This is a genomic window from Mycoplasma zalophidermidis (assembly GCF_024742155.1).
Taxonomy (GTDB): Bacteria; Bacillota_I; Bacilli_A; order Mycoplasmatales; family Metamycoplasmataceae; genus Mycoplasmopsis; species Mycoplasmopsis zalophidermidis.
On the sequence record NZ_JANSFS010000001.1, the window covers coordinates 173015 to 230685 of the forward strand.

The following is a 57671-nucleotide window of genomic DNA, read 5'->3' on the forward strand; positions in this document are numbered from 1 at the left end:
ATTGCTTTTTTTCAATAATATTGGTATTTGTGGTATAAATTAGGAATTAATATATACATTATTTTCATTTTAATAATCAATTAACAGGAGGAATATGAAACCAACAAGATTAGTAGCCATAGGTGGTGTACAAGAAATTGGACAATCATCTTTATTTGTTGAATATGACAACAATATATTTATTATTGATGCGGGTATTAAATTTGCCGATACTGCGCAAACAGGTATTAAAGGAATTATTCCTGATTATTCATATTTGGCTCAAAATAAAGAAAAAATTCGAGGTTTATTTATAACTCACGGACACGAGGATCATATTGGAGGGGTTGTTTATTTAGTTAAACAGGTCCCAATAAAGAAAATTTTCGCACCTAGAATTGCAATACAATATCTGAAATTAAAATTCGATGAACACAAGATTAATAAAGGTATTGAATTTGTTGAAATTGAAAAATCTGCTGTGCATAAATTTGGAAAATGTACAGTAGATTTCTGATCCGCTCAACACTCAATTCCCGATGCTTTTGGTATTAGAGTTAACACTCCTAATGGTTCAGTAATGTGTACTGGTGACTTTAGATTCGATTACAACCCAATTGGTGAAAGCTACACAGATTTCGCGAGATTGGATCAAATTGGTAAAGAGGGACTGACCGTTTTATTATCTGATTCAACTAACGCAATGAGACCAGATCATTCCCCTTCGGAAAATGACATTCTTAAAGACATTGAAAAATACATGCGGCAAGCAACTAGAAAAATTATTGTTACTGCTTTTGCTTCTAACTTAACTCGTGTTAAGGCTATTATTGAATTAGCTGCTAAACTTGGTAAAAAAGTTGCAACCTTTGGTCGTTCAATGGTGAATGGAGTAAAAATCGGACGTAAATTAGGCTATATTAAAGTTGATAGCAAGGTTTTAGTTGATAAAAAACAAGTTGCGAATGTTCCTGAAAAAGATTTGGTTATTTTAACAACTGGTAGTCAAGGTGAACAATTAGCCGCCTTAGCCCGTATGTCTCATGGTAAACATCAAAGCGTCAAAATCGAAAAAGGCGATTTAATTATCTTCTCTTCAAGTCCCATCCCTGGAAACCATATGGTTATTGAACTCTTAGTTAATAGATTAGCTAAATTGGGTGCCGATATCAAAGAAAATGGTGTGGATGGTTACTTGCACACGTCTGGTCACGCATACAAACACGAGCACGACAAAATTTTTCAATTAACTAAACCAAAATATTTTATTCCTTACCATGGTGAATACAGAATGAGTATTGTTCATGGACAAAGTGCTGTGCGTAATGGTGTAGACCCTAAAAATATATTTATTCCTGAAAAGGGTAGAGTTTATAACATAATAAATCAAGAAGTTTTTGAAACCAATGAACGTATCGAATATGGTCCGGTTTATATTGATGGTAATAATACTCTTAACTTAAATGCCAACATTATTAAGGAAAGACAAAAACTTGCCGAAAGTGGCTTTGTTAATATTTGTTTAACAATTGACCGCAAAAAAAATATTATTTTAGGTAGACCAACACTGATTTCAAGAGGTGCTTTCTATGTTAAAACTTCCCTTGATTTAGTTACTGAGGCTAAACGTGTTGCACATGGTGCTGCCTTGTATTACATTAAAAATAATGAATCGTGAAATGTTGTTGAACTTAAACAATTAATAGTTGATAGATTAGAGAATTTGTTTTATAAAGAAAAACGTCGTAAACCAATAATAATTCCAACAATTTTATTTACTGATGATGGTGATGAACCAGCGTTCGCAAATTCTTCAATTAATTTTGCTAAAAAAGGCAAAGAAACAGATACTAAAACTAGAAAATTGTTGAAGGATGTTAAATCTGAAATGTTCGGTGATAAATCAGAAATTGATGATGACATTCATGATGATGAAGAAGACATTGAGTAGACTCAATGTTTTTTAAATAAAAAAAATACTCATTTCAAATGAGCATCTAAGGTTTGACAAAAATGAAGTTGATATTTTTTCCTTGTTCACTTCATTTTCTTTCATAACCAGTCATGACGTTTTCACTTGCGTATGACGATTGGTGTAAATCTTGGCCAAAATCAATTATTTTTCAATTGTTTTCGTTGAATGATTCTAAAGAAAATTCATATAATTTATCATTATCTGATTTAAATTTTAGTATTGAATCTTCATCCATAATTATTTTATATAAATCTAAAAATGATTTATATGTTAACCTTCTGCGGAAATGGCGGGCTTTCGGTCATGGATCACTAAATGTTAATCAAATAGTGCTAGCCTTGCCCACAAAAATATCTGGAATATTTACTGCATCGGCAATAATTATATAAAAATTATTTAATTGATATTCTTCGGCTTTCTTAAGAGCCTTCGCGGCTACAGTAGGATATTTTTCTAATCCGTAAAATGTTTTGGTTGGATTTAATCTTGCTAATTCCACAATCATTTCGCCTTTACCCATACCAATTTCAACAACGCAATTTTTATTAAGTTTGATGGGGTATTGTTTTTCCTTAACCATATAAGGTGAAGCTTGTAATTTGGGTTCGGCATTTTTATCGTATCTTAATCTCATAAAATTATTTTAATTTATAAACTAATATTAAGAAAAAAAATAACTCAAATACTAGTTGGGACATTTTAAATTCAAAATAATCGAAAAGAAATTAATTAGACTCAGAAAATATGAAATTAAGGAAAGTTTATTTTAATTTAAAATAAAAAAAATTAGCAGATAAGCAATTAGAGTGCTAAAATATAATTGTATTGAATAAGGAGGTATTATGGATTTTAATTTTGATGATATCTTTGGTAATTTAAACCCAAATCAAAAAAATAACGGAGAAAAAGAAGATGTATTAAAAAAATACGGCCGCAATTTAACTGATCTAGCAACCAGAAACGAATTAGAGCCAATCATCAATCGTGATGATGAAATTCGTCGGATGATTCGTATTTTGAGTCGTAAAACAAAGAATAATCCAGTCCTAGTTGGTGAACCCGGAGTTGGTAAAACAGCAATTGTTGAAGGTTTAGCTAGAAAAATTGTTGAAGGACAGGTTCCAGAAAACTTAAAAGGTAAGGATATTTTTGAATTAGATTTAGCCGCATTAATCGCAGGTGCATCATACCAAGGCCAATTTGAACAAAGATTAAAAGCAGTTTTGAAGCGTATTGAAGAAAGCAACGGAGATATTATTTTATTTATTGATGAAATTCATATGTTAATCGGAACAGGTCGTAATCAGGACAGTGCCATGGATGCGGCTAATATCTTTAAACCCTTAATGGCCCGTGGTAAATTGCATTTAATTGGTGCTACAACATTTGATGAATATCGTAAATACATTGAAAAAGATGCTGCTTTGGAAAGAAGAATGCAAAAAATTGATGTATTGGAACCTAGTGTTGAAGATACAATAGCTATTTTAAGAGGTATTAAGGAAAGATTCGAGAACTTCCACAATGTAAAAATTCAGGATGATGCATTGGTTGCCGCTGCTAGACTATCATCGAGATATATTTCAGATCGTTTCTTACCAGATAAGGCAATTGATTTAATTGATGAAGCTGCTTCAACAATTAAAACTGAAATTAACTTTAAACCAGAAGAACTTGAAAAGGCACAACAAAAATTAGCAATTTTAGAAATGGAAAAAATAGCATTAAGTCCAAATAAGGATGCGAAAGAAAAAAATAAAACAAGATTATCTGAACTTGATGAATTAATTAATAGTGAAAATAATGTTATTGATGCATTACAAAAGAAATGGGATTTCGAAAAAGCTAGATTGGAAAAACTTTCAAGTGCTAAGTCGAAACTAGAAAACTTGAAACATATCTTGAATATATATCAAAAAGATGCCGACTATGAAAAAGCATCAAGAGTGTTGTATGTTGAAATTCCAAACATGGAAAATGAAATAAAAGATTTAGAAAATGAAATCAATAATTCTAATGCATCCTTAATTAAGGATACAGTTACGAGTGAAGAAATTGCCACCATCGTTTCGAAATGAACTAAAATTCCTGTAACTAAACTTCTTGAAAGCGATAAAAATAAACTATTGAATCTAGAAAAAGAATTAAAACAAAGAATTAAAGGTCAAGATCAAGCGGTATCATTAGTAGCTCAAGCAGTATTGAGAGCAAAAGCAAATATAAATGACCCTGATAGACCATTAGCTAGTTTTCTATTTACCGGTCCAACTGGCGTTGGTAAAACCGAATTAGCTAGAGCATTGGCTTATTCATTATTCGATTCAGAAAAACAAATGATTAGAGTTGATATGTCTGAATATATGGAAAAACACTCAGTTTCTAAAATAATTGGCGCGCCTCCCGGATATATTGGTTTTGATTCTTCTACTTCTCTTACTGAAAGAATTAGAAAAAACCCATACACAATATTATTGTTTGACGAGATAGAAAAAGCTCATAGAGATGTATTAAATATTTTGTTGCAAATTTTAGATAATGGAGCCATTACTGATTCAAAAGGTAGAGTAATTAATTGTAGAAATTTAATTATAATTATGACTTCAAATATTGCTGCTGATGTTAAAGAACAATTAGAGCAAATGCCTTCAGTCAAAGATGAATTACTAAAATTCTTAAGCCCTGAATTTGTTAATAGAATTGATGAAGTAATTAAGTTTGCTCATCTAGAACAAGATTCTGTTAATGCTATTGTTGAGTTAGAATTGAATAAATTAGCCGAAAGAATTAAAGAATCTAAGTCTATTACATTAAAATTTACTGAAAAAGCAGTTGAATTCATAGGTAAAGCTTCATATGATCATCAATTTGGAGCTCGTCCTATTAGAAGATATATTCAAAACAAAGTAGAAGGTCTAATTGCATACAAAATAATTGAAGGGGAAATGATTGCTGATGGCGAATACACACTAGATATTTTTGCGGGCAACTTCGTCATTAAATAGGTTATAAAAATAAACACGTTTTAACCACGTGTTTTTTTGTTCACTAAAATGTATGTTCTTATTCTGATTATGTAGTTATTTAAATCAAAACTGAAAATTACTGAAATTGACAAGTTAAATTCAATAAAGATAAAGGTAGTTTAGAAATTCCCGACCCTGATAAACTAGGTCTTTTACCTTCCTTTATTCCTTATACGCAAGACCCAGCCGTCAATTATCACAAAGGACAAGACGGTTGAGAATTCTTAGCGTTTAAATAACTTAATGGTTTTATAGATTGAGTAACTTGACGCGATTGCGAATAATACAGCAATTAATGAATAGGTGGTTACAAACGCTAAATACATAGATTTACCGCCTAGTTCGTTATAAAAATCTAGATATCTGTATTTATATCAATAGTAATAAAGCTTATTATTGAATACTTCCTCCTGAAAAGGTCATTGTCCTTTGCGTTCAATTCAAACGGTGTGTGTACCCATTTCTCCTCATCTAGGAGCAGTAGCAACTAGTATTGCCGTAATCATCAATAGTAACCAAATTATACTTACACTCAATCAAAGTATTTTTTTGTTTTTTAAATTCATATTATTAATTTTATCAAGAAAGGAGGCAAATATGCCTGAAAATAAAAACAATGACAGCTGGTTTGAGTCTTTAGCTCAATATCTAGTTGCAACTCCGACTGAAAGACCTTATATATTCAGTCCAAAAAATACAAATGCAAAATATCAAGATGATACTCCAGGAAAAAACCGAAGATTAATGCAGAATTTAAATACATTTATGATGTCAATAATCGCAAAAATTCACAATTACTATACTTTGCTACCAAATTAAACAACAATCAAGTTCAACTTGATATGCGTCATAAAAGGGAGAATATTAATAGTGTAATTAAAAAATTTGGAGTCAAATTAAACATTCAATTTTCAAAATTTAAAACTCAAAACATCAACAACAATGTTTTTTTGTGTAAATAAAAGAGAATTGGCAATTTAATTAATATATAATTGAAATTATGAATGTAAAACAACTTAAAACATTGAATTTATTAAAACAATTTCTCGAAATTGCAAATAAACATCAATTAAAATATTCGATTTTCTATGGGTCTATGCTCGGGGCAATAAGACACGATGGATTTATTCCTTGGGATGATGATATTGATATTTTAGTACCAAAAGAATCGTGAGATATATTAATAAAAACTTATCCTACTTTTTTAAAACATTCTAAAAATAGCAATAACCCATTGTTATTCGGAAAGTTTACTAATGATTCCGAAACTGATGAAGATGCTACATTTCTAGACATTTTTGTTGCGGTTAAAACAACTAAAAAAAATCTAAGAAAATATAATTCTTTAACTACAAAAATAAGATATTTAAAAAACTTTACTAAGAGAAAATTATTTAAATGTCAATGAGGGATGAAAATTGTTAAATTTTTTTCAATTTGAACATGATTATGACCTAAATTGTCCTTTGAACAAGCGTATGAAATGTTAAATGATACTTGTGGAGATATAGATTTCGTTATAACGTGACCAAGCAATAAGGAAGTTAAGAGAGCTTCTAAAGTTACAATTGATTGGAATAATCTAATTTCTGTTAAATTTGAAGATGTTCAAGTTAATATATTTAAAAATTATAAGGACTTTTTTGTTTCAACATATGGACCTAATTGGAACATACCAAAAAAATATTTTATGTCTCGTCATTTAGGTTTATACGATATGGATGTGTTTACTAAAAAGAAGAAAGAAAATAAAAATCATGAAAAATAAATTACTATGAAGACAAAAAGCACCAATAATTGAACTTAAATCAAGACCTCTAAGAGTCGTAATCGTAGGGGATTCTTTTATTCCAATGGTTGATGGAGTTGTGCGTGTTATGGAAAATTATATTGAACAATTTCAGAGCAAGGGCATTGAATTTTTGGTGTTGGCACCTGCTTATTCTGACTACGATTTAAAGAAGGATTTAGAATTAAGTTACAAACCAATGCGTATTAAATGTAGTGTAATAAAATGAGGGGGCTACCAAGTTATTCGCACACCACTAGTAAAATCTGAACTAATGGTCATCGATGAATTTAATCCGGATATCGTTCATGTTCATTCCCCTTTTTTTGCTGGAAATATAGGATTACAACTTAAAAAACGTTATAACATTCCTTTAGTAATTACTTTACACACAAACTTCAAAATGGCTATTTCAAAATCGGTTAATAGCGCGGTAATTGGTCAAATTGGTGGATTAGTAGTTCAGCAATTCATAAAAAATGTAGATGGTATTTTTCATGTTTCTCGTTCTTCTATGATTGACAGTGGTCTTGATTTAACTCAAAACAAACATTTTATTGTACCAAACGGAACCAAATTTAAATTTCCAGAAAATCCTGAATTTTTAAAACAACAAGCCATCGAAAAATTTAATATAGATTCAAACAAATTCAATCTCTTATTTGTTTCTCGTTTTGTTTGAGAAAAAAATATTAAATTAATGTTAGATTCCTACAAAAAACTTATTGCAATTAACCCCAGATATCATTTAACTATGGTCGGTGGTGATTGAAAATATGATGAGGTAGTTGAATATGCAAAGTCAATAGACGTTTATAAATATATTAATTTTACAGGCGTAGTAAGAGATTGCAATTTATTAAAGGGTCTATATCTTAGTCATGATTTATTGTTGTTTCCATCGGTTTTTGATACATTTGGCTTAGTTATTCATGAAGCAGCTTCTCAAGGATTACCAAGTTTAGTAATAAAGAAATCTAACGCCGCCGAATTCATCATAGATGGTTTAAATGGTTTTACCTGTTTAGAAAGTGTAGATTCATTAGTTAAAAGCGTAGTTAATGTATTCTCCGATAGGGAAAAGCTAAATACAGCGGGCGAAGCAGCCAAATCAATAGTTTTTGATTGGTCTAAAATAATAGATAAATCAATAAATAATTATATTGAAATCATTAAGAATTTTTATGATAAAGTTAGAATAAATAGATTGCAAAAACTATCAGCAAAGATAAGAAAAAAATTCAAAAATTAAAAAACCATATATGCAAACTGAGTTAATTTGAAACATACAATTGATTGTTACAAATAATATTTCTAAAAATAATTAATCTAATTCTAAAAGCTTTTAGAAATCATATCAGTATTTAATTAATAGTTGTTCTGTTGAAGTCTATAAAAAGCTATTATCTAGCTAGTACTTCTTGAAAAATATCAAGCCCTTTGTCGTAGGCTTGATATTTTATTTTTTAGATTTAATTAAAAGCGCTGAAGTAACTAAAATCAATAGCACGACGGAATCAATAAATTTTATTAATAATAAAATAATGATTACTGTTTCACCAAATGAATATTCTGAAAACCAAAATATATATAATATAAATAATACTGGGTATACTAAATTTACAATAAGTCCAATACAGCTGGTTGCATATAATAGTTTTATTTTCAGCAGTTTAATATTCATTTTTTTCTTATATAAATAAATTCAAATTGAAAACATAACAATGTTTGATAAGCAAATGCACCCCACTAAAGGAGACCATATAAAAGCAATTATTAATAAGAGATTAGAAAAATTCATATTTAATAAAAATATCGGAATAATTAATATTCAAGCAAGCAAAAAGTTCAATAGCGTGGCAATATAAATAAGGATGTTATGTTTTTTATTCATACATAAATTATAGTTAATTTTAGTTTTGAATCTTAATTTAAAAATGCTAATTTTATGGAATTATTTACCACAATTCAATAATATTATGAAAGCAATTAACTAATCAACATAATTAAAAGTAATAAAATTAAAGTGATAAGCAGTTAGATTATCAAAAAAAGTATAAAAATAAAAACATAAAGATAAGAAAAGAGGATATAACATATGGCTAAAATGAAAGCTTTTGTGGTGCGTTCACCACGTAATTGAAGTGTTGAAATGGTGGATATTCCCGAACCAAAAGAAAAAGAAGTTTTAATCAAAATGGAAACAAGCGGTATTTGTCACACCGACTTGCATGCAGCAAACTATGATTGATTAGTAGAACCTAAATACCCACTAATTCCGGGACATGAAGGAATTGGGATTGTAGAAAAATTAGGTCCAGGTTGTACGCATTTAAAAGTTGGTGATAGAGTTTGTTTAGCATGACTTCACGATGCGTGTGGTCACTGTGAATTCTGTCTAGATGGCAAAGAAACATTGTGTCCAAATCAAAACATGTCTGCATATACTAAAGATGGTTCATATGCCGAATATGCAATCGGACATGAAGACTTTGTAGGAATTGTTCCTAAAGGTTTGGATTTAATTACTGGTGCTCCAGTTGTGTGTGCTGGTGTTACAACTTATAAGGCAATTAAACAAGCAAAACTACGCCCAGGTGACTTTGTTGCTGTGATTGGTGTTGGAGGACTTGGACAATTAGCTATTCAATATGCTAAGGCAATGGGATACCGTCCAATTGGTATTGACTTAACTGATGAAAAATGTGAATTAGCATTAAAATCAGGTGCTGAATTTGCTTTCAACTCTAAAAAAGTTGATGCAGTTGCTAAAGTTATTGAAGTTACTGAAGGTGGAGTTCACGGTGTCGTAAATACATCGGTTGCCACCCCTGCTGCAGTTCAAGGTATGGAAATGCTACGTCGCGGAGGTCGTCAAGTATTGGTTGGATTACCAGCTAAAGATAAATTAGGAAAAGACGAATTCCCTGTCTCAGTATTCTGAACAGTCCTATGTGAACGTGAACTAGCAGGTTCAATCGTCGGTACACGTAAAGATCTAAAAGAAGCATTAGACTATGCTGCTAGAGGCCTAGTAAAATCAGAAGTTACAAAAGTTGTAAAATTAGAAGATGTAGCTGATATCTTTGAAAAGCTTGAAAAAGGTGAATTCATTGGTAGGGCAGTTATTGACTACAGAAAATAAGCTAATATTTATTCTTAAAGCACTCATTTTGAGTGTTTTTCTTTTAAATTTTGCTATAGTTGTATTAGATGTGGAAATGTCGTTCCAGTTTGATTAGGTAAATAATATATGAAATTCAAAAAAGTAAAAATAATTCCTAACTAATTTTTGTAAAAATATTTTTATGTATGGTTGTTTTCATAATTTGCGAAAACTATGCATAAAAAGTAGTATAAATAAATTCAAAACGACAAAATATAAGACATTTTTTAATTTATTTTTACTTATAATATAGATAGCTAAAAAAGCTAATTAAAACTAAATATATTTTTATGAAATATGTTCGAAGTAAAAAAGGAGCAAAAAAATGAAAAAAATTATCGTCGTAGGATTAGGAAATGTAGGTTTTACATACGTTAATATTTCTGTGTGTAGAGGGCTAGAAGCGGAATGAGTTTTTGTTGATAAAAGTGAAGACATTGCTTTAGCACACGCAAAAGATTTTTCTGACATGGTTGCCATCATGCCAAGAAATGGGTCAACATTTAGAGTTGGTTCTCTAGAAAAAGATTCAGCAGATGCCGATATTGTTGCAGTTTGTGCATCAATTCCAGCAGATAAATCATTCGCAGACCGTCTAGCATTGGCGGGAGCAAATGCAAAATTAATGAAAACATTCGGTGACACATTAAAGAAAACTGGATTTAAAGGTTCTGTTGTTGTTGCGGCTAACCCGTGTGATGTCATGGCAGCAGTATTTCACTATGCCTCAGGATTACCGGCAGAAAAATGTATTTCTGCAGGTACTATTCTAGACTCGGCAAGACTTAAAAAACTTATTTCACGTCACTACAATGTTGAAGCTGATTCAGTGACAGTTTCAATTATTGCTGAACACGGAGCTTCGGCTGTTCCGGTGTGATCAACCGCAAAAATTGGTGAAACTTTTATTAACGATTTACCTCAATTTACCGAAGAAGTTAAGGAAAAATTATACGTAGATTCCAAAAAAGAAGCTTTCGAAATTTTCTCACGTAAAGGTAATACTCAATTTGGTATTGGTACCTCAATGTATGAAATTACAGCAGCTATCTTAAACAATAAGAGAAAAATTATGACAGTTGGTGTTAAATTACCTGATGATTTTAAACACCCAGGAATCTATTTCTCAATCCCAGTTATTGTCGGAGAAAATGGATACGAATACTTACCTGAAAAAATGTCGCTAACTGACGCAGAATGAGAAAGATTCAATACCGCTTCAAAAAACTTTACTAAGGTACACAATGACACGCTTAGTCAAGTTGGCGTAACTCACGAATTTAAATAATTCAATTAAAACACCGCATTGTTGGTGTTTTTTTATGAAAATTTAATTTTTAGATTTTTTGAACTGGTTTTAAACGAATCAACTCGTTTTTATAAGGTTTATGCAAAAAGCATATAGTGAAAATATGCTATCAATTCCACAACTCTATATAATACTTAAATTTAAATGTAATATTTAATGCTTTATTTACTATAATTTATAAGCATAAGCAAGGAGGAAAACATGAAAAATAAAAATATCGATTTTGATTCAAAAGAATATTTAGAAAAAGTTGATGCGTGATGAAGAGCAGCAAACTATATTTCTGTTGGTCAAATGTACTTAAAAAATAACCCATTATTGAAAACCGAATTAAAAGCTGCTGATGTCAAAGTTTATCCAATTGGACACTGAGGTACAATTCCAGGACAAAACTTTATTTATGCTCATCTAAATAGACTTATTAATAAATATGATTTAAATATGTTCTATATTGAAGGACCAGGCCACGGCGGACAAGTTATGGTAGCAAACTCATACTTGGATGGTTCTTATACAGAATTATTCCCTGAAATTACTCAGGATGAAGCAGGAATGAAACAACTATTTAAAATTTTCTCATTCCCTGGCGGTACAGCTTCACACGCAGCACCTGAAACACCTGGATCATTACACGAAGGTGGTGAATTAGGATACTCATTATCTCATGCTACTGGAGCTATTTTAGATAACCCTTCATTAATAGCCGCTACAGTTGTTGGTGATGGCGAAGCTGAAACCGGACCATTAATGGCCGGATGGTTCTCAAATACATTTATTAACCCAAAAAATGATGGTGTTGTATTACCGATTGTTCACTTGAATGGTGGAAAAATTTCTAACCCAACTATTTTCTCAAGAAGAACCAATGAAGAACTAACTAACTTATTTAAAGGTTTTGGTTGAGAACCAATCTTTGTTGAAGTTGAAAAAGTTAATGATTATCATCAAGAAATGGCTAATAAATTAGACTATGCTATTGAAAAAATTATGGCCATTAAAGCAGAAGCTGATAAGAAATCTGCCGATGAACAAACAAGACCTGAATGACCTATGATTATTTTTAGATCGCCAAAAGGTTGAACAGGACCTAAACAATTTGACGGAAACCAAATCGAAGGTAGCTTTAGAGCTCACCAAGTTCCAATTCCTGTCAAAGCTGAAGATCCAACACACTTACCCGAATTAAAAGCATGACTAGAATCATATAGACCACATGAAATCTTTGACGAAAACGGCAAAATTAAACAAGAATTTTACATTGCTCCTAAAGGTAACAAGAGAATGGCAATGAACCCAGCAACAAACGGTGGAATTGACCCTAAAGATCTTGTTTTGGGAAATTGAGAAGATTTTGCAATTAAATTCGACAAACCTGGTACTGTAATTTCTCAAGATATGGCTAACCTTGGTAGCTACTACGCACAATTAATGAAATTAAACCCAACAAGTTTCAGAGTTTTTGGACCTGATGAAACTAAATCAAACCGTTTATTTGATTGTCTAAAACATTCAAAACGTCAATGATTAGATCGTATCGACCCATTATTAGACGAAAACTTAGGACCTGCCGGTAGAATTATCGATTCACAACTTTCAGAACACCAAGCAGAAGGTTTCCTAGAAGGGTATGTATTAACTGGTCGTCATGGAATCTTTGCTTCATACGAAGCATTCTTAAGAGTTGTTGACTCAATGATTACACAACACTTAAAATGAATTAACAAGTGTAAACCACTAGATTGAAGAAATAATTTACCATCATTAAACCTAATCGCTACTTCGAATGCCTTCCAACAAGACCACAACGGTTACACACATCAAGATCCAGGTTTATTAGGACACTTAGCCGACAAAAATGCTGATGTTGTTAGAGAATACTTACCAGCTGACACAAACACATTATTAGCGGTGTCTGAAAAAGCGTTTGCAGAAAAAAATGTTATTAACCTTATCGTTGCTTCGAAACAACCTAGAGAGCAATTTTTTACAGTTGCTGAAGCTAAAGAATTAGTTGAAAAAGGTTACAAAGTTATTGATTGAGCATCAAATGTTTCAGCTGATCAAACACCTGACTTAGTTGTTGCTGCTTCAGGTACCGAATCTACAATTGAAGCATTAGCTGCAATTTCAATCTTAAATAAGCAATTCCCTGAATTAAAAATTAGATTCGTTAACGTGGTTGAAATCTTAAAACTAAGACACCCATCAGTAGATTCTCGTGGTCTAACAGATGAAGAATTTGACAAAGTCTTTACAAAAGACAAACCAGTTTTATTTGCTTTCCACGGTTACGAAAGTTTATTAAGAGATATCTTCTTTACACGTCACAATAGAAATCTATTAGCTCACGGCTACCGTGAACACGGTGATATTACAACTTCATTTGACATTCGTCAATTATCACAAATGGATAGATTCCACATGTCAATTTCTGCTGCTAAAGCAGTTTATGGTGACAAAGCAAGTTCATTCATTAAGAAAATGGACGATACATTAGCTTACCACACCGAATACATTAGAGAACACGGTACTGACATTGACGAAGTTAAAAACTGAAAATGAGAAGGTATTAAATAATTTTAAAATCTCTTTTAGAAGATAATATAAAAATAACATTTGCTATAGAAATGTTATTTTTTTTGCCTTATTGTTTAAGAGTTTTGATTTTATTAATTGCGTCTTGAATTAACGAAATCTGAATGTCTAATAGTCCATCAATTTCCTTATTTGTTTTTTTATAAAGTGAATCAATGAATTTTGTAAACTCGGTATTAGTTAAATTAACACTAGTTAATTCTCCTAATTCTTTATCTTTATACAATGATTTTAATTTATTTTTCTTTGTTGTTGTGTTATTACATGATGCTCTGAGATAACTGGTAAGACACAAACTGCAAATCCCGCAACACCTCATGTTATTCTACTTAGTTATTTGTCTTCGTATTTCTCTAGTCGATTTATTTAATTGGATAAAAAAGATAATTCACGAGTTGTGATTTTCATTTCAAAAATACTTTTGCAACAAAGAAAAATAGTAGTAATATGAAAAAATTAAAAAAAGCGTAATAGCGACTTAATAATCCATTAATTTTTCGTATTCATCTAAGGTTCCGTGGTAAATGAAACTTTTGTCTGGGGCAATTTCTAATATAACATTAGCGGCATGGTTAACCAGGGCTCTGTTATATGTGGTAAATATTGCGCCACCGCGATAATTTTTCAAACCTGTAATTAAAGAGTCAATACTTTCAGTATCTAAGTGGTCTAATGGTTGGTCTAAAATCAAAAAGTTAGCCTCTAAAAGCATCATTCTAGAAAACATTAGTCTTGCTTTTTCACCCCCTGAAGTAACTGAAACTTTCTTAAATACAGAGTCATTTGAAAAAAGCATTCTGCCTAAAAAACCACGCATTCTTTGATCAGAAACATCACGCGTTTCTTCGGTGGTGTTTTCTAGAGGTCATTGAGATATTCATTCTAAAATTGACATATCTTCATTGAAGTATTTCTTATTATCATTTGGGTAATAAGTGGTTTTAATTGTTTGACCTCATTTAACACTACCGCTCGTAGGTTTTTTTAGACCTAATATACATTCCAAGAATCTTGTTTTAGCGATATCATCATCCCCGATTAATACCATTTTTTCTCCACGTGACAGTGTAAATGATACATTTTGGAACATTTTCTTGCCATTTTCCTCATAACAAAGTCCTTCGACTTCTAGGATGTCTTTTCCCGGTTCACGGTTTATTTCTCAATTAATATAAGGGTATTTACGGTTTGACGGTTTGATTTCGTCAAGTGAAATTTTTTCAAGCGATTTTTTACGTGATGTAGCTTGACGTGATTTAGATTTATTGGCGCTAAAACGAGCAATAAATTGTTTAAGTTTTTCAATTTGCACTTCTTTTTTAGCGTTTTGCTGTTTCATAAGTTCTAAAGCAAGCTGACTACTTTCTTTTCAGAATGTATAGTTCCCAGTGTAAATACGTGCTTCGTTAAAATCAATATCAACGATGTGGGTACAGATATTGTCTAAGAAATCGCTATCATGGCTTACAACAATAACAACATTTTCGTAATCTGCTAAAAAGTTTTCTAATCATTTTATTGAACGCAAATCTAAGTGGTTAGTTGGCTCATCCATGATTAAAATATCTGGATTTCCAAACAAAGCTTTAGCCAGTAGAACTTTTATTTTTTGATTAGCAGTTAACTGGTTCATCGGTACATCTCATTTATCTTTAGGTATTTGTAGCCCAGATAATAATTCTTGAGCATCGTTTTCTGCCGTTCATCCGCCCAATTCTCCGAATTTTTCTTCTAATTCACCAGCTCTTGTATAATCTTCCATAGTTGCATCAGGATTAGCATAAATTGCATCTTTTTCATTTTTTATTTTGTACAAATCAGTATTGCCCATTACAACTACTTCTGTGACGATTAAATCATCATATGCATTATGATCTTGACTTAGAACACTCAATCTACGGTCTTTTTCAATTATTATTTGTCCACTAGTTGCTTCAATTTCGCCTGATAATATTTTTAAGAATGTAGATTTTCCAGCACCATTAGCTCCAATAATTCCGTATGTATTTCCCTCGGTAAATTTCAAATTAACATTTTCGAATAGTTTTTTGTCGCTAAAAATTTTACTTAAATTTTGTACTTCTAACATATTTCCTCCCATTAAACTAATATTTTATTATTATATCAAATATTAAATTTATATAAATGCTAAAGCAATATATTGTAATTTATTTATCTTAATATAAGATGGCTATAAATTGACGAATATACTCATTTTTCAGTTTGTTTAGTAAACAAATTAAAAAAAGAAGACTTAGCTTCATTTTTAATTACATTTAATATTGTCTAAAAATAACTTAGCAACATCCGGGTGAAGTATTTGAATTATTTTTAAAGCAGCGAACTGTCTTTTTAAACCACTGGCAATCATATCAGGGTTTATTTCAGTATTTCGAGATGTTTTATCTATTTTATTAATGAAAGTTATTTCATTTTGAATTTGTTCTTGTGTTGGTTCAAGGTCATAAAGATTACTCATTTTTTGCATTAAAATTATTGAAGAAACTTGGCTTAACACTGACTTATAAGCAATATCCATTAATTTTAAATGATCAGGATTTGTTTTATCTAATTCAGATATTGATTTTAAACCATCTAAAATACCCCCTGGACGAGCCTCTTGAGATGCGACTCTATCCAATGAATCATTTAGTAAAAATTGATGTATTTCAATATCATTTGAATTTGCTAATTCAGTTGCACAAACACTGAAATATCTAAATAGTTCATTTGAATAATATTCTTTTCTAATATTCTTTTCAAACTCATTTTTTAATTCTTCTAAACTATTTATATTTTCATCAATCATTGGTTCAAAGTTTTCTTCGGTAACATTAATAATTTCTTCATGAAATGCTTTATTAATTGTGACCGTTCAATTATAGTTTGATGGATCATTAAAGGCAAATGTTTGACCAATATTTTTGCCAATTAATTCTTGGTTAATTGAAAATGATTCGCTCTTCTGCGCTTGTAATTTAATATTTTTTTGGTTATCTTTTTCTTCGCCAACATATTTAGCAATTAGATTAACGTCACAAATATCACCCTCTTTAACTGGTCGATTTTTAACTTCCTTTAAGATTGGATATTTTTTCTTAAATTCATTAAAAATTGTATCAAGCATTGATTGATCAATTCGTGTTGGTTGATAATCAAATTTAATATTATTTAAGTCAATTTTATTGATTTCATCACCTGAATAGTAAACTAAAACTATTTCAGCTTTTAATTCTTCCTCAGCTTCAATAATGTTAACAAAAGGTCTACCAACTAAAACATTTGTTTTGTCTTTGTTAACTTCTTCAATTAAAGTTGTTACTTCTTTATTCATTATTTCGTCTATTGCTCTACCTTTTAAAACCTCGGGTGTTGATTTTATTTTATTAGCTAAGGCAAACATAAGTTGATTGTGTTTTAAACTTGCAAATTTTTCTTTGTTTAGGTGTATTTGCTTTTCAATTGTGTTGTATTTAATCATTTTATCTCCTTAAAAGATTTTGTATATCTATTATATATAACAATTCATAAATTAAGCTGGTTGTTTATTTTATTGTTATTTTTTCTATAATTTCATTAATTTTTTCCACTTTTAATCTAAAATAACTTATATTTTTGTGTGTATATCCCCTCAATGTATGTAAAACACAATCGTCAAATAATCAAAAGATAAAGAAAAGCAACTATTACGGTTGCTTTTGTGCTTTTTGTTTGGTTTTACGATTAATTATTGCTTTGTTAAGAAGTTTATTGAATTTTTTTCGTCACATTCTTGAGGTTTTAATTGTTTAGTTTTCATTAATATATTCTATCATTTTAAGTAAGTCATTATTTGTTTTTTTCATTATTGTTTGATTAGTGATGTTATAAAAAACATTATCATTTTTTATTAAATCAATCTTATCATCATCAAACCTCTTTAAAACCACATTGTTTTCGTTAAAATCTAAATTAATATGTTTAGAACCTTCCTGAGTTATTACAGAATGCTTTTTAGCGTCAATATAAAGCATATTTTGCCACTTATCTAGTAAAAAAAATTCTTCATTGTTTCTTGCTCTTAATAAGGGTATTATATGATGTAATTCATATCCTTTATGTTTAACGACACCGTGCTTATCAAAGTAATTTCTTTTTTCTTTTACATTTCTCTTTAAAGATATTTTATCTTTTTCGGTAAAAAATTTATCTTTGTTAAATACCATAGTTAATTTATTTGTTTGATTATCAACAGTAAAAATTGCTGTTTGGTTTAATAAGCTAAATATTTGTTGAGTTTCATTAATAAAATTATGTCAATCCTTTTTATCTTTCTTATTTGAATTTCCACTTTCAAAATTCGATGGTACAGCTCATTCTTTAATTGTTTCTATTAAGTGTTCTTTTTGACGACCACTTCAATGTCTATATTCAATAATATATTCTTTTAATTTTTCAAAATCATATTTTACAATTTCACCATTCACTTCTAACTCATTATCTAAAAATGATAAAAACAATGTATATTCATCTTGAGTTATATAGTCTCAATTGCGATTGGTGCCTGCTTCATCTATTTCAATGAGATAATTGATTAATTTTTCAGTGAATCCTCTAAATAATACATCTAAACAATTTTGAAAAATAATTTGTTTTTTCAAAATATTGTTTGCGTTTAACATTTCCATACCTAAATCAGTTATTGAAACATATTTAACTTTACTTTGTTTTCAAGGGTTTGTTATTAAATCTCCATTTTTATTATATCTATCAATCAAACCCATTCTGTGCATTTCTAACAAGTACTGTTTTCTAAAACTATCCTGTGTAGTTTTGCCAAGGATATTTTGTAAGTTATTTACAATTCTTGAATAACTCTCTTCTCCAGCAATAATTTCAGGTCTTATGCTTATATCCTGTGTTCTAATTTGAAGTTTATCTAGATTTTCATTTTTCATCTCTATATTTATTTCATTTAATATATTTCAAATATATTCTATATCGTATCTACCGTGTTGACTATAATGATTCCCTCTATATTTATCACTTTGAAATCTTCTGCCCAAAAACTTTAAGAATTCCTTTGTAGGGTCAATGCTTGTTAATAATTCTAAAATATCATTCATTATTCCTCCTTGTATTAATATTTCTTTTCATAAATTTTATTTATTAATTTGATATTGGTTGGCATTTTTCAACTGTTCTACAGTAATCAGGTTTATGTAAAAACGATTTATTGCTGTATGTAAGGTTTTGCTCTATTCAAAGAATGCTTTAAAAATAATTCTATCCTTTTCTGAATCGAAGAAGCCTTGAATATAAATATCTGCTTTATTGTTTTTATAACTTGAATCATTAAATACTTTATTAGCATATAATTTACAATCATTTTATATGATAGCGTTTTACGCTTTCAATAGTAATCATAACCTTCATCAAAATCTCCAATACTTTGTCGATATAAAAATTATAACTTATCATTTTTTTACTTAATTTAGAATCATCCATATTAGGATTTTGATTATTTATTTTTTCATAAATCTTTTTTGAAATGAAGTCATATAATGAAATTTCAAAAAATGTGCCAAAAAATATTATTTTTCTATTTAACCTTTATTTTAAATTTCTTTTCAATAGTTGAAATAGTATTCGTTTGATATACCCTTTGTGTCCTCTCTCTATTCAAACATATATCTTAATGTTTCAAAATAATCGGCTGTTATTATTTGTCCTAAAGTTATTGGGATATTCATTTTTTGCCTCTTATTTATAACAATAAATAAAATTATGAGACTTTACTCATAATTAAATTATATATCTAATAGTTGTTTATTTATTATATCTACATATTCTTTGTTTAGATCACAACCGATAAATTTTCTTTCTTGTTTCTTAGCAACCAACGAAGTTATTCCAGAACCACTAAATAAATCAAGGATTAAATCACCTTTATTTGAACTTGCTTTAATAATTCTTTCAATCATTTTTTCTGGTTTGGGGGTTGGGTGGATTGTTTTAGTGGTCCTACCATTTACCTTATTACTCATTCTTACCGAAGGTATCTCTCATACATCCGTGCACAATTTACCATTAGGATTGGGATATCATCTTTTTCCATTTTTAAGAATGCCTTTTTTAACGGCTGTTTTCATTCTATCTAAAGATGTATATTCTGTCCTAATATCATCATAATTAAATGTGTAATTATTAGATTTAGTTAAAAATATTATTGTTTCCTGATTATTTACATATTTAGTTGTTGATGGCGAAAAACCATCTTTTTTATATCAAATAATTGAATTTTTAAATAACATTCCTTTTTTGATTAAATAAGTTAATAATAATGCTGAATTATAAGCATTATTAAATAAGTAAATACTTCCAGTTTTTTTTAATTTAGAAATAGCCAAATCTAGTCATTTGTGCATAAAATCAAAGTATTTTTTTTCACCTTCAAAAATATCCCACTTATCTATGTTTTGGTTATAAGGAGGGTCAGCAATAATTAAATCAACAGAATTATCTTTTATATCTTTTAAAAAATCAATAACATCAATATTATATATTTTATTTAATTCCATATTACTTTTCCTCTAATTTTTTATCTATTACTTCTTTATAATGGGGGTAGAGCTCATAACCGATATAATTTCTATTTAAATTTTTAGCAACCTTTAATGTCGTTCCGCTACCTGTAAATGGGTCAAGAACTGTGTCACCAACAAATGAATATAATTTTACGCATCTAGCAACTATTTCTTCAGGCATTATTGCTGGATGAATTCCGAAAGCTGAATCCTTTTTGTTTGGTATAGGGATGCTCCAAATTTGTTTAGTGTATTCAACTCATTCTTTTTTGGTTAATTTGCTTTGTTCTTTTCACTCATGTTTTATATTATTTGCAGAAGGACCGTCTTTTACATAAACCGATATAAATTCCGTTGTATTTTGTGCATAAAAATTTCTTGGGTATGGATAACTTCCAAACATTAGTTTTTTAGTAGAATTAGTTCTATTTCAAATATACAAATCCATTAAGAATAAATTAGTATGATTTAAAATACTATGTTGTATTTCACTTTGTAAATCAAAAATATGTCTATTAAAGTGTGAACTAAAATCTTTTTTTATCATAGGTAACAATGGAACATTTATACACAATTTTCCATTAGGCTTTAGAACTCTTTCACATTCTTTTCATACCTTTAACATTTCAAATATGTATTTTTTAAAATCATTAATATCACCAATATTATCTATTTTTTTAGCTGAATGTTTAACCTCTTGTTTACCATCTTTTGAATAATCCTTGATATTAAAATACGGTGGGGAAGTAATTATTAGATCTACACTACTAGATTTGACCTCTTTCATTTTTTTAGATGATTTGTAATAAACAACATTTATGTCTTTTTCTAATTCCATATTGTACACTCCCTATTCCTTTAATAATTTTTTAAAATATCACATTATCTTTATGATTTTGTCTAAACTCAAACTCATTAAGATAAAATGGTAAATGTTTCTTGCTTGCTTTTATGTAAGTTCTTTTTAGTCCTCTTTTAAGGCGAGACCACATTCCTTCTATTCCATTAGTTGACACTTTAGTTCTAATATTTAACATATTCTTTATTAGAGCGGTTAACTACTTTATGAGTAAATCAATCAGTAACATTTTGTAATACTCTCTTATAACCTTTTCATTCATCACTAATTATAGTGGAATCTTTAGAAATATTTGTTTCTAAAAATGCAGAAATAGTTTTGTCGTTAACTTGATTAACCATGTCAAATTTAACTTGGCCACTTTCTCTATTTTTAACACGCATAATTGATGCTTTTTGTTCGAGATGAGATAGTTCATTATTTTTAACTGATTCATGTTTATTTGTTTCACGACCACCAATATAAGTTCCATCCACTTCATTTACCCCTTTAAACATAATGCTACCATCATCGTCCATAATACTTCTTATTAGCTTTGCCATTATTCAAGCCGTTTTATAATTTATTCTAGACTTCTCTCTAACTGTTTAGCACTAACTCCGTTTTTAGAAATACTAAATAATGATATAGCATGGAATCAAGAACTTAAAGATGTTGAACTATTTTCAAAGATAGTGTCTTTACAAGGAAAAAGAGTCTGTTCACATTTGGCAACATATCTTTTTATTCCCTCAACATTTCAGTGTTTTGAAAAAATACCACATTTTAAGCAATGATTTAGATCTTTGTATTTTAAATCGTAGATATAATCTAAACACTTTTTATTAGTCCCAAAATCTCTTTAAAATCCTTACAATTGTATGATTTAGACATTAAAAACCTTCCTAATTTACATATTTATTTTATACCATCTTACTTACTTACGATAAGGGTATAAAATTATTTTGATATTTTTTGAAGATTTACATACACCGAGGGGATATATACCATATTTTATTATATAAATCCGTTGTTTTATAGTTAGAAATAAAAAAAATAATTTTTATTGATACGCACGGATGGGTTGTTGTATAATAAGTCCGCTATTATAAAATGGCAATATTGGACATTAATATATTTATTATAAAGAAAGGAAAAATAAAATGCCTACAACAAATCAATTAGTTAGTAGTGGTAGAGTGCAAAAAGTACGTAAGCAAAATGCGCCTGCATTAAACTTAAGTTTCAATACACTTACAAAAACAAGTCGTAAAGAATCTGCACCTTTTAAACGTGGTGTATGTACTCGTGTTGCAACTATGACTCCTAAAAAACCCAACTCGGCTATGCGTAAATATGCCCGTGTTAAATTATCAAATGGTATGGAAGTTACTGCCTACATCGGTGGTGAAGGACATAACCTACAAGAACACTCAGTTGTTCTAATCAGAGGTGGTAGAGTTAAAGACCTACCTGGTGTTAGATATCACATCGTTAGAGGTACACAAGACTTGGCGGGAGTAAACAACCGTAAACAAGGTAGAAGTCTATACGGAACCAAGAGAGAAAAATCAAGTAACTAATACTTAGAAAGAAAGAGAGAAAATTATGTCAAGAAAACACAAAGCTCCAGTTAGAGAAGTACTTGCTGACCCAATTTTTAATTCAGTTCTAGTTACTAAATTAATTAACTCAATTATGCTAGATGGTAAAAAATCCGTAGCGCAAGATATTCTATACTCAGCCTTTAACATTATTAAAGAAAAAACTAACAAAGAACCAATGGAAGTATTCCAATTGGCAATTGAAAACATCACACCTCAACTAGAAATCAGAACAAGAAGAATTGGTGGTACAAACTATCAAGTTCCAACCGAAGTTTCTGCACGTAGAAAACAAACATTATCATTAAGATGACTAGTACAATATTCACGTCTAAGAAACGAAAAAACAATGGATTTACGTTTAGCTAACGAAATCATTGATGCATCAAACAAAACCGGTGGAGCAATCAAAAAACGTGAAGACACACACAAGATGGCCGAAGCCAACCGTGCTTTTGCTCACTTTAGATGATAATAAGATATTATGGCAAGAGAATATAAATTAGAAAACTACCGTAATATCGGTATTATGGCCCACATTGATGCAGGGAAAACTACAACAACCGAAAGAATTTTGCTACACACAGGTAAAATTCACAAATTAGGTGAAACACACGATGGTGCTTCACAAATGGACTGAATGGCCCAAGAACAAGAACGTGGAATCACAATTACATCAGCCGCAACTACAGCCTTTTGAAAAGGCACGAGAATTAACATCATTGACACACCAGGACACGTTGACTTTACAGTTGAAGTTGAACGTTCACTACGTGTACTTGATGGTGCTGTTACAGTTCTCGATGCGCAAAGCGGTGTTGAACCTCAAACAGAAACAGTTTGAAGACAAGCTACAAACTACAAAGTTCCAAGAATTGTTTACGTAAACAAAATGGATAAATTAGGTGCTGACTTTTTCATGTCAGTTAACTCGGTTAAAACAAGATTAAACGGGAATGCAGTTGCAATTCAAGTACCTATTGGTGCCGAATCATACTTTAAAGGTATTATAGATCTTGTTGAAATGAAAGCATACATCTATGATGGTTCTCCAGAAGAAAATCCGGAAATCACTGAAATTCCAGCCGATTTATTAGATGTTGCTAAAGAAAGAAGAGCGATGCTTATTGATGCTCTTTCAACTTATGATGACGAATTTATGATGAAACTTTTAGAAGGTGTTGAACCATCAGTTGAAGAAATTAAATCAATGATTCGTAAAGCTACATTAACATCTACTTTCTTCCCATGTGTTTGTGGAACAAGTTTTAAAAATAAAGGTGTTAAATTAATGATTCAAGCAGCAGTTGACTATTTACCGTCTCCATTAGATATACCTGCTATTAAAGGTTACCTAGGGGAAGAAGAAATTTCAGTTCCTGCTACCGATGACCATGATTTCGTGGCGCTAGCTTTTAAAGTTATGACAGACCCATTCGTTGGATCGTTAACTTTCTTCCGTACATATGCCGGTGTATTAAAAAAAGGTTCATATGTTTACAATACAACCAAAGATGTTAAAGAACGTATTGGACGTATCATCAAAATGCACGCTAACTCACGTGAAGAAATTGATGAATGTTATGCCGGAGATATCAACGCTTTAGTTGGTCTTAAGGCAACAACAACAGGTGATACACTAGTTGCTGAAAAGTCGCCAAAAATCATTCTTGAAAGAATGATTTTCCCAGAACCAGTTATTTCTCAAGCACTTGAACCCGAAACGAAAGATGCTATGGAAAAATTAGCGCTTGGTCTTCAAAAATTAGCTGCTGAAGACCCGACATTTAGAACTTACACCGACGAAGAAACAGGACAAACAATTATTGCCGGAATGGGTGAATTGCACCTTGACATTATTGTTGACCGTTTAAAACGTGAACATGGTGTTAAAGCTAAAGTTGGTGCTCCACAAGTTTCATATCGTGAAACAATTACTAAAGATGCAGAAGTTGAAGGTAAACACATTAAACAATCAGGTGGTAAAGGACAATATGGTCACGTTTGAATTAAATTCGAACCTAACAAAGACCAAGGATTTGAATTTGTTGACAAAATTGTCGGCGGTAAAATTCCTAAAGAATACATCAAGTCAATTCAAAAGGGACTTGAAGATAAAATGGCTAGTGGTATTTTAGCTGGTTACCCAATGATTGATATTAAAGCCACTTTATTTGATGGTTCATACCACGATGTTGACTCATCTGAAATGGCTTACAAAATCGCTGCTTCTAAAGCTCTAACTAAAGCTAAAGATCAATTAGGAACAGTATTATTAGAACCAATTATGGACGTTGCTGTTGTTATTCCTGAAGATTACTTCGGTGATGTTATGGGAGATTTAACACGTCGTAGAGGACAAATCGTTGATAATGAAACACGTAATGACGGTGCTCACATTATTCGAGCTCATGTTCCTTTAAAAGAAATGTTTGGATATGCGACTGACTTGCGTAGTATGACTGCTGGTCGTGGAAACTATCAAATGCAATTCGATCACTACGAAAAATGTCCAAAAAATATTGCTGATCAAGTTATTAAAACACGTAATATTCAAAACAACGATGAAGATTAATTCAAAAAATAAGGCGTGGCCTTATTTTTTATATTTTTATTAAAAAAGTTTACGAGTTACAAAAAAAGTACTAAAATTAATATGCAATATTACATGCGCTCTTAGCTCAGCCGGTAGAGCAAATGGCTCTTAACCATTGGGTCAGAGGTTCGAACCCTCTAGGGCGTACCAAATCAAGAAATTGATCGCAAAAATAAGCCAACCGGTGGCTTATTTTTATTTTTTTATATTATTAGTCATTTTTTTACAAATATACATCACCATAATATTCAAAATCTAGAATAACCTAAAATTTCCTATACGTGTTATTTATAGTTGTATCAGTCAAAAAGATATAAAAAAACAACCATATTATGATTTCGGTTGTTAGGATGTATAAAAAATAAATTAAGATATGAAAAGGTTTAACACTTTTATTGTAACGTAAGTTACGATATACATTCTAGCATGAAAAAAAATAATTCAAAGAAAATAAATATTTTTTTATCATAAAATATTTGATCTTAAAACCTTAATTTATTTTATTTTGATCATAAAATATGTTAAAATAATTTAGTTAATTTCTGTTGATATTAACAAATAAAAAAAATTAAAAAATATTTTGTTCATTTATAAAATGTCTTATAATTAAATAGCAATTTTCAAATGAAATTGCCCAGGTGGCGGAATAGGTAGACGCAAGGGACTTAAAATCCCTCGGTGGTAACACCGTGCTGGTTCAAGTCCAGTTCTGGGTACCAGATGACCGAAAGGTCTCCATAAGAAGATGCGCCCTTAGCTCAGCAGGTAGAGCAAATGGCTTTTAACCATTGGGTCAGAGGTTCGAATCCCCTAGGGCGTACCATGTCAAGAAATTGACCATTAATAAGCCGTTGGCTTATTTTTTTTACCGATAGATTTATATGTAAAAAATGATAAATTTATTTGGTATTTTAAAATTTTATTATAAAATAATATCAGTGGTTATAGCGCAAGGGATCACCTGATACCATTCCGAACTCAGTAGTTAAGCCTTGTAGTGCCGACGATACCAGAGATGGGAAAATAGGGAGCTGCTATTTTTTTATGCTTTTTTGAAAATTCAAGAGTTTAAAAAATAGTATGTACCTTAGTCAAATTAATGTTGATTTAAAAAAAGATTCAACCTAAATTTTGCTACCTTTTTTATACACAAATAGCGCCACGAGGGCAGTCTAACCAATGAAAAACGAATAGTCGTGATTCGAAATTAATCTTTTTTTCAAGTTTGGGATTAATTAATAAATTCCCTAAACTATAATGAGCAGTTATTTTTGCTAATGTTTTTATTTACTAAAAACTTTTTTACCTATCTCGATTTCTTATGGTAATTCAATATTCAATAAGGGACCCAATATTTTTAAATGGGTGGATCACCAATCTTAGTTGCTTTTGGCTCACAACGCTAGCTAAGTTCAAACAATTATGGAAAGCGTGAAATATATGTATAACAATATGTGTCAAGTTATCGTTAAATCAAAATGTAAATCTGGAATAATTTTTATTTCCTCAAGTAAAGTAATTATACCTTTAGCTTATTCATCAGAAATCATCATATCATTCATAATGGTGTAATTCCTGAGTTGGCTTTAGTTAATTTCGCAAGAAATATGGTTTTCTAGAAGGCGTCTGCCGATATTTCTTTAACATCTGGCATCTCAATACAGTCTAAAAATTGTGTTTTTTCATCCTGATTTAATTTAGTGGAAAATTAATATTTAGATGTATATTAATTGCACAAAAAAAGCAAAATTTATTTGGTATTTTAAAATTTTATTATAAAATAATATCAGTGGTTGTAGCGCAAGGGATCACCTGATACCATTCCGAACTCAGTAGTTAAGCCTTGTAGTGCCGACGATACCAGAGATGGGAAAATAGGGAGCTGCTATTTTTTTTATGCTTTTTTTGAGATATGTATAATTAAATAGTAGTTTTGGAGGTAATGTGAAGAAAATTTTATTAGCTACTAGTATTGTTGCACCGTCAGTTATGTCGACAGTTTCATGTCAAAAGTCAGAAACAATTCGCAACGAGATAAAAACCTATACTTATATTGACTTTTTAAAATTATCTTCAAATAATAATCAATTAATTCTCATTGAAAATGATTTAAGTGCTACCCAAGTTTTTAATAATTACTATATTTATGATAAATTTATTCAAACTGAATCTCTTGAATCTGATTGAGCAGATAATATTAATGTATTAAAAATTTCAAGTATTTTTAACAAAAAATTCTTTGAGAAAAAATTCCTGGTATATGTTGGTGGAGAAAACACTAAATTCTTTTCCTTAAATAATGGTGGAATTCTTGCTAAAACTCAAATACCATTTGACATCAATCAAAATAATCAAGTGATTTGAAGCAATAGCGAACATTTATCATTAATCGAAAAATTTCCGGAGAATAAACTTCCTGGAGAATTAATAAATTATTTGAATCATTCAATTAATGAATTGTATTTAGCTTTTGACCGTAAAGACTATGTCAAAGTTTTAAATTTTATAAATAAGAGCACCATGGAGAACAATTCATAAATTGAGAGCATCAAAATTCATGTGAGGTAAGTATGAACAAAATTAGGTTAGAAAAATTTATTTGTCATTCCACACAATATTCTCGCAAAGATATTGTCAGATTATTAAAAAAAGGGATGATAACCGTAAACGGTAAAATTATAAATAAAATAGTTAAAGTTGACCCCGTTAAAGATATCATTAAGGTTTGTGATAATGAAATTAAATACGAGAAATATCACTATTATATGTTTAATAAACCTTCGGGGTATTTGTGTGCCAACAGCGATTTTAGAGCAAAAACAATTTTTGATTTGTTTGATTTAAAGCCTACACAATATTTCAGTGTTGGAAGACTGGATAAAGATACTGAGGGATTATTAATAATAACCGATGACGGTAAGTGAACTAATTGGATATTAAAGCCACAAAATCACATTCCTAAAACATACTTTCTTGAAATTGATAAAGATTTTGATGAAAAAATACGTAAGCATTCTGATTCTATAAAAATTGATGGTTATGAGGTAACGGAATATGATTTTAAGTTTTTAAATAACAGACAATGCGAACTGACTATTTATGAAGGAAAATATCATCAGGTAAAACAAATGATGAGTTATTTTGGTTTCAATGTTATTTATTTAAAAAGAATCAAATTTGGTGATTTAGAACTACCAAATAATTTAAAATTGGGCTCTTTAATTGAACTGAATAATCATCAGAAAACACTCTTAAAGATAATTTAACAAACATTTAGGGATAATTTTGTTTCAATTGACCGCTTCAATTTGTTTTTCTATTTATTTGGAAAATTAATTGTATATTTTATGATTAGTAGTTGTATAATGATTTAGTTCAAGGATATTCCTTGTTATTTTTTTCTTTCCAAAAAAGAATAAAATTGTTCTTCAGCTTGAATTCAGGAGGTGTTATGAAAAAAAGACTGTTACTGATTAGTCCAATACTGATTGCTTCTATTGCCGGTGTTGCTATGAATATAAATGACTCAATAGATAAAAACTTACACAAAAATAGTAACCTAACCTACGTTGCTGATAGAGGCGTAGTTAATGATATTAACAATGTACAAGCAAGTGATTGAATGTCGCAAATACCTGATAATAAAAGCTTTTTTTCTTTAAGTATTCCGGGTACGCATGACTCATCGATGTACAATGGATACGGTATTTCATATGCTTTTGGTTGACAATATGCATTGACTCAATATTACAATTTCCATGACCAATTAAAAATCGGAATTCGTGCGTTTGATTTAAGAATGCAAAATGATGGAAAATTGGTTCATGGTCCAGTTAATTCAAATCAAGTATTTAGAGATGCAATTCGTGACTTTGCCAGTTTTTTAGATAAACATCCAACTGAATTTATTGTAGCCAGAGTAAAAGACGAATACTTCAATGTGGATAAACAATGACAAGCACAGGGCGCAAATAAAATTTATAATGATGTTCTTGATGAATTTAAGAAGTATTTATACAATCCAGATGGTAAATCGTTTTGAGAACTTTCAAAAGAAGGGTTTAATGTTGATAAATTTAGAGGTAAAATCGTAATATTGAACCATTGGCATCATAAAGTTAATACTAATCCAAGAGGTGGATTTATGTATAAATTTATTGCCTCTGAACAAACTATTCAAGATAATTATAATGGTATAAATTCTATAGACGAAAAAGTTAAATATATTACCCAAGCGATGGAAAATGCAAACAAACGTAGTAATCTAGATGCAACATTACATGTAAATTTTATGTCTATGGCGAGTGGATGAAGACCATTTTCATCTTCTCAACAAGTCAATCCTGCCGTCAATAAGTGATTAAATAAACATAATGACTTAGGTACCCTTGGTATTGTTTATATGGACTATCCAGGTCCTGCATTAATTCAGTCGGTATATCGTACAAATTTTAATTATAAAGATGATTATATAAATAATGGTGGATTAGGCCCTTTGATGAATAAAATTTCAGCTAAAAGTGTTTTTGAAGGCGATAATAAAATTATAATAGATACATCAGATAATCCATCTTGCTATAAAAACGCAATATTTGAGATAATAGTCGATGAGCACACAATTAAAAAAATAACTGTTCCAAAAGAATTCAATTCAAATGAATTGATTATTGATTTAGGTTCTAACTTTCATTTTAATTTAGCCAACAAATTAAAAATTGTTACATATAAATTAACTCCAAATGATGGTTGATATAATCCGAAAAAATATAACGAAAATGAGTTATCAATTAAAATTTTAAGAGATGATTTATTACATGAAAAACTAGATTTAGTTGCCGAAATTAAATCTATTCAGAGATATTATGAACAAGAATATCCTCAAATCTACAATTATATTGATGAAAAATTCATAAAAAAAATTCAAAGTTTAAAAAGAACACAAACTAATGCGAGATTAGAATTTGATGATATTAATTCTAAATGACATTCAATATCTAAACTAATGGAAATACTTATTGATGATTTGGCCAATTTTTCTGATAGCCAAATTGAACTTAAAATAGATAATTTAAGTTCAATATTTAATGAACAAAATGCAAGCAAAATAAGAAACTTTACGAATGAAATTAGAACGAAATTGAAGAATATTTTTGATACCGAAAATGATAAAGTGATTACATCTAGTCAACTGGTTGATTTTTCGAATAAATTAAAAAAATATAGATGAATAAGTAAATATTTACCAGCAATCATAAATGACTTTGAATCATTGAATTTATTAAAAATAAAATCAGACTTTGAAAATAATTATCAGGATTATAATTTTGCAAAATCATATTGAATAGAGAAGTTAACCAATGGAATAGAGAAGCCAAATAAAATATTTAATGAATTAATAAGTAATGATAATTCAAATAATACAATGATTTTAGCTAGAAACTTGAGCAATCAGATGTATAACTATTTAAGTTCATTAATATCACAAGTAAAAAAAATAAATAAAACTTTATCCGTGTATAATCAATATTTTAAAGGTGAAAATGAAGTTCTTCTGCCTCATTTTATGAATGAGATAAAGGAAAAAATTATTGACGATTCTTTCAACCCGGATTTAATTATTAATCAATCTGAATCTTTTAAAATCCAATTAAATTTGCTAAAAAAACTAATTAGAGATTCTGATAATTTTAAGAAGAAAAATTATTTTAACTTAAACTCACCCGATAAAAGATCTTATTCGAAACTCATTGAGGAAACTAATAATGTGATAAATGATAATAATCTAAAGGTATTGAATTCACAATTCATAAAGGAAAAAATATCGGCTTTAAATGAAATCGAGTTGTCTATTTCTAATTCAACAAAAATTTATAATAAAGTTTTAAATACTTTCAACGATTCCCAATCAATTATTGCCGGCCACAGAAAAATTTTGAAAGAAAAATTAGATTCTTTAGAAATTTATACTGATTTAAGTACTAAGGAAATTAATAAAGAAATTAACTCATTAATTTTGGTTGATTATGCCAAAAAAATAAAATCATTAAAAAATTTGAATTTACACCAATCAAGAGAGTTATTGCGTCAAATTTCTGATACTTTAAATGAAAAAGAAATTAAAAGCATTTTTTTGAATTTTCAAACTCTAGATTATAAAATGAATGAGTTAACTATTCAAAAAGACAAATTTAATAACCTTGATACTATTAAAGGTTTTGGGTATTTGGATTCAACTGAACAAAAAGAACTTAAAAACTTGCTATCAACAATTAATTCTGAAATGACACATTTTATAGAATCTGACAAAATTGATGATTACATCAAAAAATTAAGTAAATATAACAATATTTTCAATATTGATACAATGTTCATGGATTTTAACAATTTGATTACAAAATCATCAAAATTGTACGAATTTGAAAAACAAATTTTCAAAAAGAACCTATCCTTAGTAAGAAAATTCAAGGAATTCAAGGAATTAAAAACAAATTTTGATTTAGAAGCAGATGTTAATAGACCATTAAGCGACGAAAAAACATTTAAAAGTTTTTCAAAAACTCAGTTTAAAAAGGTTATCAATGAACTTAAAGGGTCATTATCGAAAGAATCATATACTCAGATTAAAAACAATTACTTAGGCTTATTAGATTCTATTAATATCGCAAAAAGATTAATCAAACAACACGAAAACATATATAGTCAAAGTGAATATATCAGTAATTATGAAAAAAGTAAAACCGAATTTAAAGAAAAATTTGATTCTTTAAATAATTCAATAATAAATTCCACCGATCCTGAATTACTGAACGATGAAATTACAAAATTTAGACTTTCAATTATTGATTTAATTGAAAGTTCTAAAAAATTTAAAAATGAAAAACAAAAAGAAAAAGTGTTTAATAATTATTTACTTACTCTTGATGAATTTTCAAGTTTAACAAAACACGAGAATCCGGGAAACATTCTAAATCAAACATTTAAAGAAATCATTGAAAAAGTAAGGAATAACAAAATTGAATTAAGTGCCAGTTTACAAGATATTGTTCAAGCAACTTCTGAGCTAAATAAGTTAATAAATCAATATATATTAATAATTGATGAATTGGTTAATACCTACAAAGAAAAAAATAAAGTATTCAATAATTTTGTTCAAGAATTCTCTTTTGGAATTCCCGAAAATAAACATAATCAACTTCCAAGTAAAATAAGAAGTGATGATTTAATTAAATTGAATAACAATGAAAGTTTTATAGTTACTAATTTAAGTCTTACACCTGACGATGTTAATGGTACATTATCTATTGATTATATTATTAAGTCCAACGATTTTACTGTTTCGAAATCACAATTAATAAACGATTTTATTAATATCAATAAGTTTAATTACTTAAAAGAGGTTTCGACTAAAAAACAAGCATTAAATGATGAAATAGCCAAAGCTAACGAACTCATTAAATCTATGGATAAACCGATTTACTCAGCAATAATTAATGAGTTGAATTTAGCTATAAAAAAATATAGTAATGTAGATATTAATAATTTATTATGATACGATAATGCAATCGACTCCATTAATAAAACTATTGAAAAATCAATTTCAAATAAAATTGATATAGAAACAAAAGTACGTAATAAAAATCTCAATGACGCAGCAGAATTGATTAACAAAATTAATGGTTATTTGAATCTTGTCAATCGCTATGCTTTTGATGAATTTGTTGCTAATGTGAGTTTATTTATCAAAGAAATGAAAACTTATAAATTAATTTTAAGTAATATTAATTTAGATTCAACGCCGATAGACGAAATTAAAAAAAGGTCGCTTAATTCATTTCAAGACATATCAAAAGCCGGTGATATGTTTATATCAAATAAGTTTAGCGATTTATTATCGAGAGTGAAGTTTGAGGTTCCATCCGAATTATTATTAAAAGATATAAATATTGGAGATATAAATATAATAAATGGTAAAGAATTAAATATTTCAATTAAATCAATTAATAAAAACATTGAAAACAAAAGTATTAATATTTTTTATGATGCTTCATATAAAAATTTAACAGAGCAAAAAAATTATTTAATTTCGAATATAAGGGTTAATAATAATGCGAATAAGATTATAGATGTTATTGACGAAAACAATTCAAATGATAAAACCAATTCAATAGTTCAAACCAAACATGAGAATGATGTCAATAAAAACAAAATTGAGGCAAAAATACCTTTAAAGGCCTACAGCGCCATAAAAACAAAAAAAATAATTGATAACTCTATCAGAAATAGCACAAATAATAATTTAAAAGAAATTAAGCAAATACCAGCAAAACAGATTAAAAATTCCAATAAACAAATCAGTCATTCCGAGTATCGTATAAATAATGACGATAAACTAAACAAAAAAATAAAAAATAATTTTAATAAGAATTATTTATATTTGATATTTATACCAGTTTTAGGAGTTTTAATTATCATTACTATTTTGATTACTAAAAAGTGTAAGAAAAAAAATAAGTAATATTATGATTTGTTTTCTAAAATTCAGATATTAAAAAAACAAAAAAATATTTTGAAATATTATAAAAAATAGTACTATATTAATAGTGGTTATAGCGCAAGGGATCACCTGATACCATTCCGAACTCAGTAGTTAAGCCTTGTAGTGCCGACGATACCAGAGATGGGAAAATAGGGAGCTGCTATTTTTTTTATGCTTTTTTAGCTAAATTGATAGTTGCTCCATTATTTTGCATTTGTTTATAATAATTTATAATAGATAGAATGAAAAACACAAGTAAACCTACATATTTCATTGACCTTGATGGAACATTATTTGACCAACATGGCATTACGAGAATCTCTTATCGCAATCAAAGCGCTATTTTAATTATGCAGAATTTTGCTAATGTTGTTTTTTCAACTGGTCGTTCTTATACAGATATGCGAGTTCAACAAGCAATGAAACAATTGTCAATTGATGATATTATTTGTTCCTCAGGTGCAGAAGTTTATATTGACCGTAAATTAGCTACTTATATCAATATTAGAGATAAAGCTGTTAATAATATTGTCAATTACGCTACTAAGCGCAAAGTCGTTTTTGTTGTTTATGATTCAAACGGGGAACACTTATATGTGCAAAACAAACTTCAACATTGTTTAGGCAATTTGTTTTTTAAAAAATGAATGAATACAATATCAATTAATAAAGATTTTGACATTAGCAAACATAGAAATATCACTAAAATTGCGTTTGTTTTGAAAAGTTTTTTTAAAACGAAACGCATCATAAAAGAAATTCAAGAACTTTACCCGGATCAAGTTAATGCTTATGCTGCTAACCGAAACTTTATTGTTGAAATAACAGACATATCAACTAACAAAGCTATTGCAACAGTAGAGTACTGTAAATTAAAGGGAATTGATTTATCTGATGCTGTGCATATTGGAGATTCAATGTCCGATGCATGTCTTAAAGGTTACGTTGGAAAATTGGTAGCTATGGGTAATGCAACTAGTCAATTGAAAGCTCTGGCTGATGAAGTGGCTCCAAAACATAAAAATGGTGGATTATATAAATATTTTATTCATCATAAAAGAAAACAAAAATAGGCTTATGCCTATTGTTTTATTATAGTTTATTTACAACTAATTAGACAAATTTTGTTCTTGATGAATTATTTCTAATATTATATAAAATAATAAAAATATCAAGCACATTTACGTTGCGCTTGATATTTAATTTACAAGACTAGGCGAATCATTTATAAACAATTCTTTTTTATCTGAATCTATTGAAATTTAAATCTGTTCTAGTTAATTATTTGAAATCAGTAACAAGGGATATCAAAAGTTTTTTTCTTTTGCACGCATTTAATTCAAAAGTAACATTGATTTTAGCTAATTCTTTTTTATTTCTTTGATTTTGATTGTTTGTTTTTCTTCGGTAATTCTTTTTTTGAATTGAACGACTCTAACTTCTGCGGTTTTGACATTTATGGTTTCTTTACAATTACTTAATTTATAAGTAATTGTAATTTTGTTTGTGTTTACTTCCTTTTCAGCAACAAAATCTTAATGTCTACTTATCTAGTAGATTACTCTAAAATTAGATTGACCTAAATCGTTAGCAGTTAATTCATCAAAATGTTTTATTTTAATAAATTCTTTAGGTGGAAATATGGCTGTTTTATTCGAAAAGTCAGTTTTTTCGCTCGGCTTGACTGGTTTATCTGGAACAACCGGTGTATCTAGTTTTTTTCTTTGTTAATAGATTGATGTAATCAATAATAATGAATAATCAAGTTAAATTATATGTTATGTATTGCTAAAATAAGTGGCTTGACCAGAAGAAAATTATCAATTTTGTGTACATTTTCATCTTTTAATAAACATACAGTTTAGGTGTCAAAAAATAACACTTGCACTAGTGTTATTTTTTAATTTCGCTAAAACATAATATTCAAAACTAATAATGCACTAGTTACTAGGAACCTAGCAAAACTATAAACATTTACAAGCATTCAAAAAACATCGAATTTTTCTAATCAATTGTAAATTCCAATTGGCCATATTTTGTCACTACTATCAATTGAGAATTTTTGTATTGTATAAGTCAAGCTTGTTATGAATAATAAAAGGAATAAGTTAAATCAAATCGTGAACAAGCAAAGAAAAACTATTGAGTTATTTTTCATGATTTTAGATAAATATTTTTATGTATATGAATAAGTGCGAGTGAATTGAATATTATAAAAAAAGAAGGTATTAATCCGTATATAGTAAACATTGATATTTCTAAAATTAAATATGTATCCATTTTTTATCCTAAATTGTCTTTCATGATAATATTTGCATTACTACTATATATTATTCATTTAAATCCTGAGAATAGGTGAATAAATAACTTATTCAATTAATATTGAGTGTTATTAGGCAAATTATTTTAATTAAATATTATTCAATAAAAATAACACTTTTTCAAGTGTTAAATTTTGTGTGTTATATTAAGCGAATTGTGATTTATATAACGAGGCGTATTTTCCCTGTTGAGCAAGTAATTGTTCGTGTGTACCTTGTTCTACAATGTAGCCATCTTCAACATAAAGAATCAAGTCAGCATTTTTAATTGTGCTTAAACGGTGCGCAATTACAATGCTTGTTTTATTTTTCATAATAGTATTAGATAAAGCATCCTGAATTATTTTTTCAGTGTTAGAGTCAATATTTGATGTGGCTTCATCCAAAATTAATATTTTTTTATCGCCTAGTACTGCCCTTGCAATGGCTAGCAGTTGTTTTTCGCCTTTAGAAAGCAACATATCGTTATCTTGTAATTGAGTATCGTAACCTTTTTCAAGACGTAAAATAGTTTGGTGGGCCGAGACAATATCAGAGGCATCGTAGACTTGTTGTTGGGAAGCGTCTTTGTTGCCAATTAAAATATTGTTGTAAACACTATCCTTAAACATAAATGAATCTTGTAAGACAACAGCCATGGCGTTTGTTAGGCTGGTTTTTGTAATATTTTTTAATTCGATGCCGTCAATTGTAATTGAACCTTTTTCGTAATCATAAAATTTACTTAATAAGTTGATAACAGTAGTTTTCCCAGCACCGGTTGCACCAACCAAAGCTATACTTTGGCCAGGTAATGCTTGGAAGGACGCGTCTTTTAGATGCCATTCATCTTTAGAGGTGTTGTATCTAAACCAAACATGGTCAAATTTAATGTGACCTTTGACATTGGTTAAATCAACTTGATTTGATAATTCTTTAGGCGGTTCTAAATTAACTAATTGATTAACTCTTTCGGAAGAAACTATCCCATTTTGCGAAGCGAATATTGTGTTAGTAATTGTTTGTAATGCGCCAGTAATATTGAAGACTAAACCAACATAAGCAACTATAAATCCTGCATCAGGACCGTTTGGATGAGGCATCAATGCTCACAGCGGCAGATTATAATTTTTGAACACTAATGCTAAGACCGCACACGCTAAGACGACAATGTTGGTTGACATGATAAATCACGGGTTAGCAATTTGTCCATATAAGTCAGCAACTAATGCGTTTTTATAGATGTGATTAGCAATTTTTTTAAATTTTTCAGTCGATTCTTTTTGACGACCAAAGGTTTTGGTAATTTTCATATTCTTAACACTTTCTTCAACAAATGCGTTTAAATCGCCAAAACCATCTCAAACCGCTTCAATTCTTGGGCGTGCTTTATGTATCATCACAGCAGCAACTGAGAATAATATCACGGTAATAACACCTGTAATTAATGAAATTGTGAAGCTATATAGAAACATCATAATTGCCGTGATTACTAGGTGAGTTATATTTGAAAGCACTTGGTTTAAAATTTGACTTAAAGACACTGAAATGTTATTAACGTCGTTAACCAAAGTGGAAATAAGGTCTCCAGTTTTTTTCTTATCATAATAAGAAACAGGCATTTTAAGTAATTTATCCATTGCAATTTTACGCATATTTTTAGCAGTAGCATAACCACAAATGATATAAATTCTAAATTCTACAAATCTAAATACTGCATAAGTTAAGAACGATAAACTCATTAATGATACCATTAAATTAAAGTAGTTATGATTGAACTTTGTCGGGTTTTGGAATGCTTCGGGTGTAAAGACATGTGAAACTATCAAACCCGTAATAACGGTACCTGCAATATAAGCAATAGAATTAATCAAAGTAGTTAAAAATCCCAAATATAATAATCATCTCGATTTTCCAGAATATTTATTAACTAACTTAATAATGCCGAGGGTTGAACCAAGTTTACGTTTTAATTTCATTTAACCTCCTTTATTGTTCCAATTGATTTTGATGAATTTGTTTATAGAAGGGACAATTTTTGACTAAGTGCTCGTGGCTACCTTGGTCAATAATGTGACCCGAATCCATTACAGCGATTTTATCGCAATTTTTTAACGCCCCAATTTTCTGAGAAATTAGAATAGTGCTACAGTCATAATTTTTAATAATATTATTAATTACTGTTTTAGTTGTAATGTTGTCTAGCGCACTCGTTGAATCGTCTAGGATTAAAATCTTAGGTTTACGTAAAAGTGTTCTAGCAATTGAAATTCTTTGTTTTTGACCGCCTGAAAGATTTGTGGCGCCTTGTGTAACTGGGTGATTTAGATTATCATCAAATTTATACACAAAATCGTAAGCACAAGCATTTTTTAGGGCTAGATTTATTTCTTCGTCAGTTGCATCAGGTTTGGCTCATAGCATATTTGATTTAATAGTTCCTGAATATAGCATTGGGTCCTGATAAACTATGCCGACAGTGTCTAATAATTGTTTAGTGTTGATTTGGTTAACCTCGTGACCACCAATAGTTATAGATCCTTCGTTGTATACATAATTATTCAATAGCAACGATACAAGAGTTGATTTTCCTGAGGCGAATAACCCAATAATTCCTAGTGAAGATTTGAACGGAACGTTTAGATTAATATCAGTTAAGGCGTAGTTTGGATTATCTTGATAGTATTTAAAATTTAAATTTTTAATATTTAAATCATAATTTAGATTATTTTTGTTAGAAATATCAGAAATTCTAATTCCGTTTTCAACATACAATTTATCTGCTTTGGCATTAAATATTTCCATTAATCTACCAGCTGATACCCTAGCTTTAAAACCGAAAATAATAAATACAGTTAATAAGATAATTCCAAAACCAATCGTTCATAAGTATTCAATAAAAATATTCATATTAACTAAGTCAGTAGCTGTCGCCACATGTTCTAGCGTTTGGTGTCTTATTACCATGAATATTCCAATTACAACAAAATTAATTAATGTATAGAACACTGGGTGAAGAATTGAAATTATTGAATTGAATTTAACACTTAATTTGTATCATGTTTCATTAGAACCGGAGAATTGTTTACTTCTTTTATTTTCAAGATTGTATGTTTTTATAGTGCGAGATCCCTTAATGTTTTCATCGATATTTTTTGTGACATACTCTAGATTTTTTTGCGTTTTTTTAATTAGAGGACTAGTTATTTTACCTATTATTGTTATTAGAATAAGTAGACCAGGAATAACGGGTGTGATAACTAAAGCCATTGTTGTATTAACCATAAAGGCCATAATTATCCCGCCTACAATCATCATAAAACCACGAATCATCGTACTAAAACCAACAACTAAAAAGTCCCAAAAGACAGCAACATCATTTGAAATTTTCGTCATAATCGATTCTGGTTTTAAATCGGAAATGTTTTTTAAACTCAAACTATTAATCTTGTCATATAGTTTCATTCTATAAAAATATGAGCATTGTTCCGCAGCATATACAAATATAGCCGTAAACGCAAATGTTAATAGTGCAGTGATTGCGGTTTGAATCGCAATCATTATTATTAATCAATCTCTAACCTCATTTCGAGGTTTATCTTTAAACAAGGTAATTTTTCCACTCAATAATTCAATCGTTTGTAATTCTTTATCATCAAAAATTAATCTTATGAATTGAGATATAAAATTTGGTAAAAGCAAACTAACAATAACAGCAACAAAAGCTATTATTGCCCCTGAAATAAATGTGAATTTAATTTTTTTTGGTAGCATTTTTAACATTTTAATCATATAACCTCCTTTGTCTTATTACATTGTAATATGTGTTTATTCGGAAATTTTGAATATTTTTTTACCTAGTTTTATATATTCTTCAACTAATTCTTCAAAGTATTTGAAACCTATTTGATAAAACTCTTCACTTTTTAAATCTACACCAATGTTAGCTAATATATTTAATGGATAATCACTTCCACCTGCTGATAAAAAATTATTGATGTAAGATTGCAGGAATTTTTCACCATCATTTTTATATTTAGTATAGAAAAAGTTCGCTACCAATTGTCCGATTGCGTATTTATAAACATAAAAACCGTAGTAATAATGAGGAACTATAACAGAACCCATTTGATCCTTCTTGTCAAATTTATGTTTTTTTGTTGAATATCTCAATGAATTTTCATAATAAATTTTTGCTATTGATTCATAACTTGGACCAACTTCACCTTTTTCAATTGCAGAATATAAATTATATTCGTAATTAGCCCACAGCGTTTGTCTGTGTACGGTTCCGACAAAACCATCAATCATACTTTGTATAATTTTGAACTTAAATAAATCGTTTTTAGAAGTTTTTAATAAGTGGTCATATAGCATCAATTCATTGAAAATTGAGGCTATTTCAGCTAAAAATATAGGGTAATCAGAATTGTTTATATCATTATTTTTGTCGCTGAAGTACGAATGCATTGAGTGACCCAATTCATGAGCTAATGTTTCTACAGAACCTAAATCTCCATCAAAATTCATCAATATATACTTTTTATCTAATCCATATGTGGAACCGATAGAATATGCTCCGGATACTTTGTTGTCTATAGTCATAAAATCGATTCAGTTTTCGTCGTATGCTTTTTGAATCATAGATGAATATTCTTTTCCAAAAGGCTTTAATGCCTCAAAAACAGTTTGTTTCATTTCTTCAACTGTGTAGTTGGACTTAACATTGACTAATTCCCTAAATGAGTCATATTTTGGGCGGAATTTTTCATTGAATTTAGCTGAATAAAACTTTTTGAATCATTTGTTCTTTTTAGAAATAACATTCTTTAGTCCGCTGACCCTTTTAAAAAGCGATTGTAATAATTCGTCGTCAACTTTATCTTCCTTTGTTAACATATAAACTGAATTTTTGTAACCTCTGATTTTAGCTTCTGTTGCAATTGTATTGAATTGTTGGAATAGAAGATTGGCTAATGAATCTTTATGTCTATATAAGGCGTTTTGTCAATTAATAGCAGTATTTTTTCTTAAAACCGAATCGTTTGATTTTAAATATTGTAGCCTCGCTGCAGGACTTAATTTGTGTTTTTTTCCTTTAGAATCAAGTGGGAATCCATAGTCCATTTCAGCATCAGTTATTAAGTCAAAAACTCCTTCAAAAGATGGTGAAGATTTTTCTTTTTTAATAATATATTCTTCAACTGAATCATCTAATTTATGTTCATATTCTTCAATTATTTCAACTAAAGACTTTTTGTGTGCTTTAAGTCTTTCGTCGTTGATTCAAAATTTTATTTTATCGATGTTTTTATAGAATCTCACAGTTTCTGAACCCATTTTTTGCGCAATTTCATGGTTAATCAAATCTCATTTGTTACTCAATTCAGTGAAATAACTATTAGTTAGCTCTCTATTTGAATTATTTGATATGTAATTGTGAATTTTGTTGGTTAATATTCCAACCTCCTCACGATTGTTCAAATTTTCAATAAAAGCTTCTATATTGTCGTATTTCGAATCCTTAGTTTCAATGAAATATTCCATTAATTCAGTATATTTTTCAAATAGTTGTTCAATAGTTTTTCCCTCTAGCAAACTATCAAGGTCAAAGCAATATTTTTTGTCTACTTCTTTTAAATTTTTGTATTGTTTCATAATTACCTCTAAATATTAATATGTTATTTATAATAATTCATTATATTACAATATTTAGGTAATGTATCTGGAATGTGTATTATAGTTCAGTGCATTAAAATGTTATTTTTATTAGCTACATTGAATAATCAGTGAAATAGTAAAAAAAGATTTAAAAATAATAACGAAATAAGATTTTATTTTTGATGGAATTAGCATAAAAAAAATAATATGTTTTTATTTATAAAAAAATTAAGTTATATATAATAAGCAATATTATGAAAGATTCAATTAAGACAGGTACTAAGTATATATTACAGAATTTTTCAAGTGAGTTTTGCACCTCACTTAGTTTTTCGCATGCCGAGTATTTCGAAGACTTGTTTGATTTAGCTTCCAATAGTTACTAGTTGAGTTGCCTGGCTCACTAGTATTTACACATAACTATTTAGGAGGATTTATGAATAAAACACAAAACACTCGAAATGTTATTGAATTAAAAGAAGTTGTTAAAGAATTCGGTGACAAAGTAGTTTTAGAAAATATTAACTTAAAAATTAAAAAAGGTGAGTTTGTTACCTTGTTAGGACCATCAGGTTCAGGAAAAACAACGATTTTGAGACTTATTGCTGGTTTCGAAAGAGCGACTCGTGGTGAAATCAAATTTAATGATAGAGATATTAAAGATTTACCACCGCACAAAAGAGATTTATCAACCATTTTCCAAGATTACGCTCTTTTCCCGCATTTAAATGTTGAAGGTAACATTAAATATGGTTTGTCTCTAAAAAGAATTCCTAAAGATACCATTAACCCAAAACACGAAACTTTATTAGAACAAAAAATTAAAGTATGAGATAAAAAAGCTAAACAAGAAATGGCTAAACTAGATTCATTACAAAAGAAATATGAATCAGAAATGCAAAATTTGAAAACTAACTCTCTTCCTTATAAAAGAAGAAGAAAATGATTAGACCGTTCAGACTTCAACTATTCATATTGAGAAAATTATGTTGATATGAAAAAAGAAAACTTCGAAAAAGTATACTTAACAAGAAAAATTTCAAAAGAAGAAATGAATGCAGAAGTTGCTAAAATTGTTGAACTAGTTGGACTAAAAGGTTCAGAGACTAAAGCAATTAATGAACTATCTGGTGGTATGAAACAACGTGTTGCTCTTGCTAGATCATTAGTTATTGAACCAACTATTTTGCTTTTAGATGAACCGCTAAGTGCACTAGACGCTAAAATTAGAGAAAAAATGCAAAAACTTTTAAGAAGTCTACAACAAAGCTTAGGAATTACATTTATTTTTGTAACTCACGACCAAGATGAAGCATTAGAACTATCAGACCGTATAGCAATCATGAGAGATGGTGTTATTGAACAATATGACACTCCAAAGCAAATTTATGACTATCCAGTTAATAAATGAGTTGCAAACTTTGTTGGTGATTCAAATATTTATAGTGCAAAATTCAACAAAGATGCTACAGTAACATTCATGGATAAAACATTTAAAACTGTTCATGATGAAGATGAATTTGAACCAAATTCACAAGTAGATGTTTTAATTAGACCAGAAGACGTTGACATTATGTACGCTGACGAAACAAGGAAAAAAACGGGTATTATTGGCAAAATCGAAGAAATGTCGTATCGTGGCAGTTATTACTATTTAAAAGTAGTTTTCAAAAACGGTTACCATATTTTTGTAGAAACTGCAAAGAAATTTGAACAAGGAGCAAAAGTTTCAATTAGTTGAACAATTGACTCAATTCATATCATGGCAAAAGATCCTAAGTGAGATTACTCAAAAGATGAATTCTAAATTAGGTACAAAATTAGCTTTAAATAAGCGCTTATTGATGCTTTTGCCTTATATAGCAATTGCAATATTTTTGATAATTTTGCCAGTTATTTTAATCATTGTCCAAGCTTTTACTCCTAGAGAAAATTTTGACAATGCGCAGTTAGTTAAAGAATTTAATACTTGAAAAATTATTGGGCGTAGTTTAAAAATTGGTGTTATATCAGCAATTCTTTGCCTACTAATTGGTTTTCCTTATGCGTATTTTACTGCTACATCAAGAAGCAAAATATTGCCAATATACGCAATGAGTTTAATTCTTTCACCAATGATTATTTTTACAATTGCAAAAATTTATGCAATTAGAGGATTTTTCTTAAGCATGTTTGATGAAGATGTTTTAAACGCTGAATGATTTATGATTTTAGCTTTAACTTATTTAAACTTACCTTACATGATAATGCCTCTTTATTCAGTTTTTCGAGATATGCCTAAAAATATTATAGAAGCGAGCGGAGATTTAGGTTATAACAAAATAAAAACACTATTTAAGGTTGTTATTCCTTATAGTTTTAAAGCAATATTAAGTGGTCTAAGCTTAATTTTCCTAGCTTCTGCAACAACATTTGTTATTAGCGATAAATTATTATCTAACCCAGCTCAATTACAAACGGTAGGATCCTTAATTAATCAATATTCAGATGCATCAAACGCATTTGAATTATCTGCAGGTTCAGTACTAGTATTAGTTGTAAGTGCAATTTTTATTGGTTGCTATGGAATAATTAATTTCTTACCACGGGCAATTATTAAATTAGCGAAAAGAGGTAAACATGTCTAAATTTACTGAATTTCTAAAGAAAAGTTATATTTATATAATTTTGGCATTAACATATATCCCGTTATGTTTTGCAGCAATTTTTAGTTTTAACAAACCTAGTGATAAAGGTTATTTATCATCAAAATGAAATACATTTAGCGCCGAGTCGTGAACAACATTTTTTGATGGTGGTCGAGATGTTGCGTTAATTAACTCGGTAATTATTGCAATTTTTACAGCAGTTTTGGTTATTTCGATTTCGTTAGTTACTGTTTTTGCATTATGAAGACAAAAGAATAAAAACTACGAAAGAGTAATTAAATCAGTTAACAACATACCTTTGATTAACCCTGATAACATCACAGCAATTGGTTTGGTACTTGTATTCTCGTTCTTTTTTGGAACACTATCTGTAGCTAAAGAAGGTTTATTAAGAGGGATTGTTGGTCATACAGTTATGGCGTTGCCATACGGCATTAGTTTAATGTATCCAAGAAGTGAAAAATTTGAACGTTCTCTTTTTGAAGCGAGTCAGGATTTAGGTTATTCTAAATTTAAAGCTTGATTTAAAACGTATTTTATTTACATGATTCCATCAATAATTTTTGTTGGATTGGTGGCCGCCTTTCTTTCATTTGATGATTTTATAATTTTAAAAACAACTACCAACACTTCAACGTTAGGTACAAAACTTTATGAAGGTAACTTCAGAGGTTGGGGTCTTGTTGTTGGAGCGTCCGTTCTTACTTTAACATTAATTGGAAATGCTATTTATATTGCACATAAAGTTCGCAAAAATAAACTTAAAAAAATAGCACCGAAAGGCAACAATGAAAACTAAGACAATATCATTAATTAAAAAAATAAGTTTGGGTGTAGCAGCATCGGCGGTAGGCGCGGTTATGATTGCTGGTGTAACATATAAATTTAAAAAACCATTTAAACCTACATTTTACAACTATAAATCGTACATGTCAGATGATGCGGTTGCGATTATTAGCGAAAAATATGATTTTAAAGAATTTGAAACACTAAATGAATTCACGAAAGCAATTTTAACAAAAAAAGCCTTAGGTGGGATCGGTTCGGATGCACAAGCCGTTCAGTTAATCAGACGTAATAAATTAAAAGAAATTGATTATTTAAAACTATTTGCTGATCAAACTCCTACGTGAGCTTTAAATAAAAGTTTTGACCAATATAAATTAAGTAATGAGTATCGCGAATTCCAAAAAAGTTTATATACTGACCAAGTTTGGCAACATTTGACATCATATGATAAAACATTGGAAACTGATTTTAACGGTAAGGATTGAAAAGATGGAGTAAAACGTCATTTGTACGATTATTTTATTCCTTATTTCAGTCAGGACATGGTTGTTGCTTATAATCCAACAAAAGTTAATAATAATTTAAGGAATTTCGACCTATCAACATCCGAAGGTCGTAAAAAACTTTATGAAACAGACCAAAAAATTCTTAATTCATTATACAGCTCCGGATTTAATAAAGATAAGAGTAATGATAAAAAAGAAACGAGATTTATTGATGTTTTAAAAGCTTTAAAAGCTAATGGTTACAATCGTTGAGAAATTACTGATGCTGTTAGAGATAATATGATTTATGGCTCTGCCTACGAATATGATAATGAAAAAGAATACTTTGACAGTAATATTTCAGGTAATGCAAGCACAGTTGATGCTCCTGATTTATATAAAAATTTAATTGATAATTTTTCAAAATTAATTCAAGATGGTACTGGATATTCTTTAACGGATTCTAACGTTCAGTTGTTAGGTGATGGCCAGTTGCTTTTAACAAATTTAATTAACGACCAGTCTAATATTCAAGCTGGAATTATCTATAACGGTGATGCAACAGATGCTTATTTTTCAACCGATAATATTGAAACAGTTGCCGATGGAACAATTAGATTTATTAGACCAAAATCAAACTTATTACTAGTTGATGGTTTAGTGATAGCACAAAGTGATTTGGTAGACGAAAAAACCTACGACCAGCTTCTTGACACGGCGAAGAAATCTTTTTTAGGTGGTTTAAATCAGCTTGATTGATCAACACTACCAACTGAAACAGTTGAAAAATTTAGTGCTTGAACAAACTTTGACTATGTTTCTTATACCCCTGCATTTAAAGCGCAATATAATTACGCACTGGAAAATAAGTTTTCAGACCTAGATGAATATGAACAATTTTATGCTAAACAATTGTATGAAATTAAGGATAATTACGATATTAAAGATCCAGTAACAAATAAAGTATTATATTCATACAATGTTGTACATAAAGCTATTGTTCCAACGGACCAAAAAACACAAACTAATCTGACAACTTACTGAAACCAAAAAACTAAGAAGTAATCAAAAACAAACACATTGAGTGTTTGTTTTTTTCTTAAAGTGCACAATTTTCCGTGCACATGTAAAATATATTCTATTTTTGTTTGTTTGTTACTGTTGAATCATTTTTAATTTTAGTTGTTGATGTTTGTTTTTCTTTCTTGTCAGAAAGAATTTTTTTAGGAACGTATATTTTGTATTCTTCTGCCCTAGCATCTTTATCATTTAGTAAATCAATTTTACTTTTAACAGATTCAAGTATCTTAATGTCTTCTGCTCTAGGGCTTTCTACTGTAATTTTGTTCAATTCATCAATAATTTCTTGTCTTGGCTTTGGCAATGTGCTTTCTTCAGCCTTGAATCCAGGTAATTTTATAAATTCTATTTTGATTGTAATATTTTTATCAGATGTAATAGCTATACCAATATTTTTGTAATTACCTTTCTTTTCAGAATTGCTAGCATATCCTGATACTTGCGGGTTTAAATAAAAATCAACGTTGTAATTTTTTGGAATTTCTCCATCAGTAAGTTTTATAACTATTTGTTTTTTATAAGTCTCAAAATTAGGTTTAAAATCCTTCAATGATATTTGGTCTACACCTGTCATTTCTAAAGAAACAGTATTTCGATTATACTTTTTTTCTAGATTTTGTTTTTCAATTTCTTCAGCTTCTTTAATGGGATCAATTTTTGAATTATCTTCAGTTTTATCTTGATTGTTACTATTGCATGCCGCTGCACAAAATGGTAAAGCAGTTAAACCAATAATAGGAATTCCTAGTTTAATAATTTTTTTCATATATCCTCCAATTTATTTACCTGTAAATTTTATTATTTTTCATGTGTTTAAAGAAAAATCAGTGGTAATTACCATACCAATAAGCTAATCTAACTTATATTTCCGGAATTTTGACTTATTTTGATATAAAAAACCAAAACACATTAATTTCAAGTGTTTTGGTAAATTGATAATTATTGATGTTTTAATTCTTTTGCTTTTTCTGCGTTAAACGTTTTAACAAACTCAGTGGCTAAATCAATTGCTGCCTGAATGTCAACTAATGAACACACACCGATTGGAGAGTGTAAATAACGTTGTGGTAATGAAAATGTAATAGCTGGAACCCCACCTTTACCATATTGAAGTGATGTAGCGTCATTACCGCCCCCTTCAGATATGTATTTATAAGCTGGAATATTATGTTTACGGGCTAACGACATTAGCATTTCTGTTAATTTAGGATTTGTTAGTAAACCGCCATCTTTAACAAGTAAAGCAACACCGTCACCTAATTTAGTTCCACCTTTGATGCAACCTGTTGTATCATGGCTTGCACATGTATCGATTGCAATCGCAACATCAGCGTCAATAATTGAGGTTGCAGTTTTAGCACCTCTTAAACCTACTTCTTCTTGAACTGTGCCTACAATGTAGGTTTTATTAGGTAGTTTTAAGTCTTTAATGTTATTTGCTAAAAAGTCAATAACTGTAACACCGGCTCTATTGTCCATTGCTTTACCGGCAATTAAATTATTAGGCATATCTATAGCTTCGCCTGACATGTAAACTCTATCACCTGCTTCAATTCCAAAATCTAACGCTTCTTGTTTTGAATTAAAACCACAGTCGATATAAAGTTCTTTGTTAGTTGGAACCTTTGAAATTTTTTCACTTTCCAAAATGTGAATTGAAGTATGTCCGAAAACTCCATAAATTATTTTGTTATCTTTGTTTGTAACTAATTTACATTTTGTTCCTATTACAGTAGCGGGTCAAATTCCACCAACTGGTGAAACTAACATATTACCGTTTTCTTCTATACTTCTAACAAAGTATCCAACTTCATCCATGTGAGCAGCAATCATAATTACTGGTGCATTTGGATCTGTTTGTTTATTAGAAATAATCAAAGAACCAAAACCATCTCTTGTGTATTCAAGATTGTTAGATTGCGTGTTATTTTTTAAAGCTTGTGCAACAGGTTCTTCATATCTACTCATGGCTTCTATTTCCATGTATTCTTTAAGACGAGTCGCTAATTTGGTATATTTACTCATATTTATTTCCCCTTTTGAATATTTATTATTTATAATGATAATTCTTTTTTGTTTAAACATAATATAAAACACAAATAATAATATAAAATTAAATTATTAGCCAAGGAGGTGTTTATGGCCAAGAAAACGAAGAAACCAGTACTTAATGTACAAGAAATCAAATTACGAATGCAAAATGCCGCTACCTCCAGTACTAGTGCTTTATACAAAGAATTTAATTCTTCGCCAAAAGGTTTGAAAGATGATAAAGCAATTGAAGTAAATCTTGAGAAATTTGGTTCAAATAAATTGGATAAAAAATCTTCGAATACGTTATGACACAAAATTGTGCAATCGTTTTTAAACCCATTTTCAATAATTTTAATTGTATTAGCCTTAATATCAATGGTAACTGATATTATAATTCCACTCCATCAAGGAGATTCAGCTGAACCGGCCACTATGGTTATTATTCTTTCAATGGTAATTTTAAGTGGAATTTTACACTTAGTTGAGGAAGTAAGATCTAGCGCATCATCTGAAAAACTGGTTAAGATGATTTCAACTACAGCAAGAGTTGAAAGAAATGGAGTTTTTTACGAGATTCCTTTAGAAGAAATTGTTGCGGGAGATATAGTTATTTTAGCAGCTGGTGACATTATTCCGGCGGACGTTAGAATATTGTCGGCAAAAGACTTGTTCGTTTCTCAATCATCGCTTACTGGAGAGTCGCATTCCATTGAAAAACTAGCTAATTTGGTAGAAGGATATGATTATGAAAATCTAGTTGATTATCATAATTTAGCTTTTATGGGTTCTAATGTCATATCTGGTTCTGCCCGTGCGATAGTTGTTGCGACCGGTAACCAAACATATATTGGTCAAGTTGTTCAAAAAATTAACGAAAAACCAGTTAAAACTGATTTTGAAAAAGGTATTAAATCTATTTCGTGATTATTAATTAAAATAATGCTAATTGTTGTACCAGTTGTTTTTCTTATTATTGGCGTCAAAGGACAGATTAAAGGCGATAGCAGTAAGTGACTTGATGCACTATTATTCGCTATTTCAGTTGTTGTTGGTTTAACTCCCGAGATGTTGCCAATGATAGTTACTTCGACATTGGCAAAGGGTGCTGTCACAATGTCGAAAAAGAAAACAATTATAAAAAGTTTAAATTCAATTCAAAACTTTGGAGCAATGGATGTGTTTTGTACAGATAAGACTGGTACTTTAACGCTAGACCAGATTGTTCTTGAACGTCATCTTGATGTTTTAGGGAAGGATAATAATCGTGTATTACGTTATGGCTTCTTAAACTCATATTATCAAACTGGTTTAAAAAACCTACTTGACTTGTCAATTATAGGTAAGACTGATGAACTTAGTGCGATAGATGAACAATTACGTTCATTGGAAAGTGAATACACAAAAATAGACGAAATACCATTTGACTTCGAAAGAAAAAGAATGTCAGTAATCGTCAAGGATAGCAATCAAAAGGCGCAAGTTATCACAAAAGGCGCTGTTGAAGAAATGCTTTCGATTTGTTCTCATATTGAAATAAAGGGCAAAATCGAGGTTCTTAACGACCGGATTATTAAAAAAGTATTATCCAATGTTGATGATTTAAACGATAAAGGTATGAGGGTTATTGCTGTAGCTCGCAAAGATGTTGATATTAGTTCTGTGGGAAGTTTTGCCGTAAAAGATGAAGCAGAAATGATTCTAATTGGTTACTTAGCATTTTTAGATCCGCCAAAAGAGTCGACAGCAAGTGCTGTCAAAAACCTACACGATCATGGTGTTGAAGTTAAAATCTTAACAGGTGATAATGCTCGTGTAACTAGAGCAATATGTCAGCAAGTTGGTATTCCGAGTGAAAAAGTTATACTTGGTAAAGATATTGAAGGACTTACTAATGATGAACTTAAAGATATCGTTGAACATTATAATATTTTCGCTAAACTTTCGCCCGATCAAAAAGCTTTAATAATTACAGCCTTAAGAGATAAAGGACATGTTGTGGGTTATATGGGAGATGGTATTAATGATGCCCCAGCAATGAAAAAAGCAGATGTTTCAATCTCCGTAGATACTGCAGTTGATATTGCCAAAGAAAGTGCTAATATTATCTTGCTTGAAAAAGATTTAAATGTTTTAGCAACTGGAATTATAGAAGGTCGTAAAACATACGCAAACATGAACAAATACATTAAAATGACTGTTGCAAGTAATTTTGGAAACATAATAAGTATTTTATTTGCTGCTTTAGTGTTGCCTTTCGTTCCTATGATGGCTGTACAAATTCTATTTTTAAACTTAGTATATGACATCTCATGCGGAGCTATTCCTTGAGATAACGTTGATAAAGATTTATTGAGAAAACCAAGAAAATGAAACCCAAAATCTATTGCTCGATTTATGCTTTGATTTGGTCCTGTTTCATCTATGGTTGATATTTTGGCATTCGTATTATTAAGATTTGTTTTTATACCTTATTTATATCCTTCATTAAGCGTGGATGACGAACAGTTTATGATGTTATTCCAAACAGGCTGATTCATAATTTCAATGTGAACCCAATCATTGGTAATACATTTTATAAGAACTGAAAAAGTTGCGTTTATTCAATCTCGTCCAGCCCTGCCTTTATTGTGTTTTTCAATAATTGGTTCAATACTAATCACTGTTTGTCCTTATATCCCATGATTAAATACGGCACTTAAAGTACAAGCGTTAAACCCTTGATTCTATGCATTACTAGTAGGTTCAATATTATTGTATGTATTATTGACTTTAATTGTAAAACGTATTTACATTAAAAAATATAAAGAATTATTATAAAAATAGGATACTTGGTTATCCTATTTTTATAATATGGGCGTTTTTCATGCGTTGCGTAAAATTAATTTAGTTTCACTAAATCTACTTTAACAGAAGTATATTCTTTCAATTTTTTATCATAATTAATTGAATTAGTATCAAGTTTATACATAGCATTTCTGAATTCTCGGTCATGATTTTTATGAAAATGATGTGTAAGTTCATGTACCACAACTGCGTTAATAAAATCTATTCCCAGTCCAATCAAAGTTAAATTGTATTTAATTTCTGCAGGTTCGCGTAAGGATTTTTTATATCGTCCTCAAATACTTGTAAGAGGTTGAATTTTAAAAGGTATATGATCAATAGCTAAAAGTTTTTCATATGAAGTTTGTATTTTTGTAATTATTAATCTTAAATTTGCACTTAGTATTGCAATCATTTTTTTGTATCTAATCTCTCTATTTACTCGAGCATTATTTTTTAGTCAAAAATGTGCAATATTTTTGGATTTATCAAGAAATAGTTGCTCAGTAATTGAATTATTGAAGTGAAATAAAACATTATATTCATTACCAAAAATATAAATTGAATTATTGTTTAGATCAGCACTGATTATGTTGCATTTTTGTTTAATAAGTTGTGCCTTGGAAAGTATTTTATCAATCAATGTACCATCAAGAATGGCTTGGCCCTCAGTTAGTTTTTTTGTATCATTGCTAAATTTGCTTAATATTTTCGGTTTAACCAAGATAATGTTATTTGCGTAAATATAAGATGTCGTAACATAATTAGTCATATTTCGTGAATCTAAGCTATAAGTAGAAAAAAACTTATATTTTTCAGGGTGTAATTTGATATCAATCAATTTATTTTCAAGCACTATTTTTTCCTTTATTTCATTTTTTAATATCTTTAAGTGAAACAACTTTATGTTCTTTAATCGCTGTAAATATGTCGTCAACTTTATTTTTTGAAATATTAGGCATTTCTTTCAATTCTTCATCTAATTCATGTAAAACATTCTCGAAATTATCTTCATTAGCTACAACCGATCACGCACCTTGATGAGTAATGTTGCATTCAGAACCGTTTGGTAAAATTAGCAGTGAAAGAACAGGAAATTTAAAACCGCACATTTTATAAAAATGTTCAATATGTTTGAAATTTTGAATTAATGGATTGGTAAATCGAGTAGTATTACCGTTATTTATAACACTTATTAATTTATCGCTGGCTTGGCCTGTAAGTTCACCGATGATGTATTTTATTTCGACAATAATTAAAAACTTATTTGTCATTAAAAATCCATCAATTTCAAAGAAATTTTCACCAGCGTATTTAAATTTTTCGCCTTTAATGAATTTATAATTTGAATTTTTACAATAAGAAGCTAAACGTCGTGTAATTTGGTCTTCAAAAGCAAAACCGGCTGTATCTTTTCTACTTGTTTTTATAACATTTCTAATGTAGAGTGCTAAAATTAAAATAATTAAAAATGACATACTAATTATTCCGCTAATTATTCCGATTTTCATTTCACTTGAAATTTTACTTATATTTGTATTTGTTTGCATATAATTATTATATTTAATTTGAATTTTATCTTCAATATATTATGAAAAAGATTAATTTTAATAATTTATCATTTAGTAATTTTCCTTTACTGATAATACTCAAATATATATTTGTTAATGAGTTAATATAGTGGTATTATTGGTGTTATAATTTAATAAAGTTTAGGGGGAAATATTATGAAATCATTAAAAATTTTATCAGTGACCGGAACCGTGAATAAAGATTCGTTATCACAAAAAATCAATAATGAAATGATTAAAAAGTTAATGGAAAAGCATCAAAATTCATTTTTGACAAGACTCGATACTACTAATTCTGAATTTGTTAGATTTGTTTTAAACGCAGAAGAATTTAATGATTTTTTTAAAAATGTTGATTCAGATCAATGAATTAACATTTTGCACGATACAGACGTTTTGGTTCTATCAACACCAATGGTGAATTTTTCATATTCGGCAGGAATTAAGAATTTTATAGACGCTATAGCCGTAGCGAACAAAACATTTTCTTACAAATATAGCAAAAAAGGTGGATCGGTTGGTTTATTAGACAAATTAAAAGTTATTTTAATTGGAACCCAAGGTGCTCCAGTTGGCTGATATCCTTTTGCTGCTTTCTTAGATAACTTAAAAGGTATTTTTGAATTCTTAGGAGCTAAATCTGTTGACACATTATTAGTCGATGGAAACAAAGTTGCACCAAGAAGTGAAATGACTCATGAAGAAATCATAGAAGAAATAAATCCTAAATTACTATCTATAATTGATAAATTTTAATGTCAATAATTTGACTAAAACGAGTTAAATTGAATTCATTACGCTTTTTTTAAAAAAACAATTGTTGCTATTAAAAGATGAAAATACCAATTGGTGTTTTTTCTTATTTTAAGTATTTTCTCATTAATGCTTCGTTAACAACGAAAAATTTATAAATGCTGTCTAAGACTTTGTTAACATGTTTGTATAATTCTAACTCTTCACCAAAAAAGTCTTTTGTGATTTCTACGGCTTCATTAATCACGATTTTTGCACCCAAAATAAAGAACTCATAAGCCGCATTCAATAATATAGCTCTAATTAGTGGGCTTTCTTCATCTCATGATTTTTCAATCAAAAACTTTTCGATGATTTTCTTTAAATATTCTCTATTTAGTGATATTTTTTCAACTTGTTTAAATTGCTCGGTGGTAAATTCATCATAGTGTTCAAAAACATTTTTTAGATCATAAACACCCAATAACTCGCATGAATATAATGCATTAATTATTTCTATTCTATTTATTCTTCGTGATTTCATGATTTTATTTTATACTAATTTAAAATTTAATATATAAAAATACTCAAATTGAGTATTAATAACGATTTTTCTTATAGTTAATTAGATATTTTTCTTTTAATATTGATGCTACTACAAAAATTGGGGTCAATACTGAGATATAAATTGGTATTACAAATAAATCTTTAATAACAATTTTGACAAACAAGATAATAAAGTCAGTTCCGTAATGTTTTAATTTAGAATTTTCGTTTGCGTGATGAATGTAATTAAATCATTCTATGTAAGACACGGGACCTAAAACCCATCTAAATATTACTGAAACAAATATTATTAATGAGGTTACCATCATGTAATAATTTCATTTATCGTTTTTTGTAACAAAATACAATGTTGTGAAAACTATCGAGATTAAGATAGAAGCAATACCGAGCACAATTATCATAATCATGATTAATGTTTTAGAAGCGGCGATTTTTTTAGTTAACGAAAAAGTACCATCTTCGTTGCAATGCGATAAATAAATATAAACAGTTAAAATGAATGCGGTAATAGTCAATGCAAACGACACTATAAAACGTGTGTATTTGGTTTTTTGGAACATTATTAAATATAATCAAGAAACAATTGAAATCAAAGGCGGAACAATTGCATAAAGTCAGAATCACGTACCAATACTGCCTGTAAGAAGCATTAATAAAGTATCGCCAATAATAGCTAGAACCCCACCTTTAAAAGGACCTAATAATAGGCCATAGAATATATATAAAATAAATTCAAGTTGAACTGGAATAACTCTTAAAATTGTGAATTTAGCAGTTAAAATCATTAAACAGTGAATGCTTAATAATATTGATGCAGTAACCAGCTCCATAATATTAACTTTAAAAATGTTTTTAATAAATTCTGAACTGGTATATATTTTTGATTTATTAGCAATAATATTATTTTCCATTTAGCCCCCCTCAAGATAGTATTATAACCACAAAACCAATTTAATGCTAATAATGAGTAAAATTTACTAATATTATTGATATTATATTGAATAAGGTAAAACTAATAATTAGAGAGATTCATGAAACAAAATAGATTATTATTTTATAATTAGTACATGAAAAATAAACAAAGTAATATTAAACCAATAGATTTTGGTACGGCTGGTATTAGAGGCAAGGTTGGTCATGGGATTGACCATCTAAGTCACGCCCATATTCAAAGAATTGCTCATGGTTTAGCAAAATATTTAATTGCTAAATATTCAAACAAAAAAGAAATACTAGTTGTTATCGGTCGAGATAATAGAAGATACTCTAATAAATATGCAAAGGTTATAGCAGAAATTTTAGATAGCTATGGCAAAATTAAAATTATTCTTTCAAGAAAAATAACTCCAACACCATTTGTTTCGTACTTGATAATTAGAAATAAGGCGGACGCTGGAGTTAATATTACAGCAAGCCACAATCCCAAGGAATATAATGGAGTAAAACTTTATAATAATTTTGGATCGCAATGTCTTCCTGAAGAAATAGCTGAAATTAAACAATACTTTCAACCGTTTTCATCTTATCCTGACGAATTTAGTTGTAAATATAACTGACCAACAAGCAAAAATATTAGAAATGTAAAAACCAGTGAATGAAATGAATATGTTGAAAAAGCATGTTCGGTTGGAGGCAATGTTAAATTTGATAAAAACAACTCTAATATTAAACTTGCATATTCTCCGCTTCACGGCACAGGTTCAGTAGTTGCGGAAAAAGTATTTAATAAATTAGGTTTAACTAAAGGAGTTGATGTATTCTTTGAACCTACCCAATTCAAACAGGATCGTAATTTTACTTCTTGTGAATATCCAAATCCAGAAAGAGATGATGTTTATAAGTTGGTCGAAAAACTAGGACAAAAACACAATTGTGATATTTTGGTGGTTACTGACCCTGATGCTGATAGAGTTGGTGTTAGGGTCTTACACAATGGTAATTATGTTCATTTAAACGGTAACGAGACTGCATCAATAACCATTCAATATTTATTAGAAAATTCAACAGATAGTCTAAAAAATAAATATTTAGTGTATTCGTATGTTTCATCCAATTTACCGGAACTAATTGCTAAAGAATTTGGTTTACAAACTTATGTTGTTCCAACTGGGTTTAAATGAATAGGCAAAATGATAGTCGAAAAAGATGAAGATATGTTTTATGGTTTTGAAGAAAGTTATGGTTCATTAATTAATCATGATATTGCCAGAGATAAGGATGCAATACAATCATTGGTTACTGTTGCTAAAATGGCACAATTTTATAAACAAAAAGGTCTAACCTTAATTGATGTATTAGATAAGATTCATTTAAAACATGGATTTGTCTCAAGTAAAACAATAGATATTGAAATTGGCAAAAATACTGATTTATCAGTACTACAAGACAAATTTAAAAACTTATTTTCAACCAACAAAAAAATTCATGATTATAATTTAGAGACTGATTTCATGAAGTCTAATATGATTAAGTTATTTTTCGATGACAAGCCAGATTGACTAGCAATGAGACCTTCAGGAACTGAGCCGAAAATAAAATTTTATGTTTTCGCCTATGGAAATGATGCAATTGATTCACAAAAAAAACTTGATTATTATATTAATTTAATTAAAAAGAATGTTTTATAAACAAATATTGATAATATTGCGTTTTACAAAAAATGCAATATTTTTTTAAAAGGTAAGAAAAAAATATATTGTATAATAACGACGTTATGTTAAATAAGTTATGTACTCGCATTTCAAATAAAATTCAAAACATCAAAAACAAAATGATGAATTTTTAATGCGCGACCACATAGTTAATTAATATTATGGTGGTTATCATAAACCTACCAACAAGAATAAAAATAATAAGAGTAGGTTTTCAATGAAAATCTACTTTTTATATACATAACAAATGGAGAAAATATGAAAAAAAGAAATCTGTTATTATCATTAACTGCATTAGCTACTGTGTCTAGTGCCTTTTTAGGCGCGGCATGTAACTCAAGTGGCGAAAATGTT

43 protein-coding genes, 3 tRNA genes and 3 rRNA genes (1 of these 49 cut by a window edge) are annotated in these 57671 nt (G+C 29.2%); 30 read left to right on the forward strand and 19 right to left on the reverse strand.

Translation table 4 applies throughout. The features are described 5' to 3' along the window. Positions 1-94: 94 nt before the first annotated feature. Positions 95-1930, forward strand: coding sequence for a ribonuclease J (locus NW238_RS00785; protein WP_216505083.1), 1836 nt, complete (start codon positions 95-97; stop codon positions 1928-1930). A gap of 46 nt (positions 1931-1976) precedes the next feature. On the opposite strand, the gene trmB is transcribed toward NW238_RS00785, so the two are convergent. Further along, positions 1977-2588: a tRNA (guanosine(46)-N7)-methyltransferase TrmB gene (gene trmB, locus NW238_RS00790; RefSeq protein WP_216567708.1), complete on the reverse strand. Its 612-nt coding sequence runs from the start codon at positions 2586-2588 to the stop codon at positions 1977-1979. Positions 2589-2796: 208 nt separating this feature from the next. Here trmB and NW238_RS00795 point away from each other — a divergent pair, with 208 nt between their 5' ends. Further along, the gene (locus tag NW238_RS00795) at positions 2797-4956 is read left to right on the forward strand and encodes an ATP-dependent Clp protease ATP-binding subunit (protein WP_258451626.1); all 2160 of its coding nucleotides are present in this window, start codon (positions 2797-2799) and stop codon (positions 4954-4956) included. Positions 4957-5201: 245 nt separating this feature from the next. Here NW238_RS00795 and NW238_RS00800 read toward each other — a convergent pair whose 3' ends face one another. Next, entirely contained in the window at positions 5202-5483 is a 282-nt protein-coding gene (locus NW238_RS00800) for a hypothetical protein (protein WP_258451627.1), read from the reverse strand. Positions 5484-5574: 91 nt separating this feature from the next. Between NW238_RS00800 and NW238_RS00805 the strand changes: the two genes are divergently transcribed. The 7 genes from NW238_RS00805 to NW238_RS00835 all read left to right on the forward strand — a co-directional run bounded on the left by NW238_RS00805 (position 5575) and on the right by NW238_RS00835 (position 13818). Further along, positions 5575-5796: a hypothetical protein gene (locus NW238_RS00805; protein ID WP_216505076.1), complete on the forward strand. Its 222-nt coding sequence runs from the start codon at positions 5575-5577 to the stop codon at positions 5794-5796. A 181-nt stretch (positions 5797-5977) separates the two neighbouring features. Next, positions 5978-6745, forward strand: coding sequence for a diacylglycerol cholinephosphotransferase Mf1 (gene mf1 / locus NW238_RS00810; RefSeq protein WP_216505074.1), 768 nt, complete (start codon positions 5978-5980; stop codon positions 6743-6745). Then, on the forward strand, positions 6735-8018 hold the full coding sequence (locus tag NW238_RS00815; RefSeq protein WP_216505072.1) for a glycosyltransferase: 1284 nt from the start codon (positions 6735-6737) through the stop codon (positions 8016-8018). Before mf1 ends, NW238_RS00815 begins: the two co-directional genes overlap by 11 nt. A 487-nt stretch (positions 8019-8505) precedes the next feature. Then, positions 8506-8634 carry a hypothetical protein gene (locus NW238_RS00820; protein WP_258451628.1) on the forward strand — a complete coding sequence of 43 codons (129 nt, stop codon included), beginning with the start codon at positions 8506-8508 and terminating at the stop codon, positions 8632-8634. Positions 8635-8864: 230 nt separating this feature from the next. After that, on the forward strand, positions 8865-9911 hold the full coding sequence (locus NW238_RS00825; RefSeq protein ID WP_373422545.1) for a zinc-dependent alcohol dehydrogenase: 1047 nt from the start codon (positions 8865-8867) through the stop codon (positions 9909-9911). A 346-nt stretch (positions 9912-10257) separates the two neighbouring features. Further along, entirely contained in the window at positions 10258-11220 is a 963-nt protein-coding gene (locus NW238_RS00830) for a lactate/malate family dehydrogenase (RefSeq protein ID WP_216505068.1), read from the forward strand. Between the two features lie 222 nt (positions 11221-11442). Then, positions 11443-13818, forward strand: coding sequence for a phosphoketolase family protein (locus tag NW238_RS00835; protein WP_216505067.1), 2376 nt, complete (start codon positions 11443-11445; stop codon positions 13816-13818). A 67-nt stretch (positions 13819-13885) separates the two neighbouring features. Here NW238_RS00835 and NW238_RS00840 read toward each other — a convergent pair whose 3' ends face one another. From NW238_RS00840 to NW238_RS00870, 8 genes are all read right to left on the reverse strand, one after another. After that, entirely contained in the window at positions 13886-14155 is a 270-nt protein-coding gene (locus tag NW238_RS00840; RefSeq protein ID WP_216505066.1) for a hypothetical protein, read from the reverse strand. A gap of 159 nt (positions 14156-14314) precedes the next feature. Further along, a complete protein-coding gene (locus NW238_RS00845; protein ID WP_216505065.1) occupies positions 14315-15925 on the reverse strand; it encodes an ABC-F family ATP-binding cassette domain-containing protein in 1611 nt (536 codons plus the stop codon). A 177-nt stretch (positions 15926-16102) separates the two neighbouring features. Then, entirely contained in the window at positions 16103-17317 is a 1215-nt protein-coding gene (locus NW238_RS00850; RefSeq protein ID WP_258451629.1) for a trigger factor-related chaperone, read from the reverse strand. Positions 17318-17624: 307 nt separating this feature from the next. Beyond that, positions 17625-18941, reverse strand: a complete 1317-nt coding sequence (locus NW238_RS00855) for a hypothetical protein (protein WP_258451630.1) — start codon at positions 18939-18941, stop codon at positions 17625-17627. 684 nt (positions 18942-19625) lie between these two features. Next, positions 19626-20396, reverse strand: coding sequence for a DNA-methyltransferase (locus tag NW238_RS00860; RefSeq protein ID WP_258451631.1), 771 nt, complete (start codon positions 20394-20396; stop codon positions 19626-19628). A gap of 1 nt (position 20397) precedes the next feature. After that, positions 20398-21240 (reverse strand): DNA-methyltransferase, encoded by an 843-nt coding sequence (locus NW238_RS00865; protein WP_258451632.1) that lies wholly within the window; start codon positions 21238-21240, stop codon positions 20398-20400. A 31-nt stretch (positions 21241-21271) separates the two neighbouring features. Then, positions 21272-21439, reverse strand: coding sequence for a transposase (locus NW238_RS03615; RefSeq protein ID WP_373889494.1), 168 nt, complete (start codon positions 21437-21439; stop codon positions 21272-21274). Further along, positions 21426-21803, reverse strand: coding sequence for a transposase (locus NW238_RS00870; protein ID WP_258451633.1), 378 nt, complete (start codon positions 21801-21803; stop codon positions 21426-21428). The genes NW238_RS03615 and NW238_RS00870 overlap by 14 nt, the downstream gene beginning before the upstream one ends. Positions 21804-22403: 600 nt before the next feature. On the opposite strand from NW238_RS00870, the gene rpsL reads away from it, so the two are divergent. The 13 genes from rpsL (at position 22404) to NW238_RS00935 (ending at position 35049) form a co-directional block, all read left to right on the forward strand. Next, positions 22404-22823, forward strand: coding sequence for a 30S ribosomal protein S12 (gene rpsL / locus NW238_RS00875; protein WP_171111703.1), 420 nt, complete (start codon positions 22404-22406; stop codon positions 22821-22823). A gap of 25 nt (positions 22824-22848) precedes the next feature. Continuing rightward, positions 22849-23319 carry a 30S ribosomal protein S7 gene (rpsG, locus tag NW238_RS00880; RefSeq protein WP_171111705.1) on the forward strand — a complete coding sequence of 157 codons (471 nt, stop codon included), beginning with the start codon at positions 22849-22851 and terminating at the stop codon, positions 23317-23319. A 9-nt stretch (positions 23320-23328) separates the two neighbouring features. Beyond that, positions 23329-25419: an elongation factor G gene (gene fusA / locus NW238_RS00885; RefSeq protein ID WP_258451634.1), complete on the forward strand. Its 2091-nt coding sequence runs from the start codon at positions 23329-23331 to the stop codon at positions 25417-25419. A gap of 95 nt (positions 25420-25514) precedes the next feature. Beyond that, a tRNA-Lys gene (locus NW238_RS00890) sits at positions 25515-25590 on the forward strand. 482 nt (positions 25591-26072) lie between these two features. Further along, positions 26073-26159 (forward strand) — tRNA-Leu (locus NW238_RS00895). Between the two features lie 28 nt (positions 26160-26187). Further along, positions 26188-26263 (forward strand) — tRNA-Lys (locus NW238_RS00900). Positions 26264-26374: 111 nt separating this feature from the next. Further along, positions 26375-26480, forward strand: a 5S ribosomal RNA gene (rrf, locus tag NW238_RS00905). A 745-nt stretch (positions 26481-27225) separates the two neighbouring features. Then, positions 27226-27331, forward strand: a 5S ribosomal RNA gene (gene rrf / locus NW238_RS00910). A gap of 53 nt (positions 27332-27384) precedes the next feature. Continuing rightward, positions 27385-27978 carry a hypothetical protein gene (locus NW238_RS00915; protein WP_216505703.1) on the forward strand — a complete coding sequence of 198 codons (594 nt, stop codon included), beginning with the start codon at positions 27385-27387 and terminating at the stop codon, positions 27976-27978. 32 nt (positions 27979-28010) lie between these two features. Then, positions 28011-28706: a pseudouridine synthase gene (locus tag NW238_RS00920; protein ID WP_258451635.1), complete on the forward strand. Its 696-nt coding sequence runs from the start codon at positions 28011-28013 to the stop codon at positions 28704-28706. Between the two features lie 185 nt (positions 28707-28891). Continuing rightward, the gene (locus NW238_RS00925) at positions 28892-33955 is read left to right on the forward strand and encodes a hypothetical protein (RefSeq protein WP_258451636.1); all 5064 of its coding nucleotides are present in this window, start codon (positions 28892-28894) and stop codon (positions 33953-33955) included. Positions 33956-34036: 81 nt separating this feature from the next. Next, positions 34037-34142: ribosomal RNA gene (gene rrf / locus NW238_RS00930) — 5S ribosomal RNA — on the forward strand. Between the two features lie 76 nt (positions 34143-34218). Further along, positions 34219-35049 (forward strand): HAD hydrolase family protein, encoded by an 831-nt coding sequence (locus tag NW238_RS00935; protein WP_216505706.1) that lies wholly within the window; start codon positions 34219-34221, stop codon positions 35047-35049. Between the two features lie 1394 nt (positions 35050-36443). Here NW238_RS00935 and NW238_RS00940 read toward each other — a convergent pair. From NW238_RS00940 to NW238_RS00950, 3 genes are read right to left on the reverse strand one after another with little or no spacing between them, the layout of a single operon-like run. Further along, positions 36444-38255, reverse strand: coding sequence for an ABC transporter ATP-binding protein (locus NW238_RS00940; RefSeq protein WP_216505708.1), 1812 nt, complete (start codon positions 38253-38255; stop codon positions 36444-36446). Positions 38256-38265: 10 nt separating this feature from the next. Further along, entirely contained in the window at positions 38266-40068 is a 1803-nt protein-coding gene (locus NW238_RS00945; protein WP_216505709.1) for an ABC transporter ATP-binding protein, read from the reverse strand. Between the two features lie 36 nt (positions 40069-40104). Next, entirely contained in the window at positions 40105-41934 is a 1830-nt protein-coding gene (locus NW238_RS00950) for a M3 family oligoendopeptidase (protein WP_258451637.1), read from the reverse strand. A gap of 439 nt (positions 41935-42373) precedes the next feature. Here NW238_RS00950 and NW238_RS00955 point away from each other — a divergent pair, with 439 nt between their 5' ends. From NW238_RS00955 to NW238_RS00970, 4 genes are read left to right on the forward strand one after another with little or no spacing between them, the layout of a single operon-like run. Further along, positions 42374-43744: an ABC transporter ATP-binding protein gene (locus NW238_RS00955; RefSeq protein ID WP_216505711.1), complete on the forward strand. Its 1371-nt coding sequence runs from the start codon at positions 42374-42376 to the stop codon at positions 43742-43744. Beyond that, positions 43734-44564 (forward strand): ABC transporter permease, encoded by an 831-nt coding sequence (locus NW238_RS00960; protein WP_216505712.1) that lies wholly within the window; start codon positions 43734-43736, stop codon positions 44562-44564. Before NW238_RS00955 ends, NW238_RS00960 begins: the two co-directional genes overlap by 11 nt. Continuing rightward, complete coding sequence (locus tag NW238_RS00965) at positions 44557-45384, forward strand: ABC transporter permease (RefSeq protein WP_216505713.1); 828 nt, start codon at positions 44557-44559, stop codon at positions 45382-45384. Before NW238_RS00960 ends, NW238_RS00965 begins: the two co-directional genes overlap by 8 nt. Continuing rightward, a complete protein-coding gene (locus tag NW238_RS00970; RefSeq protein WP_216505714.1) occupies positions 45374-46924 on the forward strand; it encodes a type 2 periplasmic-binding domain-containing protein in 1551 nt (516 codons plus the stop codon). The genes NW238_RS00965 and NW238_RS00970 overlap by 11 nt, the downstream gene beginning before the upstream one ends. Before the next feature lie 73 nt (positions 46925-46997). On the opposite strand, the gene NW238_RS00975 is transcribed toward NW238_RS00970, so the two are convergent. Beyond that, positions 46998-47705, reverse strand: a complete 708-nt coding sequence (locus NW238_RS00975; RefSeq protein ID WP_216505715.1) for a hypothetical protein — start codon at positions 47703-47705, stop codon at positions 46998-47000. A 173-nt stretch (positions 47706-47878) separates the two neighbouring features. Beyond that, complete coding sequence (locus tag NW238_RS00980) at positions 47879-48964, reverse strand: M42 family metallopeptidase (protein ID WP_216505716.1); 1086 nt, start codon at positions 48962-48964, stop codon at positions 47879-47881. Positions 48965-49078: 114 nt separating this feature from the next. Here NW238_RS00980 and mgtA point away from each other — a divergent pair, with 114 nt between their 5' ends. Next, positions 49079-51790: a magnesium-translocating P-type ATPase gene (gene mgtA / locus NW238_RS00985; protein WP_216505717.1), complete on the forward strand. Its 2712-nt coding sequence runs from the start codon at positions 49079-49081 to the stop codon at positions 51788-51790. Between the two features lie 61 nt (positions 51791-51851). Here mgtA and NW238_RS00990 read toward each other — a convergent pair whose 3' ends face one another. Both NW238_RS00990 and NW238_RS00995 read right to left on the reverse strand, forming a co-directional pair. After that, positions 51852-52652: a YgjP-like metallopeptidase domain-containing protein gene (locus NW238_RS00990; protein ID WP_216505718.1), complete on the reverse strand. Its 801-nt coding sequence runs from the start codon at positions 52650-52652 to the stop codon at positions 51852-51854. Next, positions 52639-53346 carry a nuclease-related domain-containing protein gene (locus tag NW238_RS00995; RefSeq protein WP_216505719.1) on the reverse strand — a complete coding sequence of 236 codons (708 nt, stop codon included), beginning with the start codon at positions 53344-53346 and terminating at the stop codon, positions 52639-52641. The genes NW238_RS00990 and NW238_RS00995 overlap by 14 nt, the downstream gene beginning before the upstream one ends. A gap of 177 nt (positions 53347-53523) precedes the next feature. Between NW238_RS00995 and NW238_RS01000 the strand changes: the two genes are divergently transcribed. Next, positions 53524-54123, forward strand: coding sequence for an FMN-dependent NADH-azoreductase (locus tag NW238_RS01000; protein WP_216567702.1), 600 nt, complete (start codon positions 53524-53526; stop codon positions 54121-54123). Between the two features lie 103 nt (positions 54124-54226). On the opposite strand, the gene NW238_RS01005 is transcribed toward NW238_RS01000, so the two are convergent. Then, the gene (locus tag NW238_RS01005; RefSeq protein WP_216505721.1) at positions 54227-54643 is read right to left on the reverse strand and encodes a transcription antitermination factor NusB; all 417 of its coding nucleotides are present in this window, start codon (positions 54641-54643) and stop codon (positions 54227-54229) included. A 55-nt stretch (positions 54644-54698) separates the two neighbouring features. Continuing rightward, the gene (locus NW238_RS01010) at positions 54699-55577 is read right to left on the reverse strand and encodes a hypothetical protein (RefSeq protein ID WP_216505722.1); all 879 of its coding nucleotides are present in this window, start codon (positions 55575-55577) and stop codon (positions 54699-54701) included. Between the two features lie 156 nt (positions 55578-55733). On the opposite strand from NW238_RS01010, the gene NW238_RS01015 reads away from it, so the two are divergent. Together NW238_RS01015 and NW238_RS01020 are read left to right on the forward strand one after the other, a co-directional pair. After that, the gene (locus tag NW238_RS01015; protein ID WP_258451639.1) at positions 55734-57293 is read left to right on the forward strand and encodes a phospho-sugar mutase; all 1560 of its coding nucleotides are present in this window, start codon (positions 55734-55736) and stop codon (positions 57291-57293) included. Between the two features lie 282 nt (positions 57294-57575). Then, on the forward strand, positions 57576-57671 hold the beginning of the coding sequence (locus tag NW238_RS01020; RefSeq protein ID WP_258451640.1) for a coiled-coil domain-containing protein. The gene runs 3012 nt beyond the window's last position; the window shows 96 of its 3108 coding nt (coding positions 1-96); its start codon is at positions 57576-57578; its stop codon lies off the right edge, out of view.